Source organism: Pseudonocardia sp. (genome assembly GCF_050250275.1).
Lineage (GTDB): Bacteria > Actinomycetota > Actinomycetes > Mycobacteriales > Pseudonocardiaceae > Pseudonocardia.
Map to the genome: position 1 here is coordinate 1 of NZ_JBFWOY010000037.1, position 57,033 is coordinate 57,033.

The 57,033-nt window shown below is 74.0% G+C and carries 54 protein-coding genes (1 of these 54 only partly in view); 37 read left to right on the plus strand and 17 right to left on the minus strand.

Annotated elements, in window-relative coordinates; translation table 11 throughout:
- Positions 1-139 precede the first annotated feature (139 nt).
- Genes AB7F12_RS26710 through AB7F12_RS26750 form a run of 9 tightly spaced genes read left to right on the plus strand, consistent with a single transcriptional unit; the run spans position 140 to position 10,357 of the window.
- A complete protein-coding gene (locus tag AB7F12_RS26710) occupies positions 140-1,237 on the plus strand; it encodes a hypothetical protein (protein ID WP_428502574.1) in 1,098 nt (365 codons plus the stop codon).
- Positions 1,234-2,028, plus strand: coding sequence for a hypothetical protein (locus AB7F12_RS26715; protein WP_428502573.1), 795 nt, complete (start codon positions 1,234-1,236; stop codon positions 2,026-2,028). The genes AB7F12_RS26710 and AB7F12_RS26715 overlap by 4 nt, the downstream gene beginning before the upstream one ends.
- Positions 2,028-3,074, plus strand: coding sequence for a hypothetical protein (locus AB7F12_RS26720; RefSeq protein WP_428502572.1), 1,047 nt, complete (start codon positions 2,028-2,030; stop codon positions 3,072-3,074). Before AB7F12_RS26715 ends, AB7F12_RS26720 begins: the two co-directional genes overlap by 1 nt.
- Positions 3,071-4,585, plus strand: a complete 1,515-nt coding sequence (locus AB7F12_RS26725) for an SCO6880 family protein (RefSeq protein ID WP_428502571.1) — start codon at positions 3,071-3,073, stop codon at positions 4,583-4,585. The genes AB7F12_RS26720 and AB7F12_RS26725 overlap by 4 nt, the downstream gene beginning before the upstream one ends.
- Positions 4,582-6,162, plus strand: coding sequence for an ATP-binding protein (locus AB7F12_RS26730; RefSeq protein WP_428502570.1), 1,581 nt, complete (start codon positions 4,582-4,584; stop codon positions 6,160-6,162). The genes AB7F12_RS26725 and AB7F12_RS26730 overlap by 4 nt, the downstream gene beginning before the upstream one ends.
- Positions 6,159-7,496 (plus strand): right-handed parallel beta-helix repeat-containing protein, encoded by a 1,338-nt coding sequence (locus tag AB7F12_RS26735; protein WP_428516990.1) that lies wholly within the window; start codon positions 6,159-6,161, stop codon positions 7,494-7,496. The genes AB7F12_RS26730 and AB7F12_RS26735 overlap by 4 nt, the downstream gene beginning before the upstream one ends.
- Positions 7,493-8,326, plus strand: coding sequence for a trypsin-like serine peptidase (locus tag AB7F12_RS26740; RefSeq protein ID WP_428501456.1), 834 nt, complete (start codon positions 7,493-7,495; stop codon positions 8,324-8,326). The genes AB7F12_RS26735 and AB7F12_RS26740 overlap by 4 nt, the downstream gene beginning before the upstream one ends.
- Positions 8,323-9,468 (plus strand): C40 family peptidase, encoded by a 1,146-nt coding sequence (locus tag AB7F12_RS26745; RefSeq protein WP_428501457.1) that lies wholly within the window; start codon positions 8,323-8,325, stop codon positions 9,466-9,468. The genes AB7F12_RS26740 and AB7F12_RS26745 overlap by 4 nt, the downstream gene beginning before the upstream one ends.
- 55 nt (positions 9,469-9,523) lie before the next feature.
- Positions 9,524-10,357, plus strand: a complete 834-nt coding sequence (locus AB7F12_RS26750) for an SCO6745 family protein (protein ID WP_428501458.1) — start codon at positions 9,524-9,526, stop codon at positions 10,355-10,357.
- 15 nt (positions 10,358-10,372) lie between these two features.
- Here the strand turns inward: AB7F12_RS26750 and ychF are convergent, their stop codons facing one another.
- A complete protein-coding gene (gene ychF, locus AB7F12_RS26755; RefSeq protein WP_428501459.1) occupies positions 10,373-11,446 on the minus strand; it encodes a redox-regulated ATPase YchF in 1,074 nt (357 codons plus the stop codon).
- Positions 11,447-11,554: 108 nt separating this feature from the next.
- On the opposite strand from ychF, the gene AB7F12_RS26760 reads away from it, so the two are divergent.
- From AB7F12_RS26760 to AB7F12_RS26780, 5 genes are all read left to right on the plus strand, one after another.
- Positions 11,555-11,998 (plus strand): hypothetical protein, encoded by a 444-nt coding sequence (locus tag AB7F12_RS26760; RefSeq protein WP_428501460.1) that lies wholly within the window; start codon positions 11,555-11,557, stop codon positions 11,996-11,998.
- Between the two features lie 68 nt (positions 11,999-12,066).
- The gene (locus AB7F12_RS26765; RefSeq protein WP_428501461.1) at positions 12,067-13,572 is read left to right on the plus strand and encodes a DNA-3-methyladenine glycosylase 2 family protein; all 1,506 of its coding nucleotides are present in this window, start codon (positions 12,067-12,069) and stop codon (positions 13,570-13,572) included.
- Positions 13,569-14,069, plus strand: a complete 501-nt coding sequence (locus AB7F12_RS26770; protein ID WP_428501462.1) for a methylated-DNA--[protein]-cysteine S-methyltransferase — start codon at positions 13,569-13,571, stop codon at positions 14,067-14,069. Before AB7F12_RS26765 ends, AB7F12_RS26770 begins: the two co-directional genes overlap by 4 nt.
- A gap of 118 nt (positions 14,070-14,187) precedes the next feature.
- Entirely contained in the window at positions 14,188-15,792 is a 1,605-nt protein-coding gene (locus AB7F12_RS26775; protein ID WP_428501463.1) for a DNA recombination protein RmuC, read from the plus strand.
- A gap of 86 nt (positions 15,793-15,878) precedes the next feature.
- Positions 15,879-16,589, plus strand: a complete 711-nt coding sequence (locus AB7F12_RS26780; RefSeq protein ID WP_428501464.1) for a DUF6542 domain-containing protein — start codon at positions 15,879-15,881, stop codon at positions 16,587-16,589.
- Here AB7F12_RS26780 and AB7F12_RS26785 read toward each other — a convergent pair.
- The gene (locus AB7F12_RS26785) at positions 16,519-17,478 is read right to left on the minus strand and encodes a 4-hydroxy-3-methylbut-2-enyl diphosphate reductase (RefSeq protein ID WP_428501465.1); all 960 of its coding nucleotides are present in this window, start codon (positions 17,476-17,478) and stop codon (positions 16,519-16,521) included. The genes AB7F12_RS26780 and AB7F12_RS26785 overlap by 71 nt on opposite strands.
- Positions 17,479-17,792: 314 nt before the next feature.
- Between AB7F12_RS26785 and AB7F12_RS26790 the strand changes: the two genes are divergently transcribed.
- Genes AB7F12_RS26790 through AB7F12_RS26800 form a run of 3 tightly spaced genes read left to right on the plus strand, consistent with a single transcriptional unit; the run spans position 17,793 to position 19,971 of the window.
- A complete protein-coding gene (locus AB7F12_RS26790) occupies positions 17,793-18,476 on the plus strand; it encodes a lipid droplet-associated protein (protein ID WP_428501466.1) in 684 nt (227 codons plus the stop codon).
- Complete coding sequence (xseA, locus tag AB7F12_RS26795; protein WP_428501467.1) at positions 18,473-19,750, plus strand: exodeoxyribonuclease VII large subunit; 1,278 nt, start codon at positions 18,473-18,475, stop codon at positions 19,748-19,750. The genes AB7F12_RS26790 and xseA overlap by 4 nt, the downstream gene beginning before the upstream one ends.
- A complete protein-coding gene (locus tag AB7F12_RS26800; protein WP_428501468.1) occupies positions 19,747-19,971 on the plus strand; it encodes an exodeoxyribonuclease VII small subunit in 225 nt (74 codons plus the stop codon). Before xseA ends, AB7F12_RS26800 begins: the two co-directional genes overlap by 4 nt.
- A gap of 10 nt (positions 19,972-19,981) precedes the next feature.
- On the opposite strand, the gene AB7F12_RS26805 is transcribed toward AB7F12_RS26800, so the two are convergent.
- On the minus strand, positions 19,982-20,800 hold the full coding sequence (locus AB7F12_RS26805; protein WP_428501469.1) for a DUF4245 domain-containing protein: 819 nt from the start codon (positions 20,798-20,800) through the stop codon (positions 19,982-19,984).
- Positions 20,801-20,891: 91 nt separating this feature from the next.
- Between AB7F12_RS26805 and glpX the strand changes: the two genes are divergently transcribed.
- From glpX to AB7F12_RS26855, 10 genes are all read left to right on the plus strand, one after another.
- Positions 20,892-21,923 (plus strand): class II fructose-bisphosphatase, encoded by a 1,032-nt coding sequence (glpX, locus tag AB7F12_RS26810; RefSeq protein ID WP_428501470.1) that lies wholly within the window; start codon positions 20,892-20,894, stop codon positions 21,921-21,923.
- Between the two features lie 124 nt (positions 21,924-22,047).
- Positions 22,048-22,653, plus strand: a complete 606-nt coding sequence (locus AB7F12_RS26815) for a L,D-transpeptidase family protein (RefSeq protein WP_428501471.1) — start codon at positions 22,048-22,050, stop codon at positions 22,651-22,653.
- A 58-nt stretch (positions 22,654-22,711) separates the two neighbouring features.
- On the plus strand, positions 22,712-24,112 hold the full coding sequence (locus AB7F12_RS26820) for a class II fumarate hydratase (RefSeq protein WP_428501472.1): 1,401 nt from the start codon (positions 22,712-22,714) through the stop codon (positions 24,110-24,112).
- 158 nt (positions 24,113-24,270) lie between these two features.
- Positions 24,271-24,636 carry a hypothetical protein gene (locus AB7F12_RS26825; protein WP_428501473.1) on the plus strand — a complete coding sequence of 122 codons (366 nt, stop codon included), beginning with the start codon at positions 24,271-24,273 and terminating at the stop codon, positions 24,634-24,636.
- A 206-nt stretch (positions 24,637-24,842) separates the two neighbouring features.
- Entirely contained in the window at positions 24,843-25,991 is a 1,149-nt protein-coding gene (locus AB7F12_RS26830) for an ABC transporter substrate-binding protein (RefSeq protein WP_428501474.1), read from the plus strand.
- Between the two features lie 10 nt (positions 25,992-26,001).
- The gene (locus AB7F12_RS26835; RefSeq protein WP_428501475.1) at positions 26,002-26,913 is read left to right on the plus strand and encodes an ABC transporter permease; all 912 of its coding nucleotides are present in this window, start codon (positions 26,002-26,004) and stop codon (positions 26,911-26,913) included.
- Positions 26,910-27,698: an ABC transporter permease gene (locus AB7F12_RS26840; RefSeq protein ID WP_428516988.1), complete on the plus strand. Its 789-nt coding sequence runs from the start codon at positions 26,910-26,912 to the stop codon at positions 27,696-27,698. Before AB7F12_RS26835 ends, AB7F12_RS26840 begins: the two co-directional genes overlap by 4 nt.
- Positions 27,695-28,771, plus strand: coding sequence for an ABC transporter ATP-binding protein (locus AB7F12_RS26845; protein ID WP_428501204.1), 1,077 nt, complete (start codon positions 27,695-27,697; stop codon positions 28,769-28,771). Before AB7F12_RS26840 ends, AB7F12_RS26845 begins: the two co-directional genes overlap by 4 nt.
- Positions 28,772-29,041, plus strand: a complete 270-nt coding sequence (locus AB7F12_RS26850; RefSeq protein WP_428501205.1) for a hypothetical protein — start codon at positions 28,772-28,774, stop codon at positions 29,039-29,041.
- A gap of 114 nt (positions 29,042-29,155) precedes the next feature.
- Positions 29,156-30,685, plus strand: a complete 1,530-nt coding sequence (locus AB7F12_RS26855; protein ID WP_428501206.1) for an ATP-dependent DNA ligase — start codon at positions 29,156-29,158, stop codon at positions 30,683-30,685.
- 48 nt (positions 30,686-30,733) lie between these two features.
- Here the strand turns inward: AB7F12_RS26855 and AB7F12_RS26860 are convergent, their stop codons facing one another.
- Positions 30,734-31,765 (minus strand): ketopantoate reductase family protein, encoded by a 1,032-nt coding sequence (locus AB7F12_RS26860; protein ID WP_428501207.1) that lies wholly within the window; start codon positions 31,763-31,765, stop codon positions 30,734-30,736.
- Between the two features lie 173 nt (positions 31,766-31,938).
- Between AB7F12_RS26860 and AB7F12_RS26865 the strand changes: the two genes are divergently transcribed.
- On the plus strand, positions 31,939-33,390 hold the full coding sequence (locus tag AB7F12_RS26865) for a GuaB1 family IMP dehydrogenase-related protein (protein WP_428501208.1): 1,452 nt from the start codon (positions 31,939-31,941) through the stop codon (positions 33,388-33,390).
- A 123-nt stretch (positions 33,391-33,513) separates the two neighbouring features.
- Here the strand turns inward: AB7F12_RS26865 and AB7F12_RS26870 are convergent, their stop codons facing one another.
- Positions 33,514-34,797 (minus strand): PhoH family protein, encoded by a 1,284-nt coding sequence (locus AB7F12_RS26870; RefSeq protein WP_428501225.1) that lies wholly within the window; start codon positions 34,795-34,797, stop codon positions 33,514-33,516.
- 331 nt (positions 34,798-35,128) lie between these two features.
- Positions 35,129-36,454 carry a DUF885 domain-containing protein gene (locus AB7F12_RS26875; RefSeq protein WP_428501209.1) on the minus strand — a complete coding sequence of 442 codons (1,326 nt, stop codon included), beginning with the start codon at positions 36,452-36,454 and terminating at the stop codon, positions 35,129-35,131.
- Between the two features lie 342 nt (positions 36,455-36,796).
- On the opposite strand from AB7F12_RS26875, the gene AB7F12_RS26880 reads away from it, so the two are divergent.
- From AB7F12_RS26880 to AB7F12_RS26890, 3 genes are all read left to right on the plus strand, one after another.
- Complete coding sequence (locus tag AB7F12_RS26880; RefSeq protein WP_428501210.1) at positions 36,797-37,186, plus strand: hypothetical protein; 390 nt, start codon at positions 36,797-36,799, stop codon at positions 37,184-37,186.
- A 273-nt stretch (positions 37,187-37,459) separates the two neighbouring features.
- On the plus strand, positions 37,460-37,810 hold the full coding sequence (locus AB7F12_RS26885) for a hypothetical protein (protein ID WP_428501211.1): 351 nt from the start codon (positions 37,460-37,462) through the stop codon (positions 37,808-37,810).
- Between the two features lie 261 nt (positions 37,811-38,071).
- Positions 38,072-38,413: a hypothetical protein gene (locus AB7F12_RS26890; RefSeq protein ID WP_428501212.1), complete on the plus strand. Its 342-nt coding sequence runs from the start codon at positions 38,072-38,074 to the stop codon at positions 38,411-38,413.
- Positions 38,414-38,511: 98 nt separating this feature from the next.
- Here AB7F12_RS26890 and AB7F12_RS26895 read toward each other — a convergent pair whose 3' ends face one another.
- Complete coding sequence (locus AB7F12_RS26895) at positions 38,512-39,273, minus strand: isoprenyl transferase (RefSeq protein ID WP_428501226.1); 762 nt, start codon at positions 39,271-39,273, stop codon at positions 38,512-38,514.
- A 110-nt stretch (positions 39,274-39,383) separates the two neighbouring features.
- Between AB7F12_RS26895 and trhA the strand changes: the two genes are divergently transcribed.
- Positions 39,384-40,067, plus strand: coding sequence for a PAQR family membrane homeostasis protein TrhA (gene trhA / locus AB7F12_RS26900; protein WP_428501213.1), 684 nt, complete (start codon positions 39,384-39,386; stop codon positions 40,065-40,067).
- 10 nt (positions 40,068-40,077) lie between these two features.
- Here trhA and AB7F12_RS26905 read toward each other — a convergent pair whose 3' ends face one another.
- Both AB7F12_RS26905 and AB7F12_RS26910 read right to left on the minus strand, forming a co-directional pair.
- Positions 40,078-40,671: a hypothetical protein gene (locus AB7F12_RS26905; protein WP_428501227.1), complete on the minus strand. Its 594-nt coding sequence runs from the start codon at positions 40,669-40,671 to the stop codon at positions 40,078-40,080.
- 143 nt (positions 40,672-40,814) lie between these two features.
- Positions 40,815-42,827: a thioredoxin domain-containing protein gene (locus AB7F12_RS26910; protein ID WP_428501214.1), complete on the minus strand. Its 2,013-nt coding sequence runs from the start codon at positions 42,825-42,827 to the stop codon at positions 40,815-40,817.
- 69 nt (positions 42,828-42,896) lie between these two features.
- Between AB7F12_RS26910 and AB7F12_RS26915 the strand changes: the two genes are divergently transcribed.
- Complete coding sequence (locus AB7F12_RS26915; protein ID WP_428501215.1) at positions 42,897-43,121, plus strand: hypothetical protein; 225 nt, start codon at positions 42,897-42,899, stop codon at positions 43,119-43,121.
- Between the two features lie 4 nt (positions 43,122-43,125).
- Here AB7F12_RS26915 and AB7F12_RS26920 read toward each other — a convergent pair whose 3' ends face one another.
- Positions 43,126-43,407: a hypothetical protein gene (locus AB7F12_RS26920; RefSeq protein WP_428501216.1), complete on the minus strand. Its 282-nt coding sequence runs from the start codon at positions 43,405-43,407 to the stop codon at positions 43,126-43,128.
- 156 nt (positions 43,408-43,563) lie between these two features.
- Here AB7F12_RS26920 and AB7F12_RS26925 point away from each other — a divergent pair, with 156 nt between their 5' ends.
- Positions 43,564-44,178 carry a hypothetical protein gene (locus tag AB7F12_RS26925; RefSeq protein WP_428501217.1) on the plus strand — a complete coding sequence of 205 codons (615 nt, stop codon included), beginning with the start codon at positions 43,564-43,566 and terminating at the stop codon, positions 44,176-44,178.
- 10 nt (positions 44,179-44,188) lie between these two features.
- Here AB7F12_RS26925 and mca read toward each other — a convergent pair whose 3' ends face one another.
- Complete coding sequence (gene mca, locus AB7F12_RS26930; RefSeq protein ID WP_428501218.1) at positions 44,189-45,118, minus strand: mycothiol conjugate amidase Mca; 930 nt, start codon at positions 45,116-45,118, stop codon at positions 44,189-44,191.
- A 468-nt stretch (positions 45,119-45,586) separates the two neighbouring features.
- Between mca and greA the strand changes: the two genes are divergently transcribed.
- Entirely contained in the window at positions 45,587-46,072 is a 486-nt protein-coding gene (gene greA, locus AB7F12_RS26935) for a transcription elongation factor GreA (RefSeq protein WP_428501219.1), read from the plus strand.
- 4 nt (positions 46,073-46,076) lie between these two features.
- On the opposite strand, the gene ilvA is transcribed toward greA, so the two are convergent.
- Positions 46,077-47,336 (minus strand): threonine ammonia-lyase, encoded by a 1,260-nt coding sequence (ilvA, locus tag AB7F12_RS26940; RefSeq protein ID WP_428501220.1) that lies wholly within the window; start codon positions 47,334-47,336, stop codon positions 46,077-46,079.
- A gap of 89 nt (positions 47,337-47,425) precedes the next feature.
- Between ilvA and AB7F12_RS26945 the strand changes: the two genes are divergently transcribed.
- A complete protein-coding gene (locus AB7F12_RS26945) occupies positions 47,426-47,647 on the plus strand; it encodes a hypothetical protein (RefSeq protein WP_428501221.1) in 222 nt (73 codons plus the stop codon).
- Here AB7F12_RS26945 and AB7F12_RS26950 read toward each other — a convergent pair.
- From AB7F12_RS26950 to AB7F12_RS26960, 3 genes are all read right to left on the minus strand, one after another.
- Positions 47,644-48,786: a cystathionine gamma-synthase gene (locus AB7F12_RS26950; protein WP_428501222.1), complete on the minus strand. Its 1,143-nt coding sequence runs from the start codon at positions 48,784-48,786 to the stop codon at positions 47,644-47,646. The two genes, AB7F12_RS26945 and AB7F12_RS26950, sit on opposite strands and share 4 nt — an antisense overlap.
- Before the next feature lie 92 nt (positions 48,787-48,878).
- Positions 48,879-50,249 carry a cystathionine beta-synthase gene (locus AB7F12_RS26955; RefSeq protein WP_428501223.1) on the minus strand — a complete coding sequence of 457 codons (1,371 nt, stop codon included), beginning with the start codon at positions 50,247-50,249 and terminating at the stop codon, positions 48,879-48,881.
- An 8-nt stretch (positions 50,250-50,257) separates the two neighbouring features.
- A complete protein-coding gene (locus AB7F12_RS26960; protein ID WP_428516986.1) occupies positions 50,258-54,088 on the minus strand; it encodes a hypothetical protein in 3,831 nt (1,276 codons plus the stop codon).
- Positions 54,089-54,599: 511 nt separating this feature from the next.
- Here AB7F12_RS26960 and shbA point away from each other — a divergent pair.
- Positions 54,600-55,571, plus strand: coding sequence for an RNA polymerase sigma factor ShbA (shbA, locus tag AB7F12_RS26965; protein ID WP_428501792.1), 972 nt, complete (start codon positions 54,600-54,602; stop codon positions 55,569-55,571).
- Between the two features lie 18 nt (positions 55,572-55,589).
- On the opposite strand, the gene AB7F12_RS26970 is transcribed toward shbA, so the two are convergent.
- Together AB7F12_RS26970 and AB7F12_RS26975 are read right to left on the minus strand one after the other, a co-directional pair.
- Positions 55,590-56,852, minus strand: coding sequence for an RNA polymerase sigma factor (locus AB7F12_RS26970; RefSeq protein WP_428501793.1), 1,263 nt, complete (start codon positions 56,850-56,852; stop codon positions 55,590-55,592).
- A gap of 4 nt (positions 56,853-56,856) precedes the next feature.
- Positions 56,857-57,033: the 3' end of a YciI family protein gene (locus AB7F12_RS26975; RefSeq protein ID WP_428501794.1), read on the minus strand. Its footprint extends 183 nt past the window's final position; 177 of the gene's 360 nt are visible here — the last part of the coding sequence; its start codon lies beyond the right edge, outside the window; its stop codon occupies positions 56,857-56,859.

The window sequence follows — 57,033 nt, forward strand, 5'->3', positions numbered from 1 at the left end:
AAGATCACCAACCTCGGCATGCCCGTCATCCCGGAGGCAACCAGATGAACCACCGCGATCCCCACATCCCCGACCGGGCCACACAACACGCCCGGGAGATACGCTCTGTGATCAAGTTCAGGAAAAAGCTCGGCCTGTCGTGACCGCGCAGTGGCAGGAGCCGCCGGTCGCGGGCCCGGCCGTGCGGTCGTCACGGCGCGGGCCGGTGCGCAGGCTCGTCGTCGGCAGCCGACCGGGCCCCCCGGCGACGGTCACCGACCTCACCGCCGCGCTCGGCGCCGCGACCCGGCGCGGCGCCGGCCCGGTGCCGGTCGACCGTGTGGACGTCGAGGAGGCGACCGCCGCCGCGGCACGCGGGTACGTCGCCGGAAGCGCGCCGGACCCGATGTCGACGGCCACCCGGATGGGCGCCGCGGCCGCGGCGATGACGGCGCTGGACCTGCCCCCCGGGACCACCGCCCCGGTGAGCTGGGACGGCTTCGGCGCGCTGATCCCGGTGCTGTCGGGGTCGCCGGGAGCGGGTGCGTCGGTGGTCGCCGCCGCGCTGGCCGACGCCCTCCAGCTCGCCGGCCGGTGTGTGCTGCTCGTCGATGCCGCCGACCCGGCGCGGTCGGGTCTCGCCGCGGCGGCGGAGGTCGAGGGACCGTGGACCTCGGAGCTGACCCCGGACCTGGCGCTGCGCTTCTCGTGGCGTGGGCAGGCGCTGCTGACCCGGCTGGAGAGCACGTTGCCGGTGATCACGCCGGGGATGGTGCCGCCGCCCCCGCAGTGGCTGCCGGAGCTCGACCCGCTGCACGTCACCGTCGTCGACGTCGGGCACGACGGCTGGCGCGCCGCCGCCAACCCGCTGGCCGGGCCGGGTGGCTGGCTGCGGCTCGGGACCCCGGCGCAGCGGCCGCTGCTGGTGGTGCGTCCGACGCGGCCGTCGTTGCGGCACGCCGAGCAGGTGCTGGCGCGTCTGGAGCCGTGGGTCGGCGCCGGGGCGGCGGTCAACCCGTACCAGCTGGTCGTCGTCGGCGCGAAGCGGTGGCCGCCGGGCGTGGCCGGGGCGGCGGGCCGGCGGCTCGAACCGATGACGGAGACAGCCGTGTTCCTCCCGCACGACGACGAGGTCCAGGTCGCGGGCGTCACCGCCGAGCTGCTGCCCCACCGCCTGCTCGACGCCGTGGCACCCCTGTTGACCAGGTGGAACCTGCTGCCCGGCACCACTGTCGGTGTCCGTCGGAGGCTCCGGTGAGCGCTCCCGTGGTCAGCGAGCTCGCCACGCCCCCGCCGTCGCGCCGGCGCGGCGGCCTGCTCGTCGCGGCGCTCGGAGTCCTGACGACGTTGCTGCTCATCGGGCTCGTGTCGGTGCTCCTCGGGCTGGGCGCGGACACCGACCCGGCAGCTGGGCCCGCACCGGCGCACGACCCGTCGTGGGACCCGTCGTGGGACCTCGCCGCCGAGACCGTGCTCGCGACGCGTCCGATGCCGCTGCTCCCCGACTCCGCGGCCCAGCCCCGCACGTCGAGCACCCGCACGCCCGCCGCAGCGATCACGTTGCCCGCCGGTCCGTTCCCGGCGTCGCCGGAGGGTGCGCTGGCGCAGCTCACCGAGCTCACCGGTGTCGGCCTGCGGGGCGCCGATCCGCAGGCCTACGCGCTGGCCTACGGCGCGGTCGCCGAGCCCGGCGCGCCCCAGGTCGAGTCGACCGTGATGCACCGCGGCCTGGTCCGGATCCGGGCGGCCGCGGGACTGCCGCGCAGCGGCGTGGTCCCCGAGCTGTCGATGACGTTCACCCCGATGGCCGGGTTGGTCAAGGGCGCCGCCGACGGCGGCCGCTACGTCGTCGTGTGTGTGCTCGGGCAGGTCGACGTCGTCGCGAACGGTGTCCCGATCAGCTCCGGCGGCGCCGACTGTCAGGCGATGCGCCGCATCGGCGACGCGTGGCGGATCAGCCCGGGTGCCCAGGCCGCCGCCGCGACCGTGGCCTGGCCGGGCACAGACGAGGCGCTCGACGCCGGCTACCTGCCGTTGGTGGCGGTCTGATGCCGGGTATCGACGTCGCGATCGGGAAGGCGTTCGACACGATCCTCGCCTCGATCATGAAAGCGCTCTGGACGGCCGCCCTCTACCTGCTGCGCACCGCGCTCGACCTGGTCGACGGGGCGCTCGCGGCGGACGCCGCCTCGTCGCCGCTCGCAGCGCTGGGCGGCACCCTGATGTGGGTCGCCTGCCTGGTGGCGCTCGGGCTGTTCTGTTGGCAGCTGGGTGTGACGGTGCTGCGCGGTGGTGTCGGGTTCTGGCGGATCGCGACCGGTCCGCTGGCCTTCGGCGTGGCGTGCGCGTTGAGCGTCGGGGTGGTCACCGTCGCGCTCGGGGGTGCCGACGGTCTGACCCGGCTGCTGTTGCAGGAAGGGGCCGGCGTCACCGGGTTCCGCGGACTGCTCGACAGCGGCCCCCTCGGGCAGGTGCTGACCGAGACCCCCGACCTGGGATCCGACGTCGACGCGACCGCCCGCTCGGTCGTGCTGGGCATCGTGTCGGCGTTCGCGATCGTCCCGGCCGCGATCGGCTTCCTGCTGCAGGCGGTGTTCCGTCAGGTCGTGGTCCTCGTCCTGGTGGCGACGCTCCCGCTGACCGCCGCCGGGCTCATGACCCGCAGCACGACGGCCTGGTTGTGGCGCGCGCTGCGGTGGACCGCGGCGGCGGTGCTGCTGAAGCCGGCGCTCGCGCTGGTGCTGGTCGCCGGCACCGCGATGCTCGGTGAACCGGTGGGCCTGGGCGGTCTGCTCGCCGCGGCGGGTGTGCTGCTGGTGGCGCTGCTGTGCCCGTTCGGGGTGTTCCGGCTGCTGGCCTTCGTCGAGCCGGGGACGGCGTCGGGGGTGGTGCTGAGGGCAGGCGCGGCGAGGACCTCGCCGGAGCCCGACGAGGTCCTCGCCGCGGGGACGGCGGCCGAGAACAGCCACACCGCCCGCTTCGACGGGGCCGCCGCGGTGCCCTCGACGCCCTACACCGAGCGGCCGCCGTCGGTTCGTCCCGAGCGGCCCGTTCTCCGCGACGTCCTCGTCGCCGACGTCAGGTCCGCCCGGTGACGGCGCGGATCCCCGACGACGTCGCCGCGCCGCGCGTCTACCGCGACCTCGACGGCCGCGAACGCGGCGGCTGGGTCCTCGGCCTCACGCTGCCCCAGGCCCTCGCCTGCCTCGTGCTCGCCGTGCCCGTCCTGTTCGCGCTCGCGGCGGGCCGGTGGGGCCAGGTCGTCGGCCTGCTCCCCGTCGCCGCGCTGCTCGGCGTGCTCGTCGTCGTCCCCGTTCGCGGCCGTCCGGCGGCGCGCTGGCTCGCCGATCTCGTCTCGTTCCGGACAGGAGTGCTGATGCGCTGGTCGCTCTGGCAGTCGAGGGCCGCGGCCGGGTTCGCCGGCCCGCCCGGCGAACCGGACCTCCCGGGGGTCCTCGCCCGCGTCGAGTTCCCCGACGGTCCGCCGTTCCGTGACCAGGGCCGGCTGTGCCTGATCCACGACACCGGCGACGGCCGCTGGGGCGCCACGGCCCGGCTCGGGCACTCGGGCGTCGGGATGTTGACCGACGCGGAGTGCGAGCGGCTCGCGGCCCGGCTGGGTCACCTGCTGGTCGCGATCGGGCGACGCGAGGTGGTCGACCGGCTGTCGCTGCTGGTCAGGACCGTTCCCGACGACGGTGTCGAGTACGGGCTGTGGCGGTCGCTGCACGAGTCGGCCGCCGCACCGCCCCTGGCGCGACAGGCCGCCGACGAGCTCGACCGCACGATCGGGGCCGCGTCGGTACGCACGGAGCTGTTCGTGACGGTGTCGGGCCCGGAGTCGGCGCTGCGCCGCCCGGCGGCTGCGGCGGGCGGCGGGATCGGGGGCCGGGCGAGCGTGCTCTACCGGGTGCTCGACGGGCTCGACGACGCGTTGACGACGCTGGGTGTGCGGTCGGTGAGCTGGCTGTCGGGCAGCGGGATGGCCGCGGCGATCCGGACTGGCTTCAACCCGGCCGCGGCGACCGCGCTCGCCCGCGCCGGTGGTGGCCATCCGCCGGCGCTGGCCGGGCCGGCGTTCGCCCCGCCGCCCACCGCACGGGCCTACCACCACGACGGCTTCTCGTCGATCTCCTACGCGGTGGTCATGCCGTCGACGGGAACGGTGTTCGGGTCGCTCGGGCCGCTGCTGGCCGCACGCAGCACCGGGGAACGGCGGACGGTCGCGATCCACTACGAGGCCCTGTCCGCCCGGGCAGCGGCGCGGGCGGTGCGGGCGGGCCGGTTCCGGAGCACGGCGACCCGTGACTGGCGGGCCGCGCGCGGTGTCGGCGACACCGCGTCGGACCGACGCCGCTCCGACGGTGCCCGCGACCAGGAGGCGGCGGTCGACGCGGGGCAGTCGATGGTGCGGTTCACCGTCGCGGCGTCGGTGACGGTCCCGGCCGACCGCGACGTCGAGGACCACGCGGCGCGCCTGGAGAACGACGCGTCCGGCCGGTTCCGGCTGCTGCGTCTGGAGCTCGCGCAGGATTCGGCGTTCGTCGCGGCGGTGCTGCCCGTCGGCATCGGGCTGCCGCGGCTGCGGGGAGGGCTGGACGGATGACCAGGCGGTCCCGACGCAGGTCCGACGCGGGTCGTGGGGCCCGCGACCTGCTCTCGACGTTCGGTGACGGCGTCCACGGCGACGACTCCGCGGCCCCGGTGGGTGCGCCGGACCGGCGCGAGCGGGCCGCGCGACCACGGGTCCCGCGCCGGGGCCGCGCCGAACCCGGCCACGGATGGGCCGCGGTCGAGGCGGCCTCCCGCGTGCCGGTGTACCGGGCCACCACCGGTGAGGTGGGCGGACTGTTCCCGCTGCTCGCCGCGGACGCCGTGCCGGCGGTCGGCGCCCGGATGGGCTACGACGCGCTGTCCGGCAGCGCGTTCTACTGCCATCCCGTCGAGTGGCTGCTGCGCGGCCTCGCGACCAACCCGAACATGGTCGTCTTCGGTGAGCCGGGCCGCGGGAAGTCGTCGACGGTGGTCGCGTTCTGCCTGCGCATGATGCTGTTCGGCATCAGGACGCTGGTGTCCGGCGACGTCAAGGGCGAGTACACGCCCCTGCTGCGCGCGCTGGGTATCACCCCGGTGGAGCTCGGCACCGGCAGCGCCGCACGGCTCAACGCCCTCGACCTCGGCCCCCTCGCCGCGCGCTGGCCCGGCTGGTCGGCCGCGCGCAGGCGCGAGGAGCTCACGGGGATCCTCGCCCGCTGGACGCGGCTGCTCGCCGCGCTCGCCGAGACGCAGGGCTACAGCCCGACGGTCACCGACGAGCTGGTGCTCACGGTCGTCCTGCGTCGCCTCGTGGGTGGCGACGCAGGACTCGACGTGGCCGTGGACCGGCTGCGCCCCATCACGATCCCCGATGTCGCGCGTGCGCTCGCCGATCCCGGTCCGGATCTGTGGCGGCACGCCCGCTTCGCCGGGGAACGCGAGTTCCTCGACCACACACGACTGATCACCGACGCCCTGTCCAACCTGGTCCACGGGCCGCTCGCCGGCCTGTTCGACGCCCCCACCAACGTCGACCTCGACTGGGACGCGCCGATCCAGTCCCTGGACCTGTCGCGGCTGCGTTCACGCGGCGACCAGGCGGTCGCGGTCGCGTTGACGTGTCTGGGCTCGTGGTCGTCGATGATCACCGATCTGCAGGACGACGGCGAGGTCCGCATCGTCGTGCGCGACGAGGTGTGGCGGCAGCTGCGCCTCGGGCTGCGCGCGGTGCAGGCCGTCGACTCCGATCTGCGGCTGTCCCGGGCCGAGCGCCGCATCCAACTGCTGGTCATGCACAAGCCGTCGGATCTGCTGTCGGTCGGCGAGGCCGGGTCGCAGGAGGTCGCGATCGCCAAGGACCTGCTGTCGCTGTGCTCGACCCGGATCCTGCTGGGCCAGTCGACGCGGGTCGCCGACGAGCTGGCCGCCGTGCTCGCGCTGTCCGAGCGCGAGCAGGAGGCGACCACCGGATGGGCGATGGAACGGCGCGGGCGGGCGCTGTGGAAGATCGAGAACCACCCGGGCCGCAAGGTGCAGACCGTCCTGTCGCCCACCGAGCAGCGCCTCTTCGACACCGACGCCCCGCTGCGCGCGCCCACCCGGACGACGCCCCGGGTCAACGGCCGCCCCGTCGGGATCGCCCGATGAGGGGCCGTGCGCTGCTGGTCGTCGTGGTAGCGGTCGCCGTCGTCGTCGCACCGGGCACGGCGTCCGCAGCGACGCCACCGCGCTGCGGCTGGCAGGTCACCGCGGCCGAGCTCGCCGCCACCACCTCCGGCTCCTCCGACCCCCGCGCGCACGCCATCCACGAGGCCCTGACCGCTGCCGGGATCGGACCGACGACCACCCGGGACTGCGCCGATCCACGCGACCGCACGCCGGCCGACGCAGCGGCCGCCGAGCCGGGTGGGCGCGTGAACCGCACCGGCGCCGAGGCCGGCCACGGCATCGACGACGGTGCTCCCGGCGGCGGCCGCACCCTGACCGTCGGCTCCGGCGGGACGTTCCGCGACATCGCCGCCGCGGTCGAGGCGTCGTCTCCCGGCGACACCGTCGAGGTCTCCACCGGCACCTATCCCGGCTTCGCCGTCACCCGCGACGGGGCTCCGGGTGCCTGGCTGACGATCACCGCCGCACCGGGCGCCGACGTCGTCGTCGAGGGCGAACCCGGTTCGGGCAACGGGCTCGTCGGTCTCGACGGCCGCTCCTGGGTCCGGCTCGTCGGGCTGCACGTGCGCGGGTCGTCGACCCATGGTGTGTACGGCGACGGGGTCGACCACGTCGTCCTGCGCGACTGCGAGGTCGCGGGCTCCGCCGACGGCGGGATCGTGCTGTCCGGCGGCTCGCACGTGCTCGTCGACGGATGCGAGGTCCATGGCAACAACGCGCGCGGCACGGACGCGAGCAACGAGGCGATCTCCATCGTCGGGACGACGACGTTCGAGATCGTGGGCTCGGCCGTGCACGACAACGGTGAGGAGGGCATCGACGCGAAGTACGAGGCCGCCGACGGCGTCGTCCACCACAACCGGGTGTGGGGCAACCGGGGCCCGAACATCTACGTCGACTCGGCCCACGACATCACCGTGCGCGACAACGAGGTCTGGGGCGCGACCGAGGCGAGCAAGTCCGGGATCGGGCTGGCTGTCGAGGACTGGTCGCGGACGCGGCGGCTCGCCGGGATCACGGTCAGCGACAACGTCGTGCGCGACAACGCGGGCGCCGGGATCGACTTCTGGGTGGAGTCCAGCGGGGACCTGTCCGAGGTCACCGTCACCGGCAACCGCATCGGCGGGAACGGCCGCGGCGGGATCACGTTCAACACCGGCTCCCTCGCCGCGGTCACCGTCCGCGCCAACACCTTCGGCGAGGGCGACCGGCCGCCCGGCGGCCGGGACGGGGTGACGCTGCTCGACAACGTCACCGGAGTGATCCCCACGGTCACCGGCGGGGGCCTCGGGCGACGCGGCGGCGACCGGTGACCGCCCGGTGCGCCGGGTTCCTCGTCGCGGCGGTACTGGCCGCGGTCGTCTCCTGCCCGATCACCCCGACGATGCACGCCGTGGCGGGGCCTCCCCCGGCAGCGGTCCTCACCGCCGTCGCGGACATCGGCGGCGGCGACGCGAGCGGCGCCCCGTTCCGGGCACCGCGCTCGGCGACGGTCGGGCAGCTGCGTACCGACCGGACCTCGTGCACGGCAACGGTCGTCGAGTCCCGGAGCGGCGGCGTGGCCGTCACAGCGGCGCACTGCGTCCACCGGCCCGCGCGGTCACCGCTGGAGCTGCCGCCCGGCGCCGCCGGGCCGCTGGCCGTCACCGGGTTCACCCCGGGACGTGACGGCGACCGGGCGCCGTTCGGCAGCTGGCCGGTGGAGCGCGTCGAGGTCGACCCACGGTGGGTCGGGTCGGGCGATCCGGCCCACGACGTGGCGTTCCTGCGGCTCGGCGAGGTCGATGGGCGGACGGTGCAGGAGGTCGTGGGGGCCCAGCGCATCGCGTTCGGGGCGGTCGCCGCGGGCACGCCGATGACGGCGTTGGGCTATCCCGCGGCGGCTCCGTTCGACGGCCGCACCCTGCGTCGTTGCACGAGCCCGGGTGTCGCGGTCAGCCGGGCCGCGTTCGGCGCGTTGCAGATGCGCTGCGCGATGACGCCCGGGGTGTCGGGCGGTCCGTGGCTGAGCGGGTTCGACCCGGCCACGGGCGCAGGCACGGTCTCGGCCGTCACGACCTTCGTCGACGAGTCGAACGGCCTGCTCAGCGCTGTGACGTTCCGGCCCCCGGCACGCACGCTGTTCGACGCGGCCGGCCGATGAGGCGGTCGCGCTCGCGGGTGGCGGTGCTCGTGGCCGTCGCGGTGTGGTTGGCGGCGTCGACGACGCTGTTCACCGGCGTCGCGATGGTCGCGGTTGCCGGGGGCGCGCTCGCCGGGGGCTGCGCCGGCGACGGTGGCCCCGGTGGCGGTGCCCGGCAGCTCGGGGACCGGGCCTGGTCGGCGGAGCAGACCGACAACGCGCAGACGATCGTGCAGGTCGTGGTGTCGCGGCAGCTGCCGCGGCGGGCGGCGGTCGTCGCGGTGTCCACGGCGATCGTCGAGTCGCAGCTGCGCAACGTCTCCCACGGTCACGCCGACTCGCTGGGCCTGTTCCAGCAGCGGCCTTCGCAGGGCTGGGGTCCGCCCGAGACGGTGCTCAACCCTGCGCTGGCCACGGCCACGTTCCTGGACCGCCTCGTCGCGGTGCCTGACTGGGCCACGATGGCGCCGGGCACGGCGGCGCAGACGGTGCAGCGCTCGGCGTACCCGCAGCGCTACGCCCCGGCCGAACAGGCCGCCGCCGCTCTGGTCACGTACCTGTGGCCGGGCCCCGGCGAGGTCGCCGCCGGCGATCCACGGGCCGCCGCGTCCGCAACCCTGCGCTGCGCCGACCAGGGCGCTGCCGACGTCGCACCGGCCCGCGCGGTCGAGGACGCGCCGTCGCGGGGCGGCGCACCCGGGTCGCCGCAACGCGTCGCGAAGGACCGGGTCCCGCCCGGCTTCACCCTGCCCGCCGACCCCCGCCAGCGCGCCGCGGTCGGCTACGCGATCTCCAAGATCGGCCGCCCGTACGTGTGGGGGGCCAAGGGGCCCGACACCTTCGACTGCTCGGGCCTGATGACGGCCGCCTGGGCCGCCGCGGGCGTCCCGGTCCCGGCCGGGACGGTGACCCAGAAGACGGCGGGCTCCCCCGTCGACGTGTCCCGCGTCGCGCCCGGCGACCTGCTGCTCGTCCCGGGCTCGCTGGGGTCGCCGCGCAACCCGCGCCACGTCGGCATGTACATCGGCCACGGGCTGGTGATCGACGCGCACGACTCCCGGTCCGGTGTCATCGTGTCTCCCCTGTCCGCGTGGATCCCACGGATCGTGACGGTCCGTCACATCGCGGGGCCGAGCGGTGCCCCGGCGGCCCGCGCGGCATGAGCACCGGATCCGGGGCTCACAGATGAGTTCGCGGCGCGCGAGACGTCTACCCGCCATGCCCACCGCGAGCACCGCCCGCCGCATGTTCGAGCTCCTGGAGCCGATCTGCCTGGTCACCTACCTCGCCGACGAGCCGAACGAGGAGCTGGCCGCGCTCGGCCACCGCACCTACTGGGACGGCTACTTCGCGAGCCGGGCCGCACCGCTGGGACGGGTCCCGGCGGAGGTCGTGCACGCGGCCTTCTACAGCTTCGCCGAGGGTGAGGCCGCGCGGCACATTCCCGGCGCGTGGGAGACGGTCGCGCCGGAGGTGTCGCGCGCCGCGTGGCAGCGGGGCAGCGTGACGGCCCTGCGCCGGATCCTCGGCGAGGAGCTGGCGGGCTCCCCCGGCCTGGTCCGCGCCGCCGACCTGACCACCAAGGCCGCGACGTCCGCCCCGACCGACGGCCGGGTCATGTACGCGGCGATGCGGACGCTGCCGGTCCCGAGCGACCCGCTCGACCGGCTGTGGCACTCCGCGACCATGCTGCGCGAGCACCGCGGCGACGGGCACGTCGCGGCGCTGCTGGGCGCGCAGATCGGCGGCACCGAGGCCCACATCCTCAGCGCGCTCGACATGGACATTTACCCGGCCGAGTCGTTCGGCCGGGTCCACCACCTGCCGAGGGCGCGTCTGGCCGCGGTCATGGCGGGCCTGCGCGAGCGTGGACTCGTGGACGGCGAGGGCCGGTTCACCGACGCCGGCCGTGAGACCAAGCGCCGCATCGAGGCCCTCACCGACGAGCTCGCCGCGCCGCCCTACTCCGCGTTGTCCGCCGCCGAGCTCGCCGAGCTGCAGGACGCGCTCGACCCGATCACGTCGAGGCTGGTGGCCGCGGGGTCGCCGTGACCGACGGCCGCGGGATCAGACGTTGAACCGGAACTCGACGACGTCCCCGTCGGCCATGACGTAGTCCTTGCCCTCCATGCGGACCTTGCCGGCGGCCTTGGCGGCGGCCATCGACCCGGCCGCGACGAGGTCGTCGTAGGAGACGATCTCGGCCTTGATGAAGCCGCGCTCGAAGTCGGTGTGGATGACGCCGGCGGCCTGGGGGGCGGTGGCGCCCTGCTTGATCGTCCAGGCCCGTGCCTCCTTGGGCCCGGCGGTCAGGTAGGTCTGCAGGCCGAGGGTGTGGAAGCCGGCGCGGGCCAGGGAGTAGAGGCCGGGTTCGGCCTGGCCGATCGACTCCAGCAGCTCGCGGGCCGACTCCTCGTCGAGCTCCAGCAGCTCCGACTCGACCTTGGCGTCGAGGAAGACGGCGTCGGCGGGGGCGACGAGGTCGGCGAGCTCCTTGCGCTTCGCGTCGTCGGTGAGGACACCTTCGTCGGCGTTGAAGACGTAGAGGAACGGCTTCGTGGTGAGCAGTGACAGCTCGCGCAGCGGCTCCTTGTCGACGCCCGCGGCGAACAGCGTCGTGCCGCCGTTGAGGATCTCGACGGCGGCCTCGGCGGCCTCCAGGACGGCGCGGCGGTCCTTCTGCATGCGCGCCTCCTTGGTGAGGCGCGGGACGGCCTTCTCCAGGGTCTGGAGGTCGGCGAGGATCAGCTCGGTGGCGATCGTCTCGATGTCGGCGGCGGGGTCGATCCGGCCGTCGACGTGGACGACGTCGTCGTCGGCGAACACGCGCACGACCTGGCAGATCGCGTCGGACTCGCGGATGTTGGCGAGGAACTTGTTGCCCAGCCCGGCGCCTTCGGACGCGCCCTTGACGATGCCCGCGATGTCGACGAACGACACGACGGCGGGTACGACCTTGGCCGACGAGTGGATCTCGGCCAGCTTGTCCAGCCTCGGGTCGGGCAGCGGAACGACGCCGACGTTGGGTTCGATCGTGGCGAACGGGTAGTTGGCGGCGAGCACGTCGTTGCGGGTCAACGCGTTGAACAGGGTCGACTTGCCGACGTTCGGGAGGCCGACGATGCCGAGGGTGAGGGACACGACCGACCAGGGTAGTCGCCGCCGTCACGTGACCTTCCGACACCACCGTTCGTCGCAATACGATGGGCCGGAGAGACCAATGCGGGTGTTGGACGAGGATCGGCGGTCGTGGTGCGTGTCCCGAGTTCTCGCGTCCTGCTCACCGGGGCGGTCACCGCGGCTCTCGTGGTGACCACGGTTGCGGCGGTGGCCTTGACGGGCAGCCCCGAGGGCGCGGTGGCGCTGCCGCGGTTCGCACCGTCACCGCCGGGGTCGTCGCTGGTCCTGCCGACGGTCGACGCGCCCGCTCCGGTCCTGGACGACCCGGGGATGCCGCCGCTCGTGCCTGCGCAGACCCGGGCTCCGGCGCCGCGGCGCGCCACCGATGCCGCGTCGACGACGCAGACTCCGCCGCCGCCACCGACGTCGCGGGAGCGGCAGGAGCAGCGGTCGTCGGCGCCGTCGGCGTCACGGTCGCGGGTGGCGCCGCCGTCGGCGGGTTCGTCGATGGACGATCGGGTGCGCTTCGCGTGCGCGAACGGCTATCTGAACGGTCCGATGTGCGGGCGGTGACCGGCGCCTGACGCTCGTGTCCGATTCCCGCCGGAACCTGTGTCGGTGACGCTGGCACGATCGGTGTCGTGCCACTCGACCAGGACCTCTGTTACCGCGCTGTCGCGTCCCGCGACTCGCGGTTCGACGGTCAGTTCGTCACCGCGGTCCGCACGACGGGCATCTACTGCCGTCCGTCGTGCCCGGCGACGACGCCGTTGCGCCGCAACGTCGAGTTCCTGACGACGGCGGCGGCCGCGCAGCAGCGCGGCTACCGGGCGTGCCGGCGGTGTCTGCCCGACGCGGTGCCGGGGTCGCCGGAGTGGAACTGCCGCGCCGACCTGGCGGGCCGTGCGATGCGGCTGATCGGCGACGGTCTCGTGGAGCGGGAGGGGGTGCCCGGTCTGGCGCGGGCGCTGGGCTACTCCGAACGCCATCTCAACCGGGTGCTGACGGGCGAGCTGGGGGCGGGCCCGCTGGCGTTGGCCAGGGCGCATCGGGCGCACACGGCGCGCATTCTCGTCGAGACGACGACGATGCCGATGGCCGACGTGGCGTTCGCCGCGGGCTTCGCCAGCGTCCGGCAGTTCAACGACACCGTCCGCGAGGTGTACGCGGTGTCGCCGCGGACGTTGCGCACCGAGGCGGCGACGCGGGGCGGGCGGCGGCCGACGCCGGTCGCGGGCGCGCTCGTGCTGCGGCTGCCGCACCGGCTCCCGTTCGACGCGGCCGGGTTGCTGGCCTTCCTGCACGGCCGGGCGATCGACGGCGTCGAGACCCTCGACGGCACCTGCTACCGGCGGACGCTGCGGCTGCCGCACGGTCCGGCGACGGTCGCGCTGGATCTCCCCGACGGTGCCCTGCACGTGACGGCGACGTTGCGCCCCACCGATCCTCGTGACCTCGGGCCCGCGGTGGCGCGGTTGCGGCGCCTGCTCGACCTCGACGCCGACCCGGTCGCGGTCGACGAGGTGCTGCGCGCCGACCCGGCGCTGGCGCCGTCCGTCGCGGAGGTCCCGGGGGTGCGGGTGCCGGGCACCGTCGACGCGTTCGAGCTGGCGATGCGCACGCTGCTGGGCCAGCAGGTGTCGGTGGCGGGCGCGCGGACGACGACGTCGCGGCTGGTCGCGGCGCTGGGCGACGCGCTCCCCGAGGGTGACGACCCTGCCGACGACGACGGCCCGACCCTGCTCTTCCCCACGGCCGCAACGGTTGCCGAGCGCGGGGCCGAGGTCCTCACCGGGCCGGCGCGGCGTACGGCGTCGGTCGTCGGGTTCGCCGCGGCGGTGGCGTCGGGCGACCTGGTGCTCGACCCCGGCCGCGACCCCGCCGCGCTGCGCGCCGACCTGCTCGCGTTGCCGGGCATCGGTCCCTGGAGCGCGGGCTACCTGGCGATGCGCCTGCTCGGCGACCCCGACGAGCTGCTGGTCGAGGACCTCGCGGTGCGCCGCGGCGCCGCGGCGCTCGGCCTCCCCTGCGACCACGCCGCGTTGACCGCACACGCCGAACGCTGGCGCCCCTGGCGGTCGTACGCCGCCACCCATCTCTGGCGCGCCTCCTCGCCGCGCCCCACCCCCGCCAAGGAGACGTCATGAGCACCTGGTCCACCCTCGACACCCGGCTCGGTCCGTTCACCGCGGTCGTCGACGACGACGGCGCGGTCCTCGCGTCCGGCTGGACCGGTGAGGTCGACGACCTGCTGCCGCTGATCCACCCGTCGCTGCGCCCCGCCGAGGCGCGGCGGGTGACCGATCTGGGCCCCGTCGGCAAGGCCGTCACGGCCTATCACGACGGTGACGTGGGTGTGATCGACGGCGTGCCGGTGCGGCAGCGGTCGGGCGAGTTCCTGGAGCACGCGTGGCACGTGCTGCGGACGGTGCCGGCAGGCGATCCGGTGACCTACACCGAGTATGCGTCGCGGTCGGGTCGGCCGGCGGCGGTGCGCGCGGCGGCGTCGGCGTGCGCACGCAACGCCGCGGCGCTGTTCGTCCCGTGCCACCGGGTGTTGCGCCTCGACGGGTCGCTGGGCGGTTTCCGCTGGGGTGTGGACGTCAAGCGGGCCCTGCTGGACCACGAGGCGAAGGCCGCCTGACCCGGTTCGACCGTTTGTTCGACCGCTCGCCGACGTCCGGGCACCGTCGACCGTGCACTCCGACGGGTGACCGGCGTGCCTGGCCGGATCTGTCGGACGCGGGGTGCACCCTGACCGTGTGGATCTCGTGACCGCGCTGAACGTGCTGCTCATCGGCCTGCTCGTAGGGCTGCTGGCAGGCGGCGGCGTGGCCTGGCTGTTCCTCGGTTCGCGGCACAAGGTGGCCACGGCGGAGGCGGCGCGCCGGGTCGCGGAGGTGTCGGCCACCGCGCGGGCCGACACGGCGGCGTTGCGCGCCGAGCGGGCCGGGTTGTTGGAGCGGATCGAGGATCTGTCCGAAGAGGTCGACACGGCGGTCGAACGCCTGCGCCGCGCGGAGAGCGAGGCGGCGGCCAGCGGCGCCGCGCTGCGCAGCGAGCGCGAGGCGAGCCTCGCCCGCGAGGAGCTGCTCACCCGCCGTGACGCGGAGCTGAAGGAGTCGTTCCAGTCCCTGTCGGCGGATGCGTTGGCGCGCAACAACGAGCAGTTCGTCGCGCTGGCCGAGGGTCGGATCAAGGAGGCCACCGCGGCGCTCACCGCGAAGGCCGCGGGTGACGATGCGGCGCGGGCGGCGGCGCTCGACAAGCTGATCGACCCGATGACGGCCACCCTCGCCCGTGTAGAGGGCCAGCTGCGGTCGGTGGAGAAGGACCGCGAGTCGGCCTATGCCGGGCTGCGCGAGCAGGTCGTCGCGATGCACCGGTCGTCGCAGCAGCTGCAGAGCGAGACGCGCCAGCTGGTCAACGCGTTGCGGGCGCCGCAGGTGCGCGGCCGTTGGGGTGAGCTGCAGCTGGAGCGGATCGTCCAGCTCGCGGGCATGGTCGAGCACTGCGACTTCGACACCCAGGTCAGCGCCACCGGCACCGGCGGGGACGCCGACGCGGGTGTCCGCCCCGACATGGTCGTGCACCTGGCGGGCGACAAGCAGATCGTCGTCGACGCGAAGGTGCCGTTCGCGGCCTACCTCGACGCGGTGGAGAGCCGCGACCCGCAGGTGCACACCGAGCGTCTCGCCGCGCACGCCCGGCAGCTGCGCCAGCACGTCGACTCGTTGTCCGCCAAGAGCTACTGGGCCGCGTTCGAGCCGTCGCCGGAGTTCGTCGTGCTGTTCGTGCCGGGCGACCCGTTCCTCGAGGCGGCGCTGCAGTCCGACCCGTCGCTGCTGGAGCACGCGTTCGCGAGCAATGTCGTGATCGCCACGCCGACGACGTTGATCGCGCTGCTGCGCACGGTCGCGTACACCTGGCGGCAGGAGGCGTTGGCGCGCAACGCCGCCCAGGTCCACCAGCTGGGCAAGGAGCTGCACTCACGGCTCGCGACCATGGGCAGCCACGTCGCGAAGCTGGGCCGCAGCCTCGACACGGCGATCACCAGCTACAACCAGACGGTGTCCTCCCTGGAGTCACGCGTGCTGGTCACGGCACGCAAGCTCACCGAGCTCCGCGTCGCCGACGAGGAGCTCGTCGCGCCGGGGCAGGTCGACCGCGCGCCGCGGACCGTCGCCGCGCCCGAGCTCGTCGCCTCGGCGGCCGACTCGCTGATCGCGCTGCACGAGCTGGGGCGCGAGTCCTCACGCGACGGACGCGACGGCGCGCGCGATGTCCCCCGGGAGGTCACACGCGAGATCCCCAGGCCGCATGTCGGCGACGAGGACGGCGGATCCCGGGCTAACGTGGGAGGGTGACCTCACCCCGACCCGCCGGCGTCCGTTCGTCGGGCCGCCCCGCCACGGGTTCGTCGGGCGCCGCGGGGGCAGGTGCGCAGTGGCCGATGCCCGACCGTTCGATCATCGGCACGGTGCTCGGCATCCCCCCGCTCGCCGCGCTGGGGGTCGCGGTCGCGTTCACCGGGCTGGGCGTGCTGATCGACGTCCTGCGCGTGGGCACGGTCGGCGTGGTCTTCAAGATCGGGTTCTTCCTCGGCTGCCTGCTCGCCGTCATGTGGGTGCGCCGCCGCAGCCTGTTCGGGCCGATGGTGCAGCCGCCGCTCCTGGTCGCGGTGCTCGTCCCGGTGATCGTGCTGCTGGTGGGGCCGCCGCGTTCCGGCGGCGGGATGACCGAGACACTGCTGCTCATCGGGGCCCCGCTGATCAACTCGTTCCCGACGATGGCCACCACCACGGCGGTCGTCGTGGCCATCGGGGTCGGGCGGCTGCTGTTGCAGCGCTACGACGACCCCGAGCTGCGCCTGCGCCGCGCCACGGCGAGCGCGCGCACCGCCACCACCGCCCGCACCCCCACCGGGAAGGCGGCGGCCCGCCCCACGGGCGGCTCCGGCCGGATCAAGCGGGACGGCCGCAAGCCGGGTCAGACCGTCGCCGACCGCGCCCGCGAGCGGGCCCGGGAGAAGCGGCTCGAAGCCGAGGCCGCGGAGGTGGCCCCGGCGGAGCGGGTGGCGCGGCCGGGAGCCGTCAGCGAGCGACGCGGCTCGGGCGCAGCTCGCGGGGAAGCGCGAACGTCAAAGTCTCCTCCGCAGTCGTGATCTCCTCGACCTCGCCCCAGCCGCGCTCGGCGAGGTGGTCGAGGACGCCGCGGACCAGCACCTCCGGCACCGACGCACCGCTCGTGACGCCGACCGTCCGGACGCCGTCGAGCCAGCTGTCGTCGATCTGACGGGCGTAGTCGATCAGGTACGAGGCGCCGGCGCCGGCGGCGAGGGCGACCTCGACGAGCCGCACCGAGTTCGACGAGTTGGCCGACCCCACCACCAGCACCAGGTCGCACCGCGGGGCCATCGCCTTGACGGCGACCTGCCGGTTCTGCGTGGCGTAGCAGATGTCGTCGCTCGGCGGGTTCTGCAGCGTCGGGAACCGCTCGCGCAGCGCCTCGACGGTCTGCATCGTCTCGTCGACGCTCAGGGTGGTCTGTGACAGCCACACGACCTTCTCCGGGTCACGCACCGTCACCGAGGCGACGTCGGCGACCGAGTCGACGAGCTGCACGTGGTCCGGGGCCTCGCCGGAGGTGCCCTCGACCTCCTCGTGGCCACGGTGGCCGACCAGCAGGATGTCGTAGTCCTCGCGGGCGAACCGCTTGACCTCGCCGTGGACCTTGGTGACGAGCGGGCAGGTCGCGTCGATGGTGCGGAGCTCGCGCTCCTTGGCCTGGTCGCGGACGGCGGGCGAGACACCGTGTGCGGAGAAGACGACGATCGAGCCGGGCGGCACCTCGTCGGCCTCGTCGACGAAGATCGCGCCACGCTCGCTGAGCGTCTGCACCACGTGGACGTTGTGCACGATCTGTTTGCGGACGTAGACCGGTGCGCCGTGCTTGTCCAGCGCCTGCTCGACCGCCTCGACGGCCCGGTCGACGCCGGCGCAGTATCCGCGCGGCTTGGCCAGCAGAACTCGCTTGGTCTCGGGTCCGGACATGCCCCCAGGGTACGGGCGCGGCCGCGACCCGGCCGCCGGACGTGACCCAGACCCGTCGCCGACCGGCGTCCCGGTGACGGGTCGGGACGCGCGGGGCCCCGCCACGCACGGCGGCAGCACGTCGCGCGGCCGGCCGCCGCGCGTCGACGGGCCGGCACCTGGGGGTCGGGGCCTGGGGTCGGGGCCTCTGACACGGGGCGAGCGGGCGGCGCGGGCCCGAGCCGCGACCGGTACCGGCTCGGCGGGCCCCGTGCCGCACCGGCCCAGCACCTCCCCCAGGTGACGCACCCGCCGTCGCAGGGGATGATGCGGTCATGAAGCCGCTGCCGATGCCGGTGCGGATCGCCGCCGGCCTAGTCGCGACCGCCGTCGAGCAGGCCCGCGACCTGCCCCGACTCGTCACCGAACTGCCGGTGACGGCCGTGAGCCAGGCGCTGCAGGCGTCGATGCGGGTGCAGCAGCGCGTCACCGAGCTGGCGATCAAGGGCGACCGCGCTCTGGGTGCGCTGCGCCCGGTCCCGGAGACCCCCAGCTGGGCGACGTTCGACGAGGACGAGCCGGCGGCGACGAACGGCGCGTCGGTCACGTCGATGCGCGGCCGTGCGACGTTCGACGAGGACGGTCCCGCCGACCACGATGCCCGCGCGGCAGGCCGCTCCGCGACCGGCCCGCGTCCGGCTACCCCGGCCGTAGGCGCCACGGGCGTCGACCTGCCTGCCGACCCGTCGGACCCGATCGACGTCGCCGACCCGGCCGCGGAGATCGCCGCCGAGACCGAGCGCGCCGGGACCGCGGACGTGTCCGCCGACGCGGTGGGCGACGGCCCCGCCGTCCTCCCCGGCTACACGGCCATGACGATCCCGCAGCTGCGGGGCCACCTGCGCCGGCTCGGCGCCGACGAGCTGCGCTCCCTGCTGCAGTGGGAGATCAGCCACGGCAACCGCCCGCCGTACGTGACGATGTTGGGCAACCGCATCGTCACCGTCACCGAGGAGTGAGCGGGGCCCCGACCTCGCCCGAGTCGCCGTGGCCGGTCCGGACGGTCGCGCGCAAGATCGCGGAGTGGGTGGACCGGCTCGGCGCCGTCTGGGTCGAGGGGCAGCTGGCGCAGGTCACGGCCCGGCCCGGGACGGGCACGGCGTTCCTGACGCTGCGCGACCCCGCCGCCGACGTGTCCCTGCAGCTGACGTGCCCGGTCGCGCTCGTCCGCGAGGGCGGGCCCGCGGTGGCGGAGGGCAACCGGGTCGTCGTCCACGGGAAGCCGTCGTTCTTCCTGGGGCGCGGGACGTTGAGCCTGCGGGTCGACCGCATCCAGGCGGTGGGTCTCGGTGAGCTGCTGGCGCGGATCGAGCGGCTGCGTCGGCTGCTGGCCGCGGAGGGTCTGTTCGACGTCGCGCGCAAGCGTCCGTTGCCGTTCCTGCCTGCGCGGATCGGGCTGATCACGGGGCGGGCGTCGGCGGCGGAGCACGACGTCGTCAGCAACGCGACGGCGCGCTGGCCGTCGGTGCGCTTCCGCGTCGAGCACACCGCGACGCAGGGGTCGTTGGCCGTGCCGCAGATCGTGGAGGCGCTGGGGGTGCTCGACCGCGACCCGGACGTCGACGTCATCGTGCTCGCGCGGGGTGGGGGCAGCGTCGAGGACCTGTTGCCGTTCTCTGACGAGACGTTGTGCCGGGCGGTCGCCGACTGCCGGACACCGGTGGTGTCCGCGATCGGGCACGAGCCGGACACCCCGCTGGTCGACCACGTCGCCGACCTGCGCTGTTCCACCCCCACCGAGGCGGGCCGCCGGCTGGTACCCGACCTCGCCGAGGAGAGCGCCCGCATCGCCGGGCTGCGCGACCGGGCGCGGCGGGCGTTGCACGGGTGGGTCGACCGCGAGCAGCGGTTGCTGGCCGCGCTGCGCGCCCGGCCGGTGCTGGCCGACCCGTTGCGCGCCATGCAGTCGCGGCACGAGGAGATCGAGCGGCTGCGCGACCGCACCCGTGCCGCGCTCGAGCGTGGGCTCGCCGCACGGGCCACGGAGGTCGAGCACCTGCGGGCCCGGCTGACCACGCTCGGCCCGGCGGCGACGCTGGCGCGCGGCTACGCGGTGGTGCAGCGGGTGCCCGACGAGGCGCAGGACGCGCAGGGCCGCGGCATCGCGTGGCCCGTGCTCCGCGCGACCGACGAGGTCGGTGACGGTGACCGGGTCCGGATCAGGGTCGCCGACGGGGCGGTGACGGCCCGCGTCGTCGGGGACGGCGCCGCCCGGCAGGATGACCCGTCATGAGCGACGCACGGCCCCCGGTCGAGAGCCTGGACTACGAGCAGGCCCGCGACGAGCTGGCGGACGTCGTCCGCGCGCTGGAGGTCGGCGGCCTGGGCCTCGACGAGTCGGTGGCGCTGTGGGAGCGCGGTGAGGCGCTGGCCCGGCGCTGCGAGGAGCGCCTGGCCGGGGCGCGCGAACGCGTCGAGAAGGCTCTGGACGAGGCTCGCGGGCAGGACGACTGACCGGGCGGGGTCAGGACGGCGTGCGGCCCACCGGGAGCTGCCGGCCGTCGACGGCGGCCTGGGCGAGCGTGCGGAAGTCGGCGTCGGTGCCGCTGCCGGTGAGCAGCAGCCGGGACGGCGGGTCCGCCGACGGCAGCTGGGCCACCCACATCGCCTCGGAGCGCGGCCCGACACGGTAGGTGACCCAGGTGAGGCCCGCGGTGTCGACGGTGCCGGTCGCGGTCTGCGGGCCGCCCGCCTCGATGGCGACGAGGTCCTCCTCCGAGGCGTCGCTCTGCACGAGCCGGACGTAGGCACCGCCGTCGGTGAGGTAGCCGACCCGTACCGCGTGGCCGCCGCCCTGGACCGGACCGGAGTCGACGGAGTTGGCCCGCCAGCTGTCCGGGACGTTCGGGACGTGCAGCGCGAACGGGGTGAACGGCGCCGCGTCCTGCAGCCGCGCGGCGGCGTCGACGACCGGGGCCGATCCGGGGTCGATGGTCGGGCCCCCGGGGCTGAAGGAGCAGGACCTGGTGAACAGCACGGCGACGACGATGATCACACCCATCGCGACGAGCATGTCGCGCACCGACAGCGCGCCGCGCGACGGTTTGGCCGGGGGCGCCGACCCGGTGTCGACGGGCCGCCGCGCCCGCACCTGCGCACCCTCGACGTCGGTCCCGCCGGACCCGGCGGCGGCCGCGGAGGCCTCCTGACCTGCAGCGGCCTGCTCCGGTGCGGTCCCGGTCCCGGACGTCGCCGCATCGTCGCCGGCCGAGTGGGTGTCGGTCCCGTCGCCGGTGCGGTCGGGCTCGGGACGCTGCGGGTCGGGTGGCGGTGCACTGCTCACGTCACCATCGTCTCAGGCCCTGGACCGGCCGTCGCGGGCCACCGATCTGCGAGGATCGAATCCGACACCCCCGACCCCTGGAGGCGCCCCCATGACCACCGAGCAGCGTATGCGGCCCGACCGCAACCTGGCGATGGAGCTCGTCCGCGTCACCGAGGCGGCCGCCATGGCCGCGGGACGCTGGGTCGGGCGGGGCGACAAGAACGGCGGCGACGGCGCGGCGGTCGACGCGATGCGGCAGCTGATCGGCACCGTGTCGATGCGGGGCGTCGTCGTGATCGGTGAGGGCGAGAAGGACGAGGCGCCCATGCTGTTCAACGGCGAGGAGGTCGGGAACGGCGAGGGCCCGTGGTGCGACGTGGCCGTCGACCCGGTCGACGGCACCACGCTGATGGCCAAGGGCATGACCAACGCCCTCGCGGTGCTCGCGGTCGCCGAGCGCGACGCCATGTTCGACCCGTCGGCCGTGTTCTACATGGAGAAGATCGCCGTCGGCCCGGAGGCCGCCGACGCCATCGACATCACCGCGCCCGTCGGGGAGAACATCCGCGCCGTGGCCAGGGCGAAGGGTTACGACGTCGCCGACGTGACGGTCTGCATCCTCGACCGGCCGCGGCACGCCGAGATCGTCGAGCAGGTCCGGGCCACGGGTGCGCGCATCAACTTCATCTCCGACGGCGACGTGGCGGGCGCGATCTCCGCGGCGCGCCCCAACACCGGCGTCGACATGCTGTACGGCATCGGCGGCACGCCGGAGGGCATCATCGCCGCGGCGGCGCTCAAGTGCATGGGCGGCGCGATCCAGGGCCGGCTGTGGCCGACCGACGACGCCGAGCGCGAGAAGGCCATCGCAGCAGGTCACGACCTCAGCCGGGTGCTGGGCACGGACGACCTCGTCCGGGGCGACAACGTGTTCTTCTGCGCCACCGGCGTCACCAACGGCGACCTGCTCAAGGGTGTCCAGTACGGCGCGGGCGGCTGCACGACGCAGTCGATCGTCATGCGCTCGAAGTCCGGCACGGTCCGGATGATCGACGGCTACCACCGTCTCACGAAGCTGCGCGAGTACTCGTCGATCGACCTGGGTTCGGTCGAGCGCCCGGAATCCCCGCCGCTGCCCTGACCCCGTCGCCCGACGGACCGATCCGCCCCGACGTGACCGAATCGTGAGCATTCGGCGACACGATCGGGGCGGGTCGACATGGTGTGATCATCCCGCGTCCGGGGGCCGTGACAGGGGGTGCGGGATGCGCACGTTTCGGGTGATGTTCGCGTTGCTGACGGGCGCGGTCGTGCTCGCCGGGTGCGCCCGCGCAGGCGCCGAACCGTCGACGTTCCCGCAGCGGGTCCCGCCCGCGGCGCCGTCCTCGGCCGAGCAGCCGGTCGCGGCCACGACCGTGCCGTCGACGACGGTCCCGGCGACCACGACGACGACCGCCACGGCCACCGCGCCCCCGTCGAGGACCACGGCGAAGCCGGTCACGCCGGTCGGCCTCGCGGCCGGGACACCCTGCAGGGCGACCGTCTCGGCCTGCGTGCAGCTGTCGACGAAGAAGGCGTGGCTGGTCGACGGCGGCAAGGTCTCCTACGGGCCCGTGCCGATCACCAGCGGCCGGCCCGGGTGGCGGACACCGCCGGGCATGTTCGCGGTGACGTTCAAGAACATCAACCACAAGAGCAGCCTGTTCAACAACGCCCCGATGCCGTACTCGGTGTTCTTCAACGGCGGCATCGCCTTCCACCAGGGCAGCCTGTCCCAGCAGTCGCACGGCTGCATCCACCTGTCCAAGGCGGCCGCGCAGGCGTTCTTCGCCGCGCTGAGCAGGGGTGAACCGGTCCAGGTCGTCGCCTGACCGGGGTCGTGGTGGCCATCTCGTCGTGGGCGGGGCCCGCACGGGGAACACTGGGTCCATGAGCGACGGCGCCGCACGTTTCAGGATCGAGCACGACACGATGGGCGAGGTCCGGGTCCCCGCCGACGCCCTGTGGCGCGCGCAGACCCAGCGGGCCGTGGAGAACTTCCCGATCTCCGGACGCGGTCTCGAACGGGCCCAGATCCGCGCGCTGGGCCTGGTCAAGGGGGCCGCGGCCCGGGTCAACAAGCGGATCGGCGTGCTCGACGCCACGGTCGCCGACGCCATCGCCGCGGCCGCCGACGAGGTCGCGGCGGGCCGCCACGACGACCACTTCCCCGTCGACGTCTTCCAGACCGGGTCGGGCACGTCGTCGAACATGAACGCCAACGAGGTCATCGCGACGCTCGCGTCGGGGGCGGGCGTCGACGTCCACCCGAACGACCACGTCAACGCGTCGCAGTCGTCCAACGACGTCTTCCCGACGACGATCCACCTGGCCGCGACGGAGGCGCTGGCCCGCGACGCCGCGCCGGCGCTCGACCACCTCGCGGCCGCGCTGCGCCGCCGCGCCGCCGACTGGGCCGACGTCGTGAAGGCGGGCCGGACGCACCTGATGGACGCCGTCCCGATCACGCTGGGTCAGGAGGCCGGCGGCTGGGCCACGCAGGCCGAGAACGGCGCGGCGCGCGTGCGTGACGTGCTGCCCCGGCTGGCGCAGCTGCCGATCGGCGGCACCGCGGTCGGCACCGGGCTGAATGCGCCGGCGGGTTTCGGCGCGGCGGTCGTCGACGAGCTGCGCGCGGCGACGGGCCTGGAGGTGCTGTCGGAGGCACCCGACCACATCGAGGCGCAGGGTGCGCGGGACGCGCTGGTCGAGGCGTCGGGGGCGCTGCGCACGGCGGCGGTGTCGCTGTACAAGGTCGCGAACGACCTGCGGTGGCTGTCGTCGGGACCGCGGACCGGGCTCGCCGAGATCCACCTGCCCGATCTGCAGCCGGGCAGTTCGATCATGCCGGGCAAGGTCAACCCGGTGATCTGCGAGGCGACGATGATGGTCGCGGCGCAGATCATCGGCAACGACGCGACCGTCGCGTTCTCGGGCAGCCAGGGCAACCTGGAGCTCAACGTGATGATGCCGGTGATGGCGCGCAACGTGCTGGAGTCGGCGCGGCTGCTGGCGGCGGTGGCGCGGCTGCTGGCCGACAAGGTCGTCGACGGCGCGCAGGCCGACGTCGACCGGACACGGGAGTACGCGGAGTCGTCGCCGTCGATCGTGACGCCGTTGAACAAGTTCATCGGGTACGAGGAGGCGGCCTCGATCGCGAAGCAGTCGCTGAAGGAGCGCCGCACGATCCGCGACGTCGTCCTGGAGCGGGGGCACGTCGAGGCGGGCCGGCTGACGCTCGAGCAGCTCGACGCCGCGCTCGACGTGCTGGCGATGACGCGTCCGGAATAGGCCTGTTCGACCGGGTTCCGACCACACCGGGTGACGAAGCGCACGTCCGCACGCGAGCCGGGCTCGTCCCCGCCGCGGACCCGGGCCCCGCGGGTCCGCGGGTCGCCACGCCGATCCGGCCGTCCGCGGTCCGCGACCTGGCACAGGCCGCGGTCGCGTTGCCCGACACCGCGACGGCGGACGACGCCCGCCGCGCGCTGGGCGACCACCCGCTCGCCGGGGGCGTCGTCCTGCTCGGTCCGCACCAGGTGCCGACGTGCTATCTCGACCGCAACCGGTTCATGCTCGCGATCTCCGGTCCGTACGGCCGCGCCCTGTACGCCGCGCGGCCCGCGGCGACCCTGGGTGAGCGGCCGCGGCTGCTCGACGAGCTCACCCCCGTCGCCGAGGCGTTGCGCTGGAGCGTGGGCTCCGACCCCGCCCGCAGCTACGACGATGTCGTCCTGGTCGCGGCCGGAGGCTCCTGCACCGGCATCGTCCGGGTGGCCGACCTGCTGCGGACCACCACGACGACGGCCGCCTGACCGTTTTGCCCCGTTCCCACGTCACACCTTGGTCTCGGCCCGGGCGGGGGACGCGCGGACGGCCCACCATGGGGCGCACCGTGCCGCGTACCGGCCCGGACTGCAGCGCTGCACCACCCGGACGGGTGACGTACACCCTCCCGCAATCCTTGGCGGCGAGGCTCTCCCGGGCTCGTGACCACGGCCCACACAGACCGAGGAGAGCGATGAAGAGGATGCGCAGCGCCGCGGCAGGGGTCGCGGTCGCGGCCGTGCTGGGGCTGGCCACCGGCTGTGTCAGCTCGTCGAGCGGCTCCGGGGGCGGATCGTCGGCGTCGTCCGACGGCACGAACTGGGCGACCACGACGTCGGCGCAGGCGGGCGGCGGGATGGACGCGCTCGTCGCAGCGGCCAAGAAGGAGGGCACGCTCAACGTCATCGCGCTTCCCCCGGACTGGGCCAACTACGGCGCGATCATCAAGGGCTTCGGGGACAAGTACGGCATCAAGGTCGAGTCGACCAACCCCGAGGGCTCCAGCCAGGACGAGATCAACGCCGTCAAGCAGCTCGGCACCCAGGACCGGGCGCCCGACGTCCTCGACCTCGGCCAGGCGTTCGCCAACGGCAACACCGACCTGTTCGCGCCGTACCAGGTGGCGTCGTTCGCCGACATCCCCGCGGGCAACAAGGACGCCTCCGGCGCGTGGGTGAACGACTACGGCGGCTTCATCTCCATCGGCTGCAACACCACGCTCGTCCCCGTCTGCCCCACCACGATCGCCGACCTGGCCAAGCCCGACTACGCGGGCAAGGTCGCCATCAACGGGGACCCGACGCAGGCCGCGGCGGGCTTCGCGTCGGTGTGGGCGGCGGCGCTGGCCAAGGGCGGCTCCCTCGACGACATCCAGCCGGGCGTCGACTACTTCGGCTCCCTGTCCAAGAGCGGCAACCTGCTCAAGATCGACCCGACCCCGGCGACGATCGAGTCGGGCCAGACCCCGATCGTCCTCGACTGGGACTACACGAACGTCGCGCAGGCCGAGAAGGTCAAGGCGTCGTTCACCTGGCAGGTCACGGTCCCCTCCGACGGGCTGTTCGCGCAGTACTACGCGCAGGCGATCAACAAGAACGCCCCGCACCCGGCCGCGGCCCGGCTGTGGCAGGAGTACCTGTACTCCGACGAGGGCCAGAACCTGTTCCTCGCCGGCAAGGCCCGCCCGATCCGGCTCGACCAGATGGAGGCCGCCGGCACCGCAACGCCCGCGCTCGTCGCCGCGCTGCCGAAGGTCGAGGGCGAGCCGCAGTTCCCGACGCAGGCCCAGACCGACAAGGCCAAGCAGGTCGTCGCCACCGGCTGGGCGACGGCGACCTCGTGACGACCTCGCTGTGAGCTCACTGCTCGACACGCCCGTCGCCGCCCCGAAGGACGCGCCCCCGAGCCGTCCGGCAGGGCGGTGGCGGGCCGCACTCGGCCTGGTCCCGTTCGTCGGCTACCTGGTGATCTTCCTGGGTGGGCCGCTGTACTTCGTGGTCAGCGGCGCTCTGTCGGACCCCGACGGCCGGCCCACGTTCGACAACATCGTCACCTCGCTGACGCAGCCGCAGTACCTCGCCGCGTTCCGGCAGAGCCTGCTGCTCTCCGCGGTCACCGCGGTGATCGGCGCCGTGTTCGGGACGTTCCTGGCCCAGGCCGTCCTCACCTCCGGGCGCACCAGCCCGTTGCGGCGCATCGTGTCCACGGCCTCGGGCGTGCTCGCCTACTTCGGCGGCGTGCCTCTGGCGTTCGCGTTCATCGCCGCCCTCGGCCAGACCGGGCTGGCGACGGTGTGGCTGCGCGGCATCGGCATCGACCTCTACGCGTCGGGCTTCCGCATCGACTCGCTCACCGGTCTGGGCCTGACCTACGTCTACTTCCAGATCCCGCTGATGGTCATCCTGATCACCCCCGCGCTCGAAGGGCTGCTGCCGCAGTGGCGGGAGGCCGCCGAGAACCTGGGCGCGTCGTCGTGGGCCTACTGGCGCCACATCGCGCTGCCGGTCCTCGCACCCGCCGTCGCGGGCGCGACGCTCGTCCTGTTCGGCAACGCCTTCGCCGCCTACGCCACGGCCCTCGCCCTCACGTCGGGTTCCATCCCCCTGGTGCCGACGGCCATCGCGTCCGCGTTGTCGGGCAACGTGATCACCGGCCAGGCCAACGTCGGGCTCGCCCTCGGGCTGAACATGGTCGTCGTGATCGCCGTCGTGATGGTGGCGTACCTGTTCCTGCAGCGCCGCGCCGCCCGCTGGAACCGGCGATGAGGCGGCGGCGCTGGCGGGTCGTCGTCCTCACGCTGGCGGCGATCTACTTCCTCGTCCCGCTCGTCGCGGCCGCCGAGTTCAGCTTCCGCAAACCCGGCGGCGGCTACTGGTTCGGCAACTACCTCGCCGTCGCGACCGACGACGCCCTGCTCACCGGCCTTTTGACGTCGTTGCAGATCGCGCTGTTCACCGCGGTCGTCGTCATCGTGCTCGTGGTGCCGACGGCGGTCTGGGTGCGGCTGCGGTTCCCCTCGCTCGCGGGGGTCCTGGAGAGCGCGACAATCCTGCCGATCGTCATCCCGCCCGTCGTGATGGCGGCCGGGATCGCGTTCGTGCAGGCCAACCTCGACACCCCGCTGTTCCGGACGCTGTTCTCCTCCTCGACGGCCGCGCTGACCCCGTTCTACGTGGTGCTGGCGTTGCCGTTCGCGTACCGGGCCGTCGACAACGGGCTGGCCGCGGTCCCGTTGCGCACCCTGGTCGAGGCGGCGCGCAACCTCGGCGCGGGGATGGCCGGCGCGATCGTGCGGGTCGTGCTGCCGACGATCCGCAGCGCCGTCCTCGGCGCCGCGTTCCTCACCCTCGCGCTCGTCCTCGGCGAGGTCGTCATCGCCCGGATCCTGCTCTACACCGACACGTTCCCCGTCGCGGTCGTCGAGGTCGGCCGCAGCGCCGCGGGCGTCTCGGTGGCCCTGTCCCTCGCCAGCCTGGTACTCACCTGGGTACTGCTGCTGGCGGTCTCGTTCGTCGGCGGCCGGCGCGTCGCCAGGAGGAGCTCGTCGTGACGGCCACATCCCGCACCGTCCCGGACACCGGGACCACCGAGGCGGCAGCCGTCGAGTTCCGCGGCGTCAGCAGGGTGTTCGGGGAGACCCGCGCCCTCGACGGGCTCGACCTGGCCCTGCGCCCCGGCGAGCTGCTCGCGCTGCTCGGCCCCTCGGGCTGCGGGAAGACCACCGCGCTGCGGCTGCTCGCCGGGTTCGACAAGCCGTCGTCGGGTGAGATCCTGATCGACGGCCGCGACGTCACCGGCGTCCCCGCCAGCAAGCGCGACACCGGCATGGTGTTCCAGGCCTACAGCCTCTTCCCGACGATGACGGCTGCCGACAACGTCGCCTTCGGGCTGCGGATGCGCCGCGTCGCCCTGTCGAAGAGGAAGGCGCGCGCGGCCGAGCTGCTGGAGCTCGTCGGGCTCGGCGACCGCGCCGGGTCCTACCCGCACGAGCTCTCCGGCGGCCAGCAGCAGCGTGTCGCGCTCGCGCGCGCGTTGGCGGTGTCGCCGTCGGTGCTGCTGCTCGACGAGCCGTTGTCCGCGTTGGACGCCCGGGTCCGTGTCCAGCTCCGCGACGAGATCCGGCGGCTGCAGCTCGCCGAGGGCATCACGACGCTGTTCGTCACCCACGACCAGTCCGAGGCGCTCGCCGTCGCCGACCGGGTCGCGGTGCTCAACGCCGGGCGGATGGAGCAGGTCGGGACGCCGCTGCAGGTCTACGGCTCCCCAGCGACGGCGTTCGTCTCCGAGTTCGTGGGCGTGGTGAACCGGCTGCCCGCCGTCGCGTCGGCGGGTCGCTCGGTGGAGGTGCTGGGCACGCGCGCGCAGCTGGCCGGTGACGCCGCGGACGGCCCGCTCACGGTCGCGGTCCGGCCCGAGGCGCTCACCGTCGGCGACTCCGGCGGCATCGCCGGGACCGTCCTGACCAGCACGTTCCTCGGCCCGGTGACCCGGCTGGTCGTCACCACGGAGCTCGGCGAGCTGACCGTCGACGCCGCCAGCCGCGACACCCTGCCCGTCCCGGGCTCGCCGACACACGTCCAGCTCGACACCACGACCGTGCGGGCCGCACCCGACCGCGAATGAGTGGGGTTCTCCCCCTCGGGAACGGGGGCGTACTCGATCGTCGCGCAGGCCTTCGGACGGCAGAGTTCTCCTCACAGGGAACGCCACCCCACAGCGGTCCCCCACCCGTACGGGCACTGCTGGGACAACCGCTACGAGGACGACTACTGCGAGAAGTCGTCCTACAGCGAGTCGCACTGCCACGAGTCCTACGACAAGGGCAGCCACGAGTCGTCCTCGTACAGCGAGCACTCGTCGTCGAGCTACTCCACCCACCACGTCTACAACTGACCCATCCCTCCACCAGCGACCGCCCCGGGTGACCTTCCCCCGGGGCGTCCGCATGCCCTGTGCGCCCCCCGGTCCGGCAGGAAATCGTCGGTGGCCACTGCCAGACTCCGTCCTGTGTTGCTCGCCGAGGTCGTGGCCACGTCCGCCGCGGTCGCCGCCACCCGCTCCCGCAAGGAGAAGGCCGCGGCGATCGCGATGCTGCTGCGCGCCGCGCACGCCGCGGGCGTCGTCGAACCCACCGCATCGTGGTTGTCGGGCGAGACCCGGCAGGGCCGCATCGGTACCGGTTGGCGCACCCTGCAGGCCGCTGCCACCGACGCGGCCGACGCACCGTCGCTCACGATCGCGGAGGTCGACGCGACGTTCACCGAGCTCGCCGGCACCGCGGGCGCAGGCTCCGCCCGGCGGCGCAAGGAGCTGCTGGGCGCCCTGTTCGGCGCCGCGACCGAGCCGGAGCAGGCGTTCCTCGCCCGGCTCATCGGCGGCGAGCTGCGCCACGGCGCGCTCGAAGGCGTCATGCTCGACGCGATCGCGGTCGCCGCCGAGGTTCCGCTGGCCACCGTCCGCCGCTCGTTCATGCTGTCGGGCCGGCTGCCCGAGACGGCGGCGACCGCCCTGACCGGCGGGGCCGAGGCGCTCGACGCGGTGGCACTCACCGTCGGCGTGCCGGTCCGGCCCATGCTCGCCTCCCCGGGCGACTCGCTCGACGCCGCGCTGGGCAGCCTCGGCACCGACGTCACCGTCGAGTTCAAGCTCGACGGCGCCCGCATCCAGGTCCACCGCGACGACGACGAGGTCCGGGTGTGGACGCGGAGCCTGCGCGAGATCACCGCCGCCGTACCGGAGCTGGCCGAACAGGTCAGGGCGCTGCCGTGCCGCACCGCGGTGCTCGACGGCGAGACCCTCGCGGTCGACGACGACGGTCGCCCCCGCGCGTTCCAGGACACCATGTCGCGCTTCGGTTCCGACGACGGCGAACAGGGCGGGCTGCTCAGCCCGTTCTTCTTCGACCTCCTGCACCTCGACGGGACCGACCTGCTCGACGAGCCACTCGAACAGCGGCTCGACGCGCTCGCCGGGCTGCTCGCCGCCGAGGCACACGCCCACCTGCGGATGCCCGGTGTGCGGCGCCCCGACCCCGAACAGGCCGCGCAGGTCCTCGACGACGCGTTGACCGCCGGGCACGAAGGCGTCGTCGTCAAGGCGTTGGCGGCGCCCTACGCGGCGGGCCGGCGGGGCAAGGCGTGGCAGAAGGTCAAGCCGGTGCACACGCTCGACCTGGTGGTCCTCGGCGCCGAGTGGGGCTACGGGCGGCGCACCGGCAGCCTGTCCAACATCCACCTCGGCGCCCGCGACCCCGACGGCGGCGACCCGATCATGGTCGGGAAGACGTTCAAGGGCATGACCGACGAGCTGCTCGCCTGGCAGACCCGCACGTTCCCCGGGTACGCGCGGGAGCAGGACGACCACGCGGTCATGCTGCGCCCGGAGCTGGTCGTCGAGATCGCGCTCGACGGTGCGCAGCGCAGCGTCCGCTACCCCGGCGGCGTCGCCCTGCGGTTCGCCCGGGTGCTGCGCTACCGCCCCGACAAGACCGCCGCCGAGGCCGACACGATCGACAGCGTGCGTGCCCTGCTGGCCTGATCACCGCTGCGCCACCGGCCCCCGCGGCGACGGGCCGGCGGTCCCGGCTCAGAGCAGTGCGGCCAGCGGGCGCGCGACCCCGGTGTAGCCCAGCAGGTCCGCGATGTCGGACGTCGGCAGCGACCGGGCGCGGTGGTGGCGCTGCGCGGCCGTCGCCAGCCGGGCCTGGACAGCCTCGTTGAGCGGCGCACGCAACCCGTTGAGACGCGCCAGCAGCACGATCTCGCCGTACAGGTAGTCACCCTCCGCGCTGCCCCCGCGGGCGAGGCTCTGCCACGTCGACGACCCGCCACGCCGATGCCCCGGCACGTCCACCGACTCGAACCAGGACCGGTCCAGCTCATCGGGCGTCGACGTGCGCTGCTCGTAGCCCGCCGCCTGCAGGACGACCTCCGCCTCGTCGCAGAGCGCGTTGCCCAGCTTCGACCGCAACCTGCTGCGGCGGTACAGCGCGTCGAGGTTCCAGAAGAGGTTGGCCAGCAGCTTGCCGACCTTCCAGCACACGATGTCGGGTACGACCTGCACCGCGAACTCGGCCGTCCGCAGGTCGGCGGCGATGCGCTGGGCGTGCTCACCGGTGCCCGTGGGCGCGTCGCCGAGGTAGAACCCGCCGGCCAACGGGGCCCCCGGCGAGACCACTTCACCCGGCCGCACGTGCGACGCCCCGCTCAGCACGACCGAGTCGACGACCGTCGCGAACCGCCGCAACGCCGTCCGCGCCGTGTCCAGTCCGTTCTGCATCAGCACCAGCGGCAGGGTCGTCGCCGCGACGCGCTCCTCGTCGTCGACGACGACCGGCCGCCACGCCCAGTCCGCCAGCGCCGTCTCCGCGTCCTGGGACTTGACCGCCAGCACCAGCACGTCGCCGGGTCGCAGGGTGAGCTCGTCGGGTCCGCCGACGACCGGCAGCGCCACCGTCCGGGCACCGTCGGGGCGCAGATAACGCAATCCCTTGGCGCGCAGGGCCTCGAGGTTCTTCCCGCGCGCCACGAGCACGACGTCGATCCCCGCGAGGTGCAACTGAGCGGCGACGGTTGCGCCCACGGCGCCCGCGCCCACGACGACGTACCGTCCGGCCATCCCCCAATGGTGCTAGCAGACAGTGCTGATGCGCTCGTCGGGGGTGGAGATTGCTGTCACCCACATGTGCTAAAAGTCGGAGCTCCAGCACGCTCTGTGATATTTCTGCGGTTCTGCGGAGTAAGTCCCACGAACGCTGACGCGCCGCCCGCACCCGCGTAGTTTCGGACACCGTGCGATTCCTCGACAGCGGCGGCCCCACCCCGGCCGTGACCACCGACCTGACCTACGACGACGTCTTCCTCGTCCCCGGCCGCTCGTCGGTGACCTCCCGGTTCGACGTCGACCTCGCCACCACCGACGGCTCCGGCGCCACCGTCCCCGTCATCGCCTCCAACATGACCGCAGTCGCCGGCCGGCGCATGGCCGAGACCCTCGCCCGCCGCGGCGGCCTCACCGTCCTCCCCCAGGACGTCGACCCCCAGGCCGTCGCCGGGATCGTCGGCTGGATCAAGTCCCGCCACCCCGTCTGGGACACCCCACTCACCCTCCACACCGACGACGCCGTCGCCGACGCCCTCAACCTGCTGCCCAAACGCGCCCACGGCACCGTCGTCGTCGTCGACGACGGCCACCGCCCCGTCGGCACCGTCGACGACGCCGCCTGCCACGGCGTCGACCGCTTCACCCGGCTCGCCGACGTCCTCTCCCCCGCGCCCGTCACCATGCCGATCGACGCCGCCCCCCGCGACGTCTTCGACGCCCTCGGTGGACACGGCGTCGCCCTCGGCCTCGACACCGACGGCCGCCTCGCCGGCCTGCTCACCGCCATCGGCGCCGTCCGCGCCGGCATCTACGACCCCACCCTCGACGACCGGGGCCGGCTGCGCACCGCCGCCGCCATCGGCATCAACGGCGACGTCGGCACCAAGGCCAAGGCACTGCTCGACGCGGGCGTCGACGTCCTCGTCGTCGACACCGCCCACGGCCACCAGGACAAGATGCTCGACGCACTGCGCGCCGTCCGCCGCGCCGTCACCGAGGCCGGCACCGACACCCCGATCGTCGCCGGCAACGTCGTCACCGCCCTCGGCGTCGCCGACCTCGCCGACGCGGGCGCCGACATCGTCAAGGTCGGCGTCGGACCGGGCGCCATGTGCACCACCAGGATGATGACGGGCGTCGGCCGCCCCCAGTTCTCCGCCGTCGCCGAGTGCGCCGCCGCCGGCCGCGACCACGGCGTCCGGATCTGGGCCGACGGCGGCATCCGCCACCCCCGCGACGTCGCCCTCGCCCTCGCCGCCGGCGCCTCCGCCGCGATGATCGGCTCCTGGCTCGCCGGCACCTACGAGTCCCCCGGCGACCTCCTGCGCGACGAGGCCGGCCGCCCCTACAAGGAATCGTTCGGGATGGCGTCCAAGCGCGCCGTCAGCGCCCGCACCCGCGCCGACGGCGACTTCGACCGCGCCCGGAAGTCGTTGTTCGAGGAGGGGATCTCCAGCTCCCGACAGCTGCTCGACCCCGCGCGCCCCGGGGTGGAAGACGTGCTCGACGCGATCTGCAGCGGGATCCGCTCCGCCTGCACCTACGCCGGCGCCCGCACCCTCGCCGAGTTCCACGACCGTGCCGTCCTGGGCGTCCAGACCCCCTCCGGCTTCACGGAAGGCACCCCCCACGGCCTGTGACCCACCCGGGGTTCCGCCCCTCGGAGCCCTGGCCCCCGGGTGCCTCCTCTTGCAGGAACGGCACTTTCGAAGGCGGGCACCCCGGGGCGCCCACCTCACGGCAGGCGTCCCGGGGTCTGACCGTCAGGCCGAGGGGCCCTCCAGCATCTCCGTCACCAGGGCGGCGATGGGGCTGCGTTCGCTGCGGGTGAGGGTCACGTGGGCGAAGAGGGGGTGGCCCTTCAGCTTCTCGATGACCGCGGCGACGCCGTCGTGACGGCCGACCATCAGGTTGTCGCGCTGGGCGACGTCGTGGGTGAGCACGACCCGGGAGGCGGTGCCCAGCCGGGAGAGCACCGTGAGCAGGACGTTGCGTTCCAACGACTGTGCCTCGTCGACGATCACGAAGCTGTCGTGCAGGGACCGGCCGCGGATGTGGGTCAGGGGGAGCACCTCGAGCATGCCGCGCGCGAGGATCTCGTCCATGACGTCCTGGCTGACCAGCGCGCCGAGGGTGTCGAAGACGGCCTGGGCCCAGGGGGCCATCTTCTCGCTCTCGCTGCCGGGCAGGTAGCCGAGCTCCTGGCCGCCGACGGCGTAGAGGGGCCGGAAGACGACGACCTTGCGGTGCTGCTGGCGTTCCAGCACGGCTTCGAGTCCGGCGCAGAGCGCGAGCGCGGACTTGCCGGTTCCGGCGCGGCCGCCCAGCGACACGATCCCGACCTCGGGATCGAGCAGCAGGTCGAGGGCGATGCGCTGTTCGGCGGAGCGTCCGTGCAGCCCGAACGCTTCCCGGTCGCCCCGGACCAGGCGGATGCGCTTGTCCGCGGCGACGCGCCCGAGTGCGGCGCCGGAGCCGCCGAGGAGGCGGATCCCGGTGTTGCAGGGCAGGTCGCGGGCGGCGTCGTGGTCGAGGCTGCCGTCACGGAAGAGGGCGTCGACCTCGTCCTGGGTGACGTCGAGGTCGGCCATGCCCGTGAACCCGGAGCTGACGACGTCCTGGGCGTGGTACTCGTCGGCCGGCAGGCCGACCGCGGCGGCCTTGACCCGCAGCGGCATGTCCTTGGTGACGAGCACGATCTCCCGGGTGCCGCGGGCCTCGGCCTGCAGGTTGAGCGCGCAGGCGAGGATGCGGCTGTCGTTGCTGTCGGTCCGGAATCCGGCCGGCAGCACGCTCGGGTCGGTGTGGTTGAGCTCGACGTGGAGGGTGCCGCCTGCGGTCCCGACCGGGATCGGGGCGTCGAGGCGGCCGTACTGGATGCGCAGCTCGTCGAGCTGGCGCAGCGCCGTACGCGCGAACCACCCGAGCTCGGGGTGGTTGCGCTTGCCTTCGAGTTCAGAGATCACCACGAGCGGCAGGACGACCTCGTGCTCGTCGAACCGGGTCAGGGACCACGGGTCGGACAGCAGCACGGAGGTGTCGAGCACGTAGCAGCGGGACGGAGTGCCAGACGGGGCGTCGGTGCTCTCCGGAACGAAGGCGTTGCGACGGTCGGTCACGGGTGCTCCTTGTGGGCGCGACACCACGCCCAACTCACTGGTGGGCCGGCCGGCCCCTGACGGGTCACCCGACGACTTGCTGCTCGTCGTCCAGCGCCCGTAAGGGCCGGGTGCCGGCCCCCTCGGGTGCAACACACCACGACCAGGGCCTCCCCGGGCGGTTCGCATCGGGTGCGCCCCGCCACCATGAACGCTACTAGCGGTCACCCGGGTGCGGTCAACAGCAACACCGCGTGGCGAAGAACGCGAAGCGGCAGATTTAACACTTCGGACTACCGCTCGTCGCTCTCTGCTCACCGTTGATCGGCGGGTTCGCGGACCGTGACGGGCCGTTGGTCCCGGATGGCGGCCGCCCGTCCGGAGCAACGGGGACTGCGCCGGACGCTGCGGCGGTGAGGTCGGCGCGCAGCTGTGCGGGGACGCGCGGGGCGTCGAGGAGGCGTCGGTAGCGGTCGACGGGGTCGGGTCCGGCGGCGAGCCAGGCGCGGACGAGGGCCTCGCCCTCGACGTAGGCGGTCGTGTACCCGCGCCATCGGGGGTCGACGACGAAGCGCAGCAGGGTGTGGGCGCGGGCGTCGTCGACGAGGAGCCAGCGGCGCAGGTGGGCGGCCGCGTCGGCGACCGACCGGCCGCGGTCGTGGATCATGAGCGCGGCGTCCTGCCGGACGGCGGCGAGGTCGCGCAGCGTGGTGTCGACGGCCTGCGCGAGCGGGCCGTCGCAGCGGATGCCGGTGTCGGCGAGGACGTCGGCGACCCAGGCGCCCCAGTCCGGTCCGGCGACGACGTCGAGCCCGGTGTCGGCGGCGCCCTCGGTGACGAGGCTGTGCGGGGACGGGGTGACGACGAGGTCGCGTTCCGGTTCGCCGGTGTGGCGGACGCCGCGGACGAGGCAGTGCTCGGTGTGGTGGCCGGGGTAGGTCTCGTGGGCGACGAGTGCGGCGAGCTGGGTGGCGCGCAGGCCGGCGCCGGCGGCGATGCGGACGTGGGAGCGCAGTCCGCCGAGGTGACGGGTGAGCCCGGTCCAGGGCCGGTCGTGGACGAGCTCGACGTCGACGTGTTCGTCGTCGGGGAGCCCGTAGTGGGCGCGGGTGCGGTCGCGCAGGGCCGCGAGGAGTGTGTCGACGGCGGCGCGGGTGCGGGCGGGCGGCACGGTCTCGCGGCGACGGTGGACGGCGAGGCGGTCGGCGAGGCTGCCGCGGCCGGGGAGCAGCGCGTCGAGCCGGGTGTGGGCGTCGCGGTAGCGGTCCTCGTCGGGGGTGACGCCGTCGAGGTCGACGTCGAGGGTGGTGCGGACGTGTTCGACGAACCCGATGTGGTCGCCGGCGGCCCGCCGGGCGTGTGTGTGGAGGGCGCCCAGCTGGGCGTCGAGGAGGCTGGTGCGGGCGGGGCCGAGTTCCGCGTCGGGTAGCCGGCGGCGGAGGTGGGTGGCCGCACGGGCGAGGTCGGCGGGGTCGGGCGCGGGTCCGTCGTCGGCGTGTGCGCGCAGTGCCCGGTCACCGGTCCAGGTGTCGACGATGCCCGGGACGAGCCGGTCGAGCCTCAGCGCGAGCAACACGTAGTCACGAGGGACCAGGCTCGGCTGCATCGGGGCACCGTACGCGCAGCCGACGGGTGGTGCCCCGCCGTTGCGTAACCGGGCCTGAACTACACAGCGTGTACCCGTGAAAGGTTACTGGTCCGTTCGTGGAAACCTTACTGACTCTCAGTGCACGAACATGCGCCGACATCGCCTCACGCGGTCCAGAACTGCACTCGATCGAGTGCGTAACTAAACGTAAAGTACTTGCCTCACACGATAGTGGTACGGAAGTTGGTGTAGGGGAAGGCGGCGGATAGCTTTTCCTCAGTCAGCGCGGGCTCCCCGGTCGGGCGTTGACACGGACGGCGTCGGCTTCGGTCGACACCAGAAGACCAACAGGAGATAAACGTGCTGAAGAAGGCTGGAATCGTCGCGGCCACCGCCACCGCGGGTCTGCTCGCGGTCAGCCCCCTCGCCTTCGCCGGCGAGGCCGGCCACGGCCACGGCCACGGCGGTCACCACCACGGTGGCGCCGACCAGGTGAACTCGAGCTCCGAGGTCCACCAGGGTCTGGTCAACGTCTCGGACAACAACATCAACATCCCGGTCACCGCCTGTGGCAACGACCTGCCGATCAACGTGCTGGGCGTTCAGGTCTCGGACGTCACCGCCGACCTGACCGGCGCCCTGGGCCTGCTGGCCCCGGCCGAGGCCAAGAGCCTGGCCGACCAGTCGCAGGACCGCTCCTGTGGCGTTGCGGCTGCGGCCGGCGACACCTCGTCGCAGAGCAACGACTGAGCTTTTCCAGCTCCGCGCGTAGGGCCCCGGACGATCGTCCGGGGCCCTACGTCTGCGTCGAGCGGATTCGCGTCGCATTTCCACCGTCCCGAGTTCACTCGAACGTGGGACGTAACCCTCGGGCCGACACGTCAATTACACGATCGGGTTACCCGGTTTGGTTCCCGGGAACGAGCCGGATACATTTTCCCCAGTCAGCACGGCTCCCCCGTCAGGTGCTGACAAACGTCCAGGAATCGAGTTTCGGTTCCAGATGACCAACAGGAGATAAACGTGCTGAAGAAGGTCGGAATCGTCGCGGCCACCGCCACCGCGGGCCTGCTCGCCGTCGCCCCGCTCGCCTTCGCCCACGAGAGCGGCGACCAGGTCAACTCCAACAAGGAGCTGCACCAGGGCCTCGTGAACGTGTCTGACAACAACGTCAACGTTCCCGTCACCGCCTGCGGCAACAACCTGCCGATCAACGTTCTGGGCGTTCAGGTCTCCGACATCACCGCCGACCTGACCGGCGCCCTGGGCCTGCTGGCGCCGGCCGAGGCCAAGAGCGCGGCCGACCAGTCGCAGGACCGCTCCTGCGACGTCGCGGCTGCGGCCGGCGACACCTCGTCGCAGAGCAACGACTGAGCTTTCTAGCTCAGCACGAAGGGCCCCGGACGATCGTCCGGGGCCCTTCGTCTGTTCCCGGTCACGATTCGTGTCGACGGAATACACCTGATCGGGTGCGTAACCCGGCCGCCGACACGTCAATTACACGATCGGGTTACGGAGTTTGGTTCGGACCCGACACGGCGGATAAGTTTTTCTCAGCCAGCACGGCTCCCCCGTCAGGTGCTGGCACGTTCTAGGAGTCGGCGAGAGCCGACCCGAAGACCAACAGGAGATAACGTGCTGAAGAAGGTCGGAATCGTCGCGGCCACCGCCACCGCGGGCCTGCTCGCCGTCGCCCCGCTCGCCTTCGCCCACGAGAGCGGCGACCAGGTCAACTCCAACAAGGAGCTGCACCAGGGCCTCGTCAACGTGTCGGACAACAACCTCAACGTGCCGGTCACGGCGTGTGGCAACAACCTCCCGATCAACGGCGTCCTCGCCGTTCAGGTCTCGGACGTCGTCGCCGACCTGACCGGTGCCGCGAACGGCTCGGCCGCCTCGAAGGCCGACCAGTCGGAGAACCGCTCGTGCGACGTGGCCGCCGCCGCCGGCGACACCTCGGCGCAGAGCAACGACTGAGCGCCTTCACTCAGCAGCGCCTGACGCGGAATGGCGCCGGACCTTCGGGTCCGGCGCCATTTTCGTGGGTGCGGGAAAAGTATTTGTACGGAGAACGATCAGGAACCGAAACGACGGTGCCGGGCGGCGTAGTCGCGTAGTGCACGAAGGAAGTCGACACGCCGGAACTCGGGCCAGTAGGCCTCGCAGAACCAGAACTCCGAATGCGCCGACTGCCACAACAGGAAGCCCGAGAGCCGCTGCTCCCCGGACGTCCTGATGATCAGGTCCGGATCGGGCTGGCCCGAGGTGTAGAGGTGGGCGGCGATGTGGTCGACGTCGAGGACGTCGGCCAGCTCCTCGATCGAGGTCCCGGACTCGGCGTGCTGGAGCAGGAGCTTGCGCACGGCGTCGGCGATCTCCTGCCGTCCCCCGTAGCCGACCGCGACGTTGACCTGCAGGCCCGTGCGGCCCACGGTCCGGGTGGTGGCGGCGGCCAGCCGTGACGCGATCTCGGTGGGCAGCAGTTCCAGGGCGCCGACGACACGCAGCTGCCACGGCAGTCCGGGCCCGGCGAGGTCGTCGACGACGTCGGCGATGATCTCGAGCAAGGGTTCCAGCTCGTCGGCGGCCCGGGTGAGGTTGTCGGTGGAGAGCAGGAAGAGGGTGACGACCTCGACGTCGGCGTCACGACACCATTCGAGCAGGTCACCGATCTTGGCCGCGCCGACCCGGTGTCCGTCGTTGACGTCGACGAGGCCGGCGTCGCGAGCCCAGCGACGGTTGCCGTCGAGCATGAGGGCGACGTGCCGCGGCCGCTCGGCGCTCTCGAGGCGCCGGGTCAGGCTGCGTTCGTAGACCGAGTAGAGGAGGTCGCGCACGCCCACGGCGGGAGAGCCTACGCGCGCAGCGGGACGGCGCGGAGATCCGGAGTGGCGAGTTCACCTCCGTGGCACGTCGGCGACACGGTCGGTGCCGTAATCTCGGACAGGTGACAGCAGGGACCATGGCCCAGCCACCGGTACCCCCGTTCGTCAAACCACGGATGCGTGGCTGGCTGCACTTCTGGTCGTTCGCGGTGTCGATCCTGGCGGCCGCGGCGCTGATCTCCGTGGCCGCGTCGCTGGTCGGCGCGGCTGCGGCGCTGGCGACGGCGGTGTACAGCCTCACGATCCTGGGGCTGTTCGGGGTGAGCGCGCTCTACCATCGCCGCACGTGGGCGACGGTCCGCTCCCGGATGATCATGAAGCGGCTCGACCACTCCATGATCTTCCTGTTCATCGCGGGCACGTACACACCGGTCGCGGTGCAGACGATGCAGCCGTCGACGGCCCGCTGGGTGTTGTTGACGGTGTGGGGCGGTGCGATCGCCGGTGTCGTGCTGAAGATGGCGTGGCCGGCCGCCCCGTCGTGGCTCGCGGTGCCCATCTACGTGGCGCTGGGCTGGGTCGCGGTGTTCGTGTTCCCCGAGATGCTCCGCACGGGTGGCGTGGCGGCGTTCGTGCTGGTGGTGGCGGGCGGCCTGCTGTACACGGCGGGCGCGGTGTTCTACGCGACGAAGTGGCCGAACCCGTGGCCCGCGACGTTCGGGTACCACGAGTTCTTCCATGCGGCGACGGTGCTGGCCGCCGCCTGCCACTACGTCGCGATCTGGCTGGTGCTGTTCGCGGGCTGACCGGGCGCGGTCACTCGCCGGTGGGGCCCTTGGTGCGCAGCTCGTCGACCTTCGCCATCGCGTCGCGCAGCTCGCCCAGCCACTCCTCGGCGTGCTCGCCGACGAGCCGGACCGCCCAGGCGAGCGCGTCGGACCGTGAGCGCGCGACGCCGGAGTCGACCAGGGTGTCGAGCACGATCCGCTCGGGCTGACGCAGCCGCGTCATGACGGGGACCGACGCCGTCGTGAACAGTTCGGTGACGTCGCCGATCCGGGCACCCCAGGCGACCTTGCGCTGGTAGCGGTGTTCGGCCTGGCGGGCGATGTCGATGCGTTCGTCGCGGGTCTCCTCGCGGAATCGCGAGATGCGGCCGGACGCGGCGGCGGCGCGCTCGGCGCGGCCGGCGTCGGTGTCGTCGAAATCGCCCTCGGGGGCGGTGAGCTCGCCGACGACGACGATCTCCTCGCGGTCGACGGTGACCTCCGGTGCGCCGACGAACCAGCCGTCGGGCAGCCGGCCGGAGAGCCAGGCGGCGGCGTCGTCGGCGCCGGGGAGGTCGGACTGCTGCCAGCCGCCCCGTCCGGGGCCCCGGCCCCGTCCCCCGCCGTGCCATCCGCGGTGCATGCGTCCAGACATGGGGTCCTCCTCGTATGTCGAGCCCCCTACCATCGGCGATTCGATTACGAGATTACACAGCAACACTTGCAACGGCGACGTGTTCGCCGGTGGCGGACGCTGCAGACCTCGTCGGTGCCGGCGCCCGTCGCTCACAGGTGCTCGGTGAGGGGCGCCTCGAGGTCGGCGACACCGGTCACCGGTCGGTCGCACACGAACCCCCGGCACACGTAGGCCGCGGCGGCGCCGTCGACGAGCGGGCGGTCGGCCAGCAGCGGCACCCCGGCGGCGTCCGGCGCCCCGGCGACGACGACCGTCCCGCCGACCGCCACCCGCCGTGCCGTCGCGACCAGGGGAGAGCGACCCTCCGCTCCGACCACCGCCACCTGCACCGGCCCCGACGCCATGGCCTCCGCCGCGGTGAGCCAGTGCCCTGCGAAGCGGGGATGACGCTCGGCGAGCGTGCCGATCGCCGCCACTGCGGCCTCGGCGGCCGCGCGGTAGCGGGCGGAGTCGGCGGGCGCCGCCAGCACCGACGCCGTCACCAGGGCGTTGGCCAGCGCGGACGCCCCGCAGGGCGACGCGTTGTCGGTCAGCTCGCGCGGGCGGTGCAGCAGTTGCTCGGCGTCGTCGGCGGTGTCGAACCAGCTGCCGGGCGCCGACGGGTCGGGGAAACGGGTGAGCGCGAGGTCGAGCAGCCCGGTGGCGGCGGTCAGCGGGGCCGGGTCGCCGGTCGCCTGGTGCAGCGCGAGCAGGCCGTCGGCCAGCAGCGCATGGTCCTCCAGCACCGCCGCCGCGCTGCCGACGACGCCGCCCCGCGACGACCGGCGCAGCCTGCCGTCGACGACGTGCAGCCGCAGCAGCAGGTCGGCGACCTCACCTGCGGCGACGACCCAGTCGGGCCGGTCGAGCACGGCGCCCGCCTCGGCGAGGGCGAGGATCGCCATCCCGTTCCACGACGTCACGACCTTGTCGTCACGCGCGGGCTGCGGACGGCGGTCCCGCGCCGCGAGCAGCCGCGTCCGCACCGCGTCCCAGCGCGGCAGGTCGGGCGGGTCGGCGCGCAGCTGCAACGTCGAGGAGCCGTGCTCGAAGGTCCCGCCCTCGGTGACGGTGAGCAGCGAGGCGGCCCAGTCGGCGTCCTCCCCCAGCACCTCACGCAGCTGGAAGGGCGTCCAGGCGTAGGTGAGCCCCTCCACGCCGTCGGTGTCGGCGTCGAGCGCGGAGGCGAAGCCGCCCTCGGGGGTGCGCAGGTCGCGCAGCAGGAACGCGGCGGTCTCCTCGGCGACCCGGCGGGCGAACGCGGAGCCGGTCCGGCGCGCCAGGTGTGCGTAGACCCGCAGCAGCAGCGCGTTGTCGTACAACATCTTCTCGAAGTGCGGCACCACCCAGTCGGCGTCGACGCTGTAGCGGGCGAAGCCGCCGGCGAGCTGGTCGTAGAGGCCACCGCGGGCCATCCGCTCGGCGGTGAGCTCGACCATCGACAGGGCGGGTACCGAGCCGGTGCGCTCGTGATGGCGCAGCAGGAACTCCAGCACCATCGACGGCGGGAACTTGGGCGCACCGCCGAACCCGCCGGTGCCGGCGTCGAACCCCTGGGCGAGCCCCGCGACCGCGGCGTCGAGCGTGCCCTCCCCGACCACCGACGGCGGCAGCGTCGTGACCGCCGACTCCGCGAGCCGGGCCGCGATCTCCCCCGCGGCGCCCCGGACGCGGTCGCGGTCGTCGTTCCAGGCGGTCGTGACGGCGTCGAGCAGCTGACGGAACGACGGCAAGCCGTGGCCGGGGGCCGACGGGTAGTAGGTCCCACAGTGGAACGGCTCACCGACCGGGGTGAGAAAGCACGTCATCGGCCAACCACCCTGCCCGGTCATGGCCTGGGTGGCGTTCATGTAGACGGCGTCGATGTCGGGCCGCTCCTCGCGGTCGACCTTGATCGCGACGAACGCCTCGTTGACCTGGGCGGCCGTGGCCTCGTCGGAGAACGACTCGTGAGCCATGACGTGGCACCAGTGGCAGGCGGCGTAGCCGACGGACAGCAGGATCGGGACGTCACGACGCTGGGCCTCGGCGAAGGCCTCCTCGGACCATTCCCACCAGTCGATGGGGTTGTCGGCGTGCTGGAGCAGGTACGGGCTGGTCGCCGCGGCGAGGCGGTTCGGCATGGTCAGAGCCTGTCAAACACGCCGGGCGGAAGCTTGTCGGGGACGGCCGCACCGACGAGAGTGACACCCATGGCCGCGAAGCGTTGGAACGACCTCAGCCCGGGAGTCCGGAAGCTCCTCGTCGTGGCCGGCTCGGCCGACGCCGCGCTGCGGGCCGCGGCGTTGTTCGACCTGCGGCGCCGCCCGGCCGAACAGATCCGCGGCCCGAAATGGGTGTGGGTCACCGCGCTGAGCGTCGTCAGCTCGGCCGGGCTCCTGCCGCTGGCCTGGTTCGTCGTGGGACGACGGCGCTGACGGTTCAGTCCTTGCGCGTCTCGGAGGAGGTGTCCTCGCCGGGGACGGCATCGTCGGCGGCGGGCTCCTCGTCGAACGACTTCGGCAGCTTCTTGAGCCGCCGGCTCATCGAGACGATGAGCAGCACCGTCGAGATGCCCAGCAGGATGATGACGACGAGCGCGATCGGCGACGCCTTGCCGAACTCCTCGCCCTTGCCGGGCGGGGGCTCCGGGTCCTGGGCGGGAACGACGACCGCAGCGACCTGGGCGTCCACGGGCACCATCCCGAGATCGACCAGCAGCACCGCACACCTCCGTGACGACGTACCGCCGACCGGCGGCACACACCGACAACCTACGCACCCGCCGCGGCCTCGCGCGTGGCGGCCCTGCACGGCGGCAGGCAGGCCTCGGCGTGGCACGCTCCGCCGATCCCGACCGGACGGACGCAGGAGGTCGACGTGGGCTCACCGTTGACGACGACCCGCCGCTCGCTGCACGGCGTCGCGGAGCTGCTGCTGGCGGGGCCGCAGTACCGGTCGTCGGGAACCATCCGGCTGCAGGTGACGGCGGGCGGGTTCGGCCAGGTCGCGGGTCCGCTCCGGGTGCAGGGTGCCGCCCTGGTGTGGGAGGGCGACCAGGTCCCGCTCGGCGGCACGATCCGCGATCTCGCGATGTGGGCGGGCGTCGAGGCGGGCGGGCCGGACGGGCTCTACTCCGACGGCGCCGGGGTCGACCTCGACGAGGCGCTGAGTGTCGACCCGGCCGAGGCCGACGTGATCCACGGCTGGTTCGCGCTCGGCGACGCCGCGCTGCGGACCCTCGACGGCGACGCCGATCCGGTGCTGTGGCCGGAGCACTTCGACCTGGCCGTCGCGGTGGACCGGGTCAACTACGGCGTCTCCCCCGGCGACGCGTCACTCGCCGAGCCGTACGCCTACGTCGGCCCGTGGGAGGTACCGGACGGCGACTTCTGGAACGCACCGTTCGGTGCGTTCCGCACGATGGCGGAGCTCCCCGACGCCGGCGCGCTCGCCGACTTCTTCCGCGCGGGCCAGGCCGCGGCGCGCCCGTGACGCCCCGCGGTCAGCCGACCTTCGCCTTGTCGGCCGCCGTCACCAGGCCCGCGAACAGGTCGTCCTCGGGCACCGGGGCGTCGACCAGCGAGCGGACGAGCTCGTAGTCCTCCGTCGGCCACACCTCGCTCTGGATCTCCGGCGGCACGAAGAACCAGCGGCTCGTGGGGTCGATCTGGGTGGCGTGCGCCTTCAGTGCCTCGTCGCGGACGGGGAACCACTGGTCGCACCGCACCCGGGTGGTGACGCGCAGTCCCGGGTCCTTGCGGTCGCCGTCGTCCCAGCGATCCAGCCACTCCGCGTAGGGCGACTCGAGGCCCCGGGCCAGCAGCGCCTCGTGGAAGGCGACCAACCGGGCCTTGGAGAAGCCGTGCGAGAAGTACAGCTTCAGCGGCTGCCACGGCTCCCCGGCGTCGGGGAAGCGGTCGGGGTCGCCCGCGGCCTCCCACGCCGCCATCGACACCTCGTGGGTGCGGATGTGGTCGGGGTGGGGGTAGCCGCCGTTCTCGTCGTAGGTGACCAGGACGTGCGGGCGCTCGGCGCGGACGAGCCGGACGAGGCGCTCGGTGGCCTCCTCCAGGTCGACCACGGCGAAGCAGTCCTCCGGCAGCGGCGGCTTGGGGTCGCCCTCCGGCAGCCCGGAGTCGACGAAGCCGAGCCAGTGGTGACGGACGCCGAGGATCTCGGCGGCGCGGGCCATCTCGGCCTTGCGCACGTTCGTGAGGTCGGCCACGACCTCGGGCCGGTCCATCGCCGGGTTGAGGATGCTGCCGCGTTCGCCGCCGGTACAGGTCACGACGGTGACCTCGTGTCCCTCGGCGATGTAGCGGGCACTGGTGGCCGCGCCCTTGCTGGACTCGTCGTCCGGGTGGGCGTGCACGGTCATCAGCCGGAAGCGCGGCCCGGCCGCGTCAGCGGCTCGCATCTCGGGGTGGCTCATGGGTGGGACGTCGGTCCTTCCGGTCACGTCGGTGTGGCAGCGGGACCTGTGGCCCCGCGCCTGCGCCGATGGTCGCAGACCCCACCGACACCTTCTGCGAGGACCAACGCGCGACGGTCGCGACCTCTTCCCGCCGGCTGCCGGCACCGGATCCCGGGCGGTCCGACCGCAACCGTCCGACGTGCCGTTCGTCGCCGAACGACGTGGCCGACGACGTCGCCATATCGTCCGACAGGACCCTTCTACCTGCGAATACACTAGTTCCGGGAACTCGGTTGGAACCCCGACCGTTCATCGAAAGAATGCGACGAACGGCAAGCCCCGTGTTACGGTGAGCAACACACGGCCCGCACCGCGGGTCGTGTTTTTCCTTACTCGGGGCCTGCCGCAACGCGGCGGGCCCGGACTGTGCCGCGGCAACCGGTCCTTGCCCATGCACGGACCCGGACGGCTGGAGGAGTGATGACCGTGACGGACACCCAGGTGACCTGGTTGACCCAGGACGCTTACGATCGGCTCAAGAGCGAGCTCGACCAGCTGATCGCGAACCGCCCCGTCATCGCCGCCGAGATCAACGCCCGCCGCGAGGAGGGTGACCTCAAGGAGAACGGCGGTTATCACGCCGCGCGCGAGGAGCAGGGCCAGCAGGAGGCGCGCATCCGCCAGCTCCAGGAGCTGCTCCGCACCGCCCAGGTCGGCACCGCCCCCGCCAGCACCGACACCGCCTCCCCCGGCACCGTCCTCACCGTGAAGTACGACGACGACGACACCGAGAAGGTGCTGCTGGGCTCCCGCGAGGAGGGCTCCCACGGCGACCTTCAGGTCATCTCGCCCAACTCCCCGCTCGGTGCGGCCCTGCTCGGCGCGAAGGTCGGCGAGACCCGCGAGTACGCCCTGCCCGACGGCGGCACCATGAAGGTCACGCTCGCCGGCGTCGAGCCCTTCACCGGCTGACCTCCTAGGACACCGCACCCCACGGCGCTCCGGCCACGTCGAACACGGCGTGGCCGGAGTCCCGCAGGGCGCCCACGATCGTGGCGCAGTGCGCGGCCCCACGCGTCTCCAGGCTGATCTCCACGTCGACGTCGCCCAACGGGATCGCGGCCGAGATCCGGGTGTGCTCGACGTCGACGACATTGGCCCCCAGTCCCCCCACCTGCGTCAACAGCTCCGCCAGCGCGCCGGGCCGGTCGTCGACGCGCACCCGCATCGACAGGTACCGCTGCGCCGCCGCCATGCCGTGCTCGATGACGTGCAGCAGCACCAGCGGGTCGATGTTGCCGCCCGACAGGACGGCGACGGCAGGCGTCGGGAACCGGTCGGGGTACTCCAGCAGGGCAGCGACAGCAGCCGCGCCGGCAGGCTCGACGAGCACCTTCGCGCGCTCCAGGCAGTGCAGCAGCGCGCGGGCCAGCGCGTCCTCCCCCACGACGACGAACTCGTCGACCAGCGCGGCGACCTGCGGGTACGTGACCCGGCCGGGGACGCCGACCGCGATGCCGTCGGCGATGGTGCGCATGCGGTCGAGTGCGACGGGCCCGCCGCGGTCCAGCGACGCCGGCCACGCGGCGGCGGCCTCGGCCTGCACACCGACGATCCGCGCCGCGGGCCTGTGGGCCCGGATCGCGGCGGCGACCCCGCCGAGCAGGCCGCCGCCACCCGTGGGGACCAGCACCGTCGCGACGTCGGGCACGACCTCCAGGATCTCCAGGCCGACGGTGCCCTGGCCGGCGATGACGTCGACGTGGTCGAACGGGTGCACGAGCACCGCGCCCGTCTCGGCGGCGAACGCGGTGGCGGCGGCGAGGCTGCCGTCGATCGTCTCCCCCACGAGGCGGACGTGGGCGCCGTAACCGCGGGTGGCGTCGACCTTGGGCAGCGCCGCGCGCTCCGGCATGAACACGGTGGCGTCCACGCCGAGCAGCCGCGCCGCGAGCGCGACGCCCTGGGCGTGGTTCCCGGCGCTGGCGGCGACGACGCCGCGGGCACGCTCGTCGGCGTCGAGCCGCGCGAGCCGGGTGTAGGCGCCGCGGATCTTGAACGACCCCGTCCGCTGCTGGTTCTCGCACTTGAGCCACACCGGGCCGCCGACCTTCTCGCCGAGCGCCCGCGCCGGCAGCGTCGGGGTGCGCCGGACGACGCCGACGAGCAGGTCACGAGCGGCCTCGACGTCGGAGAGCGCGACCGGGGGCGGCACGGGCCGGGGGTTGGCGGTCACCGAGGCATCCTCGCAGGCGGGCCCGGGACGGCGCGGGTAGCCTCGGGCGCACACTCGGCGACGGATGCCGGCGTGATCAGGAGGTCGCCATGACTCGGCTGCGGGCAGCGGTCCCGCTGCTGGCCGCCGGCGTGCTGGCGGTGCTGGCGATCCTCACGGTGCGCAGCGCGGGCTGCGACGATCCCGGCCGCTACGAGCTGCGGGGCGGCAGCTACGAGCTCGTCGGCGGCTGCATCGCGCCGGGCGACGTGCTGGTCCCGCAGCCGACGCCGGCGCCCCCGCCGGACGCCGACGCCCCCGCCAAGTCCTAGAGCCGTCCCAACGCCCCGCGCAGGTCCTGCAGCAGGTCGTCGACGTCCTCGATGCCGACCGAGAGCCGGACCAGGTCGTCGGGCACCTCCAGCGCCGACCCGGCGACCGACGCGTGCGTCATCGCGGCCGGGTGCTCGATCAGCGACTCGACGCCACCGAGCGACTCGGCGAGCGTGAACAGCTCCGTCCCGGCGCACACGGCGAGCGCGGCCTCCCGGCCGGCGGCGACGCGGAACGACACCATGCCGCCGAAGCGGCGCATCTGCTTGGCGGCGACCTCGTGGCCGGGGTGGGTGGGCAGCCCCGGGTAGAGGACCTGCGACACCGCCGGGTGCGCGGCGAGCATCTCGGCGACGCGCTCGGCGTTGTCGCTGTGACGTTCCATCCGCACGGCCAGCGTCTTGGCACCGCGCAGGGTCAGCCAGGTGTCGAACGGCCCGGGCACCGAGCCGACCGAGTTCTGCGTGAACCGGATCTGCTCGGCCATCTCGTCGTCGCTGGTCACCAGCGCGCCACCGACGACGTCGGAGTGGCCGCCGACATACTTGGTCGTCGAGTGCAGGACGACGTCGGCGCCCAGCGTCAGCGGGGTCTGCAGGTACGGCGACGCGAACGTGTTGTCGACGACGAGCTTCGCCCCGACCGCGTGGGCGGCCTCGGCGACGGCGGTGATGTCGGCGATGCCCAGCAGCGGGTTCGTCGGCGTCTCGCACCACACGACCTTCGTCGTCGGCCGCAGCGCCGCCTGCAGGGCGGCGACGTCACCGAGGTCGGCCGTGGAGTACTCGATGCCCCACTGCGTCAGGACCTTGTCGACGAGGCGGAAGGTGCCGCCGTAGGCGTCGTGCGGGATGACGATGTGGTCGCCGGGGCGCAGCATGACGCGCAGCAGCACGTCGGAGGCGCCCATCCCGGAGCCGAACGCGAAGCCGTGCCGGCCGCCCTCGAGCGCGGCGAGACACTCCTGCAGCGCGGTCCGCGTGGGGTTGGCGCTGCGGGAGTACTCGTAGCCGTTGCGGAGCCCGCCCACCCCGTCCTGGGCGAACGTCGACGACGCGTGGATCGGGACGATGACCGCACCCGTCGTGGGGTCCGGTTCCTGGCCCGCGTGGATGGCGTTGGTGGAGAAACCGCGCATGACGGCACGGTACGCGCGACCCCCGACCACCCGGGCAACGGCTCTCGTGGGCGGCGACGGTCGCCACGGCGACCACCGCCGCCCACCGCGGATCAGTGCAGGGACCCCAGGAACGCCAGGACGTCCGAGCGCGTCACGACGCCGGCGGGCATGCCGTCGACGATGACCAGCGCCGCGTCGGCGGAGACGAACGCGCTCATCGCGCTCTCCAGCGACTCCCCGGACCCGAGCGTCGGCAGCGCGGGCGACATGTGCTTGTCGAGCCGGTCGGTGAGCTGGGCGCGGCCGGTGAACAGCGCGTCGAGCAGGTCCCGCTCGACGACGGCGCCCGCGACCTCGGCCGCCATCACCGGCGGCTCGGCCTTGACGACGGGCATCTGCGAGACGTGGAACTCGCGCAGGTAGTGCACCGCGTCGGCGACGGTCTCGTTCGGGTGGGCGTGCACGAGGTCGGGGATCGAGCCGTCCTTGCGGCGCAGCACGTCGCCCACGGTGGCGCCCTCCGTCGGCGGGAGGAACCCGTAGCCCGACATCCAGGCGTCGTTGAAGACCTTGCCGAGGTAGCCGCGGCCGCCGTCGGGCAGCAGCACGACGACGACCGAACCCTCCGGCGCCCGCTCCGCGACCCGCAGCGCGGCCACGGTGGCCATGCCGCACGAGCCCCCGACGAGCAGCGCCTCCTCCCGGGCGAGGCGACGCGTCATCTCGAAGGAGTCGCCGTCGGTGACGGCGAGGATCTCGTCGCAGATGTCCTTGTCGTAGGTCGACGGCCAGAAGTCCTCGCCGACGCCCTCCACCAGGTAGGGACGCCCCGTGCCGCCGCTGTAGACCGAGCCGACGGGGTCGGCGCCGATGATCTGGACGCGGCCGTCGGACACCTCCTTGAGGTAGCGGCCGGTGCCGCTGATGGTGCCGCCGGTGCCGATGCCCGCGACGAAGTGCGTGATCCGCCCCTCGGTCTGCTCCCACAGCTCCGGGCCCGTCGCCCGGTAGTGCGACTCGGGGTTCGCGGGGTTGGCGTACTGGTTGGGCTTCCAGGCGCCCTCGATCTCGGTGACGAGCCGGTCGGACACGTTGTAGTAGGAGTCCGGGTGCTCGGGCTCGACGGCCGTCGGGCAGACGACGACCTCGGCGCCGTAGGCCTTGAGGACGTTGCGCTTGTCCTCGCCGACCTTGTCCGGGCAGACGAACACGCAGCGGTAGCCGCGGCGCTGGGCGATCATGGCCAGCCCGACCCCGGTGTTGCCCGAGGTGGGCTCGACGATCGTGCCGCCGGGGCGCAGCTCGCCCGACTTCTCGGCAGCGTCGATCATGCGCTCGGCGATCCGGTCCTTCACGCTGCCGCCGGGGTTGAGGTACTCGACCTTGGCCAGGACGGGCACGGCGATTCCGGCACTGACCTTCCCGAGTTTGACCAGCGGGGTGTTGCCGACCAGCTCTGAGACATGCTCGACGTAACGCATGGGCACATTCAACACGGGTTGCGGTACGGCGTGTCCGGGAGGAACCGGACCCACTCGGCCGGGGTGACGGCGTCACCCGCGTTCGCGCAGACCATCGCGGCGGCGGCGTCCGGGTCGGTGCCCCACAGGGTGACCCGGCCGTCGGCGCCCGCGGCCGCCAGCCGGGACCCGTCGGGGCTGAACACCGCCGTCCACACCGTCGCGGTGAGCCCGCCGTGCAGCGTCGCCCACGGCACCGGGTGCGCCGGGTCGCGCACGTCCCAGATCCGGACCGAGCCGTCGCCGCTGGCCGCGGCGAGGAACCGGCCGTCACGGCTGTGGTCGAGCCCGAAGACGGTGTTGCCCGGACCGGTCAGCGGCTCACCGACGGGCCGCGGGTGCGCCGGGTCGGCGACGTCCCAGAGGCGGACGGTCCGGTCGGCAGTGCCGGTCGCGACGCGCCTGCCGTCGGGGCTGAACGACACCCCGTAGGCGTAGCCCGCACCGGCGGGCACCGGGTCGCCCGAGGACCGTGCCCGCGCCGGGTCGGTGACGTCCCACAGTCTCAGGGTGCCGTCGGCGGACACGGCGGCCAACGTCCGCGAGTCCGGGCTCCACGCCGCCCCGAACACGTAGCTGCCCGGCCCGGTCAGCGTCGCGACGGGCGGGCCGGGCGGGCGGGTCATGTCGAAGAGCCGGACCGCGTCGTCGTCCCCGGCCGCGGCGAGGGTGCGCCCGTCGGGGCTCCACATCACCTGTTCGACGAGCGCGCCGTCGCCGGGCAGCGGTGGCCGCGCGACCGCGCCGCCGGGCCCGAGGTCCCAGACCCGCACGCCGCCGTCGGTGGTCCCGGAGGCGACGACGCGCCCGTCCGGGCTGGTCGCCACCGACCCGGACAGCCCGGGGGCGCCGGCACCGCCGACGCCGAGCGCGACGGAGCGCCCGTCGGGCAGCCAGTTCAGGGCGAAGACGGTGTCGTGGGGGTCGCGGATCCGGGCGTCACCCGCGTCCCACACCCGGACGGTGCCGTCGCCGCCGACGGTGACGAGCCCACCGGCGCCGGCGCCGGGGCCGGTGTCGTAGCCGACCTGCACGACCGTCGACGGGTGCGGTCTGGCGCCGGTCGGGGCCCCCGTCGCGACGTCCCAGGTCCACACCCGGTCGTCGGAGGAGGCGGCGGCCAGGGTGGCGCCGTCGGGGCTGACCGCCAGGCTGTTGACCTGTGCGGTCGGCCCCGCGAGCGGCGCACCCGCCGCCGCGGGCAGCGCCGGGTCGGTGATGTTCCACAAGGTCACCGTGCGGGCCGCGCCGGACACGGCGAGCCGGGTCCCGTCGGGGGTGAACGCGAGCGCGAGGACGGCCTTGCCGTCGCCGAACGGGGTGCCGACGGGCCGCGGCGCGGCCGGGTCCGTGAGGTCCCAGAGCCGGACGAGACCGTCGGCGCCGCCGGTGGCCACCAGCCGGCCCGCCGGCGCGAACGCCAGCACCCGCACGGCCCCCGCGCCGACCGCGAGCGCGGTGCCCGCGGCGGCGGGCCGGGCGGGGTCGGTGACGTCGAGGCGGGTGAGGGAGCCGGCGGCGTCGGCCACGGCGAGGACCCGGTTGTCGGCGGAGAACGCGACGCCGTACACGGTGTCGGCGGGCCCGGGCAGCGGCTCGGACAGGGGGCGCGGCGCCCCGCCCGCGGCCAGGTCCCACAGCCGGACGGTCCGGTCGGTGCCCGCGGTGGCGGCGGTGCGCCCGTCGGGGCTGACGGCCAGCGCGTAGTCGGCGCCCGCCTGTCCGGTGTCGACGGCGTCGCCCAGCGGCGTCGGCCGTCCCGGGCCGGAGACGTCCCAGCGCTGCAGCGCGGCGTGCGCGGCGCCCTCGGCGGCGTCGACGGTGAGCATCGTGCGCCCGTCGCCGGACACCACCGCCTGGCGGGCCTTCCCGCCCGGGGACAGCAGCCGGGTCGCGGTGGACGCCGTCGTCGACTCCAGCAGGCTCGACCTCGCGGCGTCGGTCGGGGCGATCCGGTAGGCCGCCACCGCGAGCTGGGCGGCGAGCCCCGGGTCGGACTCCCGCAAGGTCTGCGCCTGCACGGCGAGCTCGCGCGACGTCGCGATGTCGCGGGCGGTGACGGCCGAGACGCGCTGCACCGTCGCGACGACGGCGAGGACCCCCACCGCCAGCACGAGGACGACGAGCACCGCGACCGCGGACCGCAGCCTCCTGGTCCCGCGCCGGCTGTCGGCCGCCTCCCGGTCGCGGCGGGCCACGCTCGCGCGCAGGAACTCGCCCTCGGCGGGCAGCAGGTCGTCGGCGGCCGCGGCACGCTCGACGTCGTCGAGGACCCGCCCGCGCAGCAGCGCGCCGTCGTCCCGGCCGGTGTCGCGCCAGATCCGGGCGCCCTCGGTGAGCCGGCCCCGCGCCGACCGGGCCTCCCGGCCCTCGCTCAGCCAGCCCGCGAGCCGCGGCCACGCCCGCAGCAGCACCTCGTGGGCGATCTGGACGACGCCCGCGTCGAGGCTCACCAGGCGCGCAGCCACGAACCGGTCGACGATGCCGGCGACGACGGAGTCCTCCTCCTCCGGCGGCCCGAGGAGCTCCTCCCGGGTGGCCAGGCGCCGGGTGTCGGCCATCTCGGGCGTCGTGCGCACCAGCCGCAGCAGCACCTTGCGGGTCAGGTCGTGCAGCTCGGGCGGCAGCCCGCTCCACACCCGTTCCGCGGTGTCGGCGACGGCCTCCCGCAGCCCACCGGCGTCCCGGTAGGCCTCGACCGTCATCCGGCCGCCGCTGCGCTCCCACGTCGACGCCAGTGCGTGCGACAGCAGCGGCAACGACGCCACCGGCAGCTCGTCGTCCGCGCGCAGCTCGGCGACCAGCAGTTCGACGAGCCCGACCTCGATCTCGACGCCGACGTCGCGGGCCGGGCCGGTGATGACGGCGCGCAGCTCGTCGTCGGACATGGGTCCGACGGTCACCTGGGCCACCGACAGCGGCCGCAGCAGGTACTCGTTCGACAGCGCCTGGGCGTAGAAGTCGGCCCGCAGCCCCAGCACGGTGATCACGGGGGCGCCCGCCCCGCCCTCCCCGACCTCGCTGACCATGCGCAGGAACGCGTCGCGCCCGGCCGCGCCCGTCGCGCCGGTGAAGACCTGTTCGAGCTGGTCGACGACGATCACGGCGGGCCCGCCGCCGGCGGACACGATGTGCTCGGCGAGGGTCGTCGCCGGGTCCTCCCCCGGTACGAAGACGGCGACGTGCCACGGCGTCCCGTCCGGTGCCGGGACCTCCCCGCGCAGCAGCGCGGGCACCAGCCCGGCGTGCAGCAGCGACGACTTGCCCGACCCCGACGGTCCGACGACCGTCAGCAGGCCGCCTGTCGTGGCGAGCGGCCGGAGCCGGCGCAGCAGGTCGGCCAGCAGCCGGTCGCGCCCGTGGAACAGCGCCGCGTCCTCGATCCGGTAGGCGGCCAGCCCCCGGTAGGGGCACGGCGCCACTGACCCTCCCGTCAGGGCCGACCCGGGTAATGGTTCGTCGGCGGCGGGTGCCGGCGCGCGGGCGGCGTCGCGTACCCGGCGCAGCGCCGCCCGCCAGCCCTCGACCGCGGTCTCGTTCTCCCCCAGCGCCCGGACGATCCGGTCGAGCCGGTTCGCGGGCGGCAGGGAGGTGCCGCTGACGTAGTCGCGGATCGAGGTGAAGGGCAGCGGGTGCTCACCCTTCCCGTCGCCCGTGCCGCGGGCGATGTCGCGGAAGCTGAGGCCGCTGCGGTCCTTCAGGAGCTGGAGCTCGCGGGCGAAGCCGTCCCGGTCCCGGACCCGGGAGGGGTCGGCCCGGTCGGGGCGGTTCGGGACCGAACTCTGCACGTCGTGCGCCATCAGGCTCCCTCGGACCATTCGTGGGCGACGATCCTATGACCCCGGGAGGTGTGGTCCCGAACGGTGTCCACCGACTGTACGAATCTGTACGGATCCGCATCACCGACGGGTGGAGCACCCCCGGAAGGGTGTCCGAGCGGCTACGCTCTGCCTCCTCACGGTGGCGGTGTCCGCGGGAGTGGCACGCCGAGGGGGAACGCCACCGCCGTGTCCCCACCGTTCGTGCGCCGACGGCCCGGCCACGGACGGACCGCGACTCCGCGGCGCCCGTCCACCGCCGGGCGTCGCGGGACCTCCGGACCACGGCCGACGCTCCCCGCGTGCCGGCGAACGACGAAGGGCAGGTGGCCCGCCGGTGTACCCGATCGGCGGCTTCGAGGGCGACGACGACCCCGAGAACGTCGGGCCGCCCCATGGCGGCGCACGGTTCCCGGGTCCGCGCCTGCCCGGCCAAGCGATCGGCCCCGCAGGACCCGGGGCCGGGCCCCGGCGCGGCCGCCGGACCGGTCCCGTGCGGGCCCAGCACGACGGCGGCGACGGGAGCCGCCCAGGCCGGTTCGACCATCCGGACTCCGGCTCCGGCGCGGGCGGGGGCCGCGCCGGCGCCGGTCCCACCCCGCCGCCCCCGGCCCCGGCCCCGGCCGGCCGGCGCGGCACGGCCCCGACCGGCGGGCGCGGCACGACCGAGGACCCCGGCCCGGCCCGGCCCGACCCCGGGCCGGACGTCGCCCACCCCGAGGAGCAGGCACCCGAGGACGGCCCGACGGCCGCACTGCCCGCCGACCTCGTCGCGGGCGGGCTCCTCGACGGCCTGCTCGGCGCGCGCGCCGACCCCGCGCCCGAGGACACGGTGGACCCCGCGAACGGCCGCTCCGTCGAGGCCGCCGCGCCCGCGAACGGCCGGCGCTCCGCCCACTCCCGCGACGACGCACTCATCGACGACCTCGCCCGCCGGGCCGCCACCGGCGACCGCGCCGCGCTCCACGAGCTGCTGCGCCTCGTCGACCCCCTCGTGGTGCGCTACTGCCGCGCCCACCTCGGCGGCAACCGGATCGGCCTGGCCGGGCCCGACGACGTCGCCCAGGAGGTCATGGTCGCGGTCTGCAAGGCGCTGCCGAGCTTCGACCGGAGCCGCAGCGTCTTCATGGCGTTCGTCTACGGCATCGCGGGCAACAAGATCGCCGACGCCTTCCGGGCCGCGGCCCGCGACCGGTCGGTGAGCACCGACGAGCTCCCCGAGGGGGTCGACCTCGCGGGCGGTCCCGAGGCCGAGGCGTTGCGCGACGACGCCGCCCGCCAGATCGCGAAGCTGCTCGCGAGGCTGCCCGAGTCGGCCCGGCTGATCCTCGTCCACCGGCTCGCCCTCAACTACTCCGCGGAGGAGACGGCCGCGCTCGTGGGCATGACGCCGGGGGCCGTCCGTGTCGCCCAGCACCGTGCGCTGCAGAAGCTTCGCGAGTGGATCGCGAAGGGCGAGTTCTAGAGCCTGCGCCACGGCCGGTCACGGAGCGGGCGGCGTCACCTCGCCGAGACGGCCGCGCAGGAAGTCGCGCTCCGCGTCGTTGCCGACGAGCTCCAGGGCCGCCCGGTACTCCGCCGCGGCCTCGCCGGTGCGGCCGAGGCGGCGCAGCAGGTCGGCCCGGGCGGCGGGCAGCAGGTGCCCGCCCCGCAGCCGCGGTTCGTCGCGCAGTTCGTCGAGCACCGCCAGGCCCGCGGCGGGCCCGTCGCGCATGGCGAGGGCGACCGCCCGGTTGAGGTCGACCGCCGGCGAGGGCTCGATCCGCGCGAGGACGTCGTAGAGCGCGACGATCTGCGGCCAGTCGGTCGTCTCGACGTCGGCGGCCTCGTCGTGCAGGGCCGCGATCGCCGCCTGCACCCCGTAGGGGCCGGGGTCACCACCGGTCAGGGCCCGCACGACCAGCGTCCGCCCCTCCTCGATCCGGGCGCGGTCCCAGCGGCCGCGGTCCTGGTCGGCGAGCAGGACGAGCCGGCCGTCGGCGTCGACGCGGGCGTCGCGGCGGGCGTCGACCAGCAGCATGAGCGCGAGCAGGCCCGCGACCTCGCGTTCGGCGGGCAGCAGCCGCGCCAGGATGCGGGTGAGGCGGACGGCCTCGTCGACGAGGTCGAGCCGCTGCAGCCCGGCGCCGGTCCCGGCGGCGTAGCCCTCGGTGAACACGAGGTAGAGCACCCGCAGGACGCCGATCAGCCGGTCGCCCAGCTCGTCGGCGGCAGGGACGCGGAAGGGGATGCGGGCGTCGCGGATCTTGCGTTTGGCCCGGACGACCCGCTGCGCCATCGTCGCCGTCGGGACCAGGAACAGCCGCGCGACCTGCGGGGTGTCCATGCCCCCGAGGCAGCGCAGCGTCAGCGCCGTCCGCGCCTCCATCGGCAGTGCCGGGTGGCAGCAGGCGAAGAACAGCCGCAGTCGTTCGTCGGGAACGTCCTCGTCGTCGACGGCCGGTGCGGCGACCGGGTCGGCGCGTTCGGCGTCGGCGCGCAGCAGGGCGAGCCGGGCCGCGTATCCCTTGTCGCGGCGGATCCGGTCGACGGCCTTGCGCCGCGCCGTCGTCAGCAGCCAGGCGCCCGGTCTGCGGGGGACACCGTCGCGGGGCCAGTGCACGAGCGCGGCCTCGATGGCCTCGGCGGCGACCTCTTCGGCGAGGTCGAGGTCGCCGAAGCCACGGACGAGCGTCGCGAGGAGGCGGCCGTGCTCCTCGCGGAACACGGCCTCCACCCCCGCGACGGCCCGTCCGTCGTCGGGCACGTGCTCAGCCCGCGGCGAAATCGACGACCGGGCGCAGCTCGATGCTGCCGCCGTTCTGCGAGCCGGGGCAGCGGGCGGCCCAGTCGAGCGCGGAGTCGAGGTCGGGGACGTCGAGGATGTAGTAGCCGCCGAGGACCTCGCGCGTCTCGGCGAACGGGCCGTCGGTGACCAGGCGGGTGCC

Excerpts from the sequence above, each read along its gene's own strand:
- AB7F12_RS26720 (WP_428502572.1), top strand. The coding sequence starts at position 2,028 with ATGCCGGGTATCGACGTCGCGATCGGGAAGGCGTTCGACACGATCCTC.
- AB7F12_RS26730 (WP_428502570.1), top strand. The coding sequence starts at position 4,582 with ATGACCAGGCGGTCCCGACGCAGGTCCGACGCGGGTCGTGGGGCCCGC.
- AB7F12_RS26735 (WP_428516990.1), top strand. The coding sequence starts at position 6,159 with ATGAGGGGCCGTGCGCTGCTGGTCGTCGTGGTAGCGGTCGCCGTCGTC.
- AB7F12_RS26745 (WP_428501457.1), top strand. The coding sequence starts at position 8,323 with ATGAGGCGGTCGCGCTCGCGGGTGGCGGTGCTCGTGGCCGTCGCGGTG.
- AB7F12_RS26750 (WP_428501458.1), top strand. The coding sequence starts at position 9,524 with ATGCCCACCGCGAGCACCGCCCGCCGCATGTTCGAGCTCCTGGAGCCG.
- AB7F12_RS26770 (WP_428501462.1), top strand. The coding sequence starts at position 13,569 with ATGAGCACCTGGTCCACCCTCGACACCCGGCTCGGTCCGTTCACCGCG.
- AB7F12_RS26780 (WP_428501464.1), top strand. The coding sequence starts at position 15,879 with ATGCCCGACCGTTCGATCATCGGCACGGTGCTCGGCATCCCCCCGCTC.
- AB7F12_RS26785 (WP_428501465.1), bottom strand. The coding sequence starts at position 17,478 with ATGTCCGGACCCGAGACCAAGCGAGTTCTGCTGGCCAAGCCGCGCGGA.
- AB7F12_RS26790 (WP_428501466.1), top strand. The coding sequence starts at position 17,793 with ATGAAGCCGCTGCCGATGCCGGTGCGGATCGCCGCCGGCCTAGTCGCG.
- AB7F12_RS26800 (WP_428501468.1), top strand. The coding sequence starts at position 19,747 with ATGAGCGACGCACGGCCCCCGGTCGAGAGCCTGGACTACGAGCAGGCC.
- glpX (WP_428501470.1), top strand. The coding sequence starts at position 20,892 with ATGACCACCGAGCAGCGTATGCGGCCCGACCGCAACCTGGCGATGGAG.
- AB7F12_RS26815 (WP_428501471.1), top strand. The coding sequence starts at position 22,048 with ATGCGCACGTTTCGGGTGATGTTCGCGTTGCTGACGGGCGCGGTCGTG.
- AB7F12_RS26820 (WP_428501472.1), top strand. The coding sequence starts at position 22,712 with ATGAGCGACGGCGCCGCACGTTTCAGGATCGAGCACGACACGATGGGC.
- AB7F12_RS26830 (WP_428501474.1), top strand. The coding sequence starts at position 24,843 with ATGAAGAGGATGCGCAGCGCCGCGGCAGGGGTCGCGGTCGCGGCCGTG.
- AB7F12_RS26840 (WP_428516988.1), top strand. The coding sequence starts at position 26,910 with ATGAGGCGGCGGCGCTGGCGGGTCGTCGTCCTCACGCTGGCGGCGATC.
- AB7F12_RS26860 (WP_428501207.1), bottom strand. The coding sequence starts at position 31,765 with ATGGCCGGACGGTACGTCGTCGTGGGCGCGGGCGCCGTGGGCGCAACC.
- AB7F12_RS26875 (WP_428501209.1), bottom strand. The coding sequence starts at position 36,454 with ATGCAGCCGAGCCTGGTCCCTCGTGACTACGTGTTGCTCGCGCTGAGG.
- AB7F12_RS26905 (WP_428501227.1), bottom strand. The coding sequence starts at position 40,671 with ATGCACCGCGGATGGCACGGCGGGGGACGGGGCCGGGGCCCCGGACGG.
- AB7F12_RS26910 (WP_428501214.1), bottom strand. The coding sequence starts at position 42,827 with ATGCCGAACCGCCTCGCCGCGGCGACCAGCCCGTACCTGCTCCAGCAC.
- AB7F12_RS26915 (WP_428501215.1), top strand. The coding sequence starts at position 42,897 with ATGGCCGCGAAGCGTTGGAACGACCTCAGCCCGGGAGTCCGGAAGCTC.
- mca (WP_428501218.1), bottom strand. The coding sequence starts at position 45,118 with ATGAGCCACCCCGAGATGCGAGCCGCTGACGCGGCCGGGCCGCGCTTC.
- AB7F12_RS26945 (WP_428501221.1), top strand. The coding sequence starts at position 47,426 with ATGACTCGGCTGCGGGCAGCGGTCCCGCTGCTGGCCGCCGGCGTGCTG.
- AB7F12_RS26950 (WP_428501222.1), bottom strand. The coding sequence starts at position 48,786 with ATGCGCGGTTTCTCCACCAACGCCATCCACGCGGGCCAGGAACCGGAC.
- AB7F12_RS26955 (WP_428501223.1), bottom strand. The coding sequence starts at position 50,249 with ATGCGTTACGTCGAGCATGTCTCAGAGCTGGTCGGCAACACCCCGCTG.
- AB7F12_RS26960 (WP_428516986.1), bottom strand. The coding sequence starts at position 54,088 with ATGGCGCACGACGTGCAGAGTTCGGTCCCGAACCGCCCCGACCGGGCC.